48 protein-coding genes and 3 pseudogenes (1 of these 51 running past the window's edge) are annotated in these 57,671 nt (G+C 63.5%); 24 read left to right on the top strand and 27 right to left on the bottom strand.

The annotated features are described in order from the left end of the window. The 7 genes from GCT19_RS25350 to GCT19_RS25315 all read right to left on the bottom strand — a co-directional run. Positions 1-264, bottom strand: the start of a protein-coding gene (locus tag GCT19_RS25350; protein WP_152853454.1) for a TauD/TfdA dioxygenase family protein. It extends 669 nt beyond the left edge of the window; 264 of the gene's 933 nt are visible here — the first part of the coding sequence; it begins with the start codon at positions 262-264; its stop codon lies beyond the left edge, outside the window. A 1,089-nt stretch (positions 265-1,353) separates the two neighbouring features. Further along, positions 1,354-3,393, bottom strand: coding sequence for a family 2A encapsulin nanocompartment cargo protein cysteine desulfurase (locus GCT19_RS25340; protein WP_152853453.1), 2,040 nt, complete (start codon positions 3,391-3,393; stop codon positions 1,354-1,356). Next, positions 3,368-4,300: a family 2A encapsulin nanocompartment shell protein gene (locus tag GCT19_RS25335; protein WP_018436422.1), complete on the bottom strand. Its 933-nt coding sequence runs from the start codon at positions 4,298-4,300 to the stop codon at positions 3,368-3,370. Before GCT19_RS25335 ends, GCT19_RS25340 begins: the two co-directional genes overlap by 26 nt. A 107-nt stretch (positions 4,301-4,407) precedes the next feature. Then, positions 4,408-4,656 carry a helix-turn-helix domain-containing protein gene (locus GCT19_RS25330; RefSeq protein WP_018436421.1) on the bottom strand — a complete coding sequence of 83 codons (249 nt, stop codon included), beginning with the start codon at positions 4,654-4,656 and terminating at the stop codon, positions 4,408-4,410. Then, complete coding sequence (epsC, locus tag GCT19_RS25325; protein ID WP_018436420.1) at positions 4,653-5,630, bottom strand: serine O-acetyltransferase EpsC; 978 nt, start codon at positions 5,628-5,630, stop codon at positions 4,653-4,655. Before epsC ends, GCT19_RS25330 begins: the two co-directional genes overlap by 4 nt. Before the next feature lie 45 nt (positions 5,631-5,675). Then, a complete protein-coding gene (locus GCT19_RS25320) occupies positions 5,676-6,143 on the bottom strand; it encodes a rhodanese-like domain-containing protein (RefSeq protein WP_018436419.1) in 468 nt (155 codons plus the stop codon). Positions 6,144-6,324: 181 nt separating this feature from the next. After that, positions 6,325-6,555, bottom strand: a complete 231-nt coding sequence (locus GCT19_RS25315) for a hypothetical protein (protein WP_152853452.1) — start codon at positions 6,553-6,555, stop codon at positions 6,325-6,327. 109 nt (positions 6,556-6,664) lie between these two features. Between GCT19_RS25315 and GCT19_RS25310 the strand changes: the two genes are divergently transcribed. From GCT19_RS25310 to GCT19_RS25285, 6 genes and pseudogenes are all read left to right on the top strand, one after another. Further along, entirely contained in the window at positions 6,665-7,495 is an 831-nt protein-coding gene (locus GCT19_RS25310) for a peroxidase-related enzyme (protein ID WP_227717735.1), read from the top strand. A gap of 33 nt (positions 7,496-7,528) precedes the next feature. Then, entirely contained in the window at positions 7,529-8,758 is a 1,230-nt protein-coding gene (locus GCT19_RS25305) for an acyl-CoA dehydrogenase family protein (protein ID WP_026228884.1), read from the top strand. Positions 8,759-9,242: 484 nt separating this feature from the next. Further along, positions 9,243-9,533, top strand: a complete 291-nt coding sequence (gene groES / locus GCT19_RS25300) for a co-chaperone GroES (RefSeq protein WP_018436415.1) — start codon at positions 9,243-9,245, stop codon at positions 9,531-9,533. A gap of 10 nt (positions 9,534-9,543) precedes the next feature. Further along, positions 9,544-11,181 carry a chaperonin GroEL gene (gene groL / locus GCT19_RS25295; RefSeq protein WP_152853451.1) on the top strand — a complete coding sequence of 546 codons (1,638 nt, stop codon included), beginning with the start codon at positions 9,544-9,546 and terminating at the stop codon, positions 11,179-11,181. A gap of 66 nt (positions 11,182-11,247) precedes the next feature. Beyond that, positions 11,248-11,602 (top strand): annotated as a pseudogene (locus GCT19_RS43530) (hypothetical protein); the annotation flags it as partial. After that, positions 11,580-12,962, top strand: a complete 1,383-nt coding sequence (locus GCT19_RS25285; RefSeq protein WP_152853450.1) for an LLM class flavin-dependent oxidoreductase — start codon at positions 11,580-11,582, stop codon at positions 12,960-12,962. The pseudogene GCT19_RS43530 and the gene GCT19_RS25285, both read left to right, overlap by 23 nt. On the opposite strand, the pseudogene GCT19_RS25280 reads toward GCT19_RS25285, so the two are convergent. After that, positions 12,943-13,539 (bottom strand): annotated as a pseudogene (locus GCT19_RS25280) (c-type cytochrome). The gene GCT19_RS25285 and the pseudogene GCT19_RS25280 sit on opposite strands and share 20 nt — an antisense overlap. A gap of 416 nt (positions 13,540-13,955) precedes the next feature. After that, the gene (locus GCT19_RS25275) at positions 13,956-14,162 is read right to left on the bottom strand and encodes a hypothetical protein (protein WP_152853449.1); all 207 of its coding nucleotides are present in this window, start codon (positions 14,160-14,162) and stop codon (positions 13,956-13,958) included. Positions 14,163-14,412: 250 nt separating this feature from the next. Here GCT19_RS25275 and GCT19_RS25270 point away from each other — a divergent pair, with 250 nt between their 5' ends. Then, on the top strand, positions 14,413-15,009 hold the full coding sequence (locus GCT19_RS25270; protein WP_152853448.1) for a nitroreductase family protein: 597 nt from the start codon (positions 14,413-14,415) through the stop codon (positions 15,007-15,009). A gap of 87 nt (positions 15,010-15,096) precedes the next feature. Here the strand turns inward: GCT19_RS25270 and GCT19_RS25265 are convergent, their stop codons facing one another. Together GCT19_RS25265 and GCT19_RS25260 are read right to left on the bottom strand one after the other, a co-directional pair. Then, positions 15,097-16,044, bottom strand: coding sequence for a TauD/TfdA dioxygenase family protein (locus GCT19_RS25265; RefSeq protein WP_152853447.1), 948 nt, complete (start codon positions 16,042-16,044; stop codon positions 15,097-15,099). Between the two features lie 552 nt (positions 16,045-16,596). Next, positions 16,597-17,130: an OsmC family protein gene (locus GCT19_RS25260; RefSeq protein ID WP_013093529.1), complete on the bottom strand. Its 534-nt coding sequence runs from the start codon at positions 17,128-17,130 to the stop codon at positions 16,597-16,599. A gap of 579 nt (positions 17,131-17,709) precedes the next feature. On the opposite strand from GCT19_RS25260, the gene GCT19_RS25250 reads away from it, so the two are divergent. The 7 genes from GCT19_RS25250 to GCT19_RS25220 all read left to right on the top strand — a co-directional run bounded on the left by GCT19_RS25250 (position 17,710) and on the right by GCT19_RS25220 (position 27,368). Then, on the top strand, positions 17,710-18,951 hold the full coding sequence (locus tag GCT19_RS25250; RefSeq protein WP_152853446.1) for an SfnB family sulfur acquisition oxidoreductase: 1,242 nt from the start codon (positions 17,710-17,712) through the stop codon (positions 18,949-18,951). A 176-nt stretch (positions 18,952-19,127) separates the two neighbouring features. Further along, complete coding sequence (locus GCT19_RS25245) at positions 19,128-20,336, top strand: LLM class flavin-dependent oxidoreductase (RefSeq protein WP_408582395.1); 1,209 nt, start codon at positions 19,128-19,130, stop codon at positions 20,334-20,336. A gap of 32 nt (positions 20,337-20,368) precedes the next feature. Further along, positions 20,369-21,430 carry an ABC transporter substrate-binding protein gene (locus tag GCT19_RS25240; RefSeq protein WP_152853445.1) on the top strand — a complete coding sequence of 354 codons (1,062 nt, stop codon included), beginning with the start codon at positions 20,369-20,371 and terminating at the stop codon, positions 21,428-21,430. A gap of 46 nt (positions 21,431-21,476) precedes the next feature. Continuing rightward, entirely contained in the window at positions 21,477-23,096 is a 1,620-nt protein-coding gene (locus tag GCT19_RS25235; RefSeq protein ID WP_152853444.1) for an ABC transporter substrate-binding protein, read from the top strand. A gap of 38 nt (positions 23,097-23,134) precedes the next feature. Continuing rightward, a complete protein-coding gene (locus GCT19_RS25230) occupies positions 23,135-24,184 on the top strand; it encodes an aldo/keto reductase (RefSeq protein WP_018436402.1) in 1,050 nt (349 codons plus the stop codon). Between the two features lie 2 nt (positions 24,185-24,186). Further along, entirely contained in the window at positions 24,187-25,830 is a 1,644-nt protein-coding gene (locus tag GCT19_RS25225) for an ABC transporter substrate-binding protein (protein ID WP_018436401.1), read from the top strand. Positions 25,831-25,853: 23 nt separating this feature from the next. Next, a complete protein-coding gene (locus GCT19_RS25220; protein WP_152853443.1) occupies positions 25,854-27,368 on the top strand; it encodes an amidase in 1,515 nt (504 codons plus the stop codon). Positions 27,369-27,395: 27 nt separating this feature from the next. Here the strand turns inward: GCT19_RS25220 and GCT19_RS25215 are convergent, their stop codons facing one another. The 4 genes from GCT19_RS25215 to GCT19_RS25200 are packed head-to-tail and all read right to left on the bottom strand — an operon-like array spanning position 27,396 to position 32,795. Continuing rightward, positions 27,396-29,132 carry an ABC transporter ATP-binding protein gene (locus GCT19_RS25215; protein WP_321576870.1) on the bottom strand — a complete coding sequence of 579 codons (1,737 nt, stop codon included), beginning with the start codon at positions 29,130-29,132 and terminating at the stop codon, positions 27,396-27,398. A gap of 45 nt (positions 29,133-29,177) precedes the next feature. After that, the gene (locus GCT19_RS25210) at positions 29,178-30,158 is read right to left on the bottom strand and encodes an ABC transporter permease (RefSeq protein ID WP_152853442.1); all 981 of its coding nucleotides are present in this window, start codon (positions 30,156-30,158) and stop codon (positions 29,178-29,180) included. 35 nt (positions 30,159-30,193) lie between these two features. After that, positions 30,194-31,174, bottom strand: a complete 981-nt coding sequence (locus tag GCT19_RS25205) for an ABC transporter permease (protein WP_018436397.1) — start codon at positions 31,172-31,174, stop codon at positions 30,194-30,196. Between the two features lie 13 nt (positions 31,175-31,187). Beyond that, entirely contained in the window at positions 31,188-32,795 is a 1,608-nt protein-coding gene (locus GCT19_RS25200; RefSeq protein WP_152853441.1) for an ABC transporter substrate-binding protein, read from the bottom strand. A gap of 294 nt (positions 32,796-33,089) precedes the next feature. Here GCT19_RS25200 and GCT19_RS25195 point away from each other — a divergent pair, with 294 nt between their 5' ends. Then, positions 33,090-33,920: a VOC family protein gene (locus GCT19_RS25195; RefSeq protein WP_152853440.1), complete on the top strand. Its 831-nt coding sequence runs from the start codon at positions 33,090-33,092 to the stop codon at positions 33,918-33,920. 40 nt (positions 33,921-33,960) lie between these two features. Here GCT19_RS25195 and GCT19_RS25190 read toward each other — a convergent pair whose 3' ends face one another. The 4 genes from GCT19_RS25190 to GCT19_RS25175 are packed head-to-tail and all read right to left on the bottom strand — an operon-like array spanning position 33,961 to position 38,637. Beyond that, the gene (locus tag GCT19_RS25190; protein WP_051106761.1) at positions 33,961-34,761 is read right to left on the bottom strand and encodes an ABC transporter ATP-binding protein; all 801 of its coding nucleotides are present in this window, start codon (positions 34,759-34,761) and stop codon (positions 33,961-33,963) included. Beyond that, complete coding sequence (locus GCT19_RS25185) at positions 34,758-35,627, bottom strand: ABC transporter ATP-binding protein (RefSeq protein ID WP_152853439.1); 870 nt, start codon at positions 35,625-35,627, stop codon at positions 34,758-34,760. The genes GCT19_RS25190 and GCT19_RS25185 overlap by 4 nt, the downstream gene beginning before the upstream one ends. A gap of 11 nt (positions 35,628-35,638) precedes the next feature. After that, the gene (locus GCT19_RS25180) at positions 35,639-37,462 is read right to left on the bottom strand and encodes an ABC transporter permease (protein ID WP_152853438.1); all 1,824 of its coding nucleotides are present in this window, start codon (positions 37,460-37,462) and stop codon (positions 35,639-35,641) included. Further along, positions 37,459-38,637 (bottom strand): ABC transporter substrate-binding protein, encoded by a 1,179-nt coding sequence (locus tag GCT19_RS25175; RefSeq protein WP_152853437.1) that lies wholly within the window; start codon positions 38,635-38,637, stop codon positions 37,459-37,461. Before GCT19_RS25175 ends, GCT19_RS25180 begins: the two co-directional genes overlap by 4 nt. 337 nt (positions 38,638-38,974) lie before the next feature. Here GCT19_RS25175 and GCT19_RS25170 point away from each other — a divergent pair, with 337 nt between their 5' ends. The 5 genes from GCT19_RS25170 (at position 38,975) to GCT19_RS25150 (ending at position 43,944) form a co-directional block, all read left to right on the top strand. Then, on the top strand, positions 38,975-39,985 hold the full coding sequence (locus GCT19_RS25170) for a LysR family transcriptional regulator (protein WP_152853436.1): 1,011 nt from the start codon (positions 38,975-38,977) through the stop codon (positions 39,983-39,985). Beyond that, a complete protein-coding gene (locus GCT19_RS25165; protein ID WP_152853435.1) occupies positions 39,982-41,487 on the top strand; it encodes an NAD(P)-binding domain-containing protein in 1,506 nt (501 codons plus the stop codon). Before GCT19_RS25170 ends, GCT19_RS25165 begins: the two co-directional genes overlap by 4 nt. Positions 41,488-41,501: 14 nt before the next feature. Beyond that, positions 41,502-42,068 carry a CMD domain-containing protein gene (locus tag GCT19_RS25160; protein WP_026228879.1) on the top strand — a complete coding sequence of 189 codons (567 nt, stop codon included), beginning with the start codon at positions 41,502-41,504 and terminating at the stop codon, positions 42,066-42,068. Continuing rightward, positions 42,065-42,640, top strand: a complete 576-nt coding sequence (locus tag GCT19_RS25155; protein WP_152853434.1) for a peroxidase-related enzyme — start codon at positions 42,065-42,067, stop codon at positions 42,638-42,640. The genes GCT19_RS25160 and GCT19_RS25155 overlap by 4 nt, the downstream gene beginning before the upstream one ends. 128 nt (positions 42,641-42,768) lie before the next feature. Further along, positions 42,769-43,944: an ABC transporter substrate-binding protein gene (locus GCT19_RS25150; RefSeq protein WP_018436386.1), complete on the top strand. Its 1,176-nt coding sequence runs from the start codon at positions 42,769-42,771 to the stop codon at positions 43,942-43,944. A gap of 53 nt (positions 43,945-43,997) precedes the next feature. Here GCT19_RS25150 and GCT19_RS25145 read toward each other — a convergent pair whose 3' ends face one another. Continuing rightward, positions 43,998-45,320, bottom strand: a complete 1,323-nt coding sequence (locus GCT19_RS25145; RefSeq protein ID WP_152853433.1) for an LLM class flavin-dependent oxidoreductase — start codon at positions 45,318-45,320, stop codon at positions 43,998-44,000. Positions 45,321-45,370: 50 nt separating this feature from the next. Here GCT19_RS25145 and GCT19_RS25140 point away from each other — a divergent pair. Next, positions 45,371-45,880: pseudogene (locus GCT19_RS25140) on the top strand (TCP-1/cpn60 chaperonin family protein); the annotation flags it as partial. 134 nt (positions 45,881-46,014) lie between these two features. On the opposite strand, the gene GCT19_RS25135 reads toward GCT19_RS25140, so the two are convergent. From GCT19_RS25135 to GCT19_RS25110, 6 genes are all read right to left on the bottom strand, one after another. Continuing rightward, on the bottom strand, positions 46,015-47,370 hold the full coding sequence (locus tag GCT19_RS25135) for an LLM class flavin-dependent oxidoreductase (protein ID WP_018436382.1): 1,356 nt from the start codon (positions 47,368-47,370) through the stop codon (positions 46,015-46,017). A 41-nt stretch (positions 47,371-47,411) separates the two neighbouring features. After that, complete coding sequence (locus GCT19_RS25130; RefSeq protein WP_152853432.1) at positions 47,412-48,761, bottom strand: LLM class flavin-dependent oxidoreductase; 1,350 nt, start codon at positions 48,759-48,761, stop codon at positions 47,412-47,414. 21 nt (positions 48,762-48,782) lie between these two features. Further along, positions 48,783-49,127 carry a DUF3088 domain-containing protein gene (locus tag GCT19_RS25125; RefSeq protein WP_018436380.1) on the bottom strand — a complete coding sequence of 115 codons (345 nt, stop codon included), beginning with the start codon at positions 49,125-49,127 and terminating at the stop codon, positions 48,783-48,785. Positions 49,128-49,232: 105 nt separating this feature from the next. Then, positions 49,233-50,456: an acyl-CoA dehydrogenase family protein gene (locus GCT19_RS25120; RefSeq protein ID WP_152853431.1), complete on the bottom strand. Its 1,224-nt coding sequence runs from the start codon at positions 50,454-50,456 to the stop codon at positions 49,233-49,235. Positions 50,457-50,975: 519 nt separating this feature from the next. Beyond that, positions 50,976-52,565, bottom strand: a complete 1,590-nt coding sequence (locus GCT19_RS25115; RefSeq protein WP_152853430.1) for an ABC transporter substrate-binding protein — start codon at positions 52,563-52,565, stop codon at positions 50,976-50,978. A 338-nt stretch (positions 52,566-52,903) separates the two neighbouring features. After that, positions 52,904-53,875 carry a LysR substrate-binding domain-containing protein gene (locus GCT19_RS25110; protein WP_152853429.1) on the bottom strand — a complete coding sequence of 324 codons (972 nt, stop codon included), beginning with the start codon at positions 53,873-53,875 and terminating at the stop codon, positions 52,904-52,906. Between the two features lie 78 nt (positions 53,876-53,953). Between GCT19_RS25110 and GCT19_RS25105 the strand changes: the two genes are divergently transcribed. Together GCT19_RS25105 and GCT19_RS25100 are read left to right on the top strand one after the other, a co-directional pair. Next, positions 53,954-54,607 carry a glutathione S-transferase family protein gene (locus tag GCT19_RS25105; RefSeq protein WP_152853428.1) on the top strand — a complete coding sequence of 218 codons (654 nt, stop codon included), beginning with the start codon at positions 53,954-53,956 and terminating at the stop codon, positions 54,605-54,607. A gap of 429 nt (positions 54,608-55,036) precedes the next feature. Then, on the top strand, positions 55,037-55,474 hold the full coding sequence (locus tag GCT19_RS25100) for a hypothetical protein (protein ID WP_152853427.1): 438 nt from the start codon (positions 55,037-55,039) through the stop codon (positions 55,472-55,474). A 174-nt stretch (positions 55,475-55,648) separates the two neighbouring features. On the opposite strand, the gene GCT19_RS25095 is transcribed toward GCT19_RS25100, so the two are convergent. Next, positions 55,649-56,839: a TIGR03118 family protein gene (locus tag GCT19_RS25095; protein ID WP_152853426.1), complete on the bottom strand. Its 1,191-nt coding sequence runs from the start codon at positions 56,837-56,839 to the stop codon at positions 55,649-55,651. 328 nt (positions 56,840-57,167) lie between these two features. Between GCT19_RS25095 and GCT19_RS25090 the strand changes: the two genes are divergently transcribed. Beyond that, the coding region (locus GCT19_RS25090) for a phage integrase family protein (protein WP_321576869.1) at positions 57,168-57,671 on the top strand (504 nt) is incomplete at its 3' end.

Genomic DNA, 57,671 nt, shown 5'->3' with positions numbered 1-57,671 from the left:
CGGCAGATAGATGTTCTTGCGAATGGGCGTGCCGAAGATGCGTGCCAGCGCGACATGCTGCTCGGGCGTAAGCTCCTGCTCGCGAAAAAAGATCACGCCGTGATCCACGAGTGCCTGCCTCACGGTTCGCTGGTTGTCGTCGCTGAGCGGTTGGGACAGGTCGATGTTTTCGATGACTGCGCCGATAAGCGGTTTGTATCGGCGCACGCGAATATCCTGATGTGCGGCGGAGTGCGGTTGCTGAACCTCGAGTACTGAACTCATGGCTTCCTCCTTATGGGATCGATGGCGGACTCCATGAAAGCAGAGCGCGCACGGCATCGGCAACCAACAATTCCGCGCATGAATATGTGACGGATAGCGATTCGTTTAGTCGGCGCGGTCATACTAGGTTCGAACCAAAGTTTCTTTCCGTGCGGGCGATGCGCTGTCTATAGTCAAAGATTCGCCGTTTCGATAGCGCTCGATGGTTGCGCTGGCTACGGCGTCGCAATACGTGTTCGAGCGGAACAAGGATGACAAGCCGCACCGCGTAGGCGCGATGTGACACAACCGGCAAGGGCTGCCGGTCGGCACGTTTGGCTAATAGATGTGGGGAGGCCGGAGAGTGTCCGGCGACGCAAGTGCGGTACTTCGCCAGTCTAATGAGCGAAAGAACGTGCGGCGCTCAGGTGGGAAAGATGCAACTCCACTGTTGGGAATCTATCTGCTCGCATACAGTGCAGGAAAAGTCGTTGATCCAAGGGGGAGCGATGGTTCGGGTGTTGGGCACATTCGGGCTATCGCTTGTTGTCGTAACGCACGCTCGAGCGTCTGCGCGAATTCCTTCAGGTGGTCGACGTTGAAGTTCGCATCGGGATAAGCGCCGGGATAACGCCACGCGCCCGTATGAATGGTGGTGGGGCGCATAAAGGCGCCGAGGCGAAGCTGACGTGACGTCGGTGGGCCTCCATCGCAGGTCGGGATGTGCCCAGTTTGACCCCGCCGTGCAACGACTGATGGATGCCGACCGCGCAGTCACGCTCGTCGGCGAAGCGTGCTCATGTCTCGCGCTTCGCCGATTGCGTTGTTGGGCTGGACCGCGGCGAAGGCGTTACGCGCCTGAGGCGCTCCGTTGCTGCCGTGTCCAGGTTGCGCCGCGGGATAGCCGAACCATGCGAGGTTAGCGCCGCAGCGTAATCTTAACGATAAGGGAATTTGCGGCGACGGTGAACGAAGCAAATCTTCAATGGTTATCGTGGCGTGTCAGCTATGCATCGCGCTTTGTGCGGCGCTCATGGAGCGATCGCCGTGCTTGCCGCCCGCGCATTTCACACGTGAGGAAGCGGCGGCCATTGCTGGCCGCCGCCTGTTTCAGCGTCGCGATGACAGCCGCCGCACCACCGACACCAGCGCATCGACCTCATCGCACGTGTTGTAGAACGCGAGCGACGGCCGCACCGTTGCCTCGACACCGAAGCGGCGCAAGATAGGCTGCGCGCAGTGATGCCCGGAGCGCACCGCGATGCCCTCCTCGTTGAGCGCCTTGCCCACTTCTTCGGTTTCATAGCCCTTCAGCACGAACGACAACACGCTGGCCTTGTCGCGCGCCGTGCCGATCAGCCGCACGCCCGGCACCGGTTGCAGCACGCTCGTTGCGTACGCGAGCAGATCGTGTTCGTAACGTGCGATATTCTCGATACCGATACGCTGAACGTAATCGATCGCCGCACCCAGGCCCACTGCATCGGCGATATTGCCCGTTCCCGCTTCGAAGCGATTCGGTGGCGGCTGGAATACCGTGCGTTCGAACGTCACGTCCGCGATCATGTTGCCGCCGCCTTGCCACGGCGGCATATCTTCGAGTATCGCGCGCTTGCCGTACACCACGCCGATGCCGGTCGGACCGAATACCTTGTGGCCCGAAAACACGAAGAAATCCGCGTCGAGCGCCTGCACATCCACCCGCATGTGCGATACCGACTGCGCGCCATCGACCAGCGCCTTCGCGCCCGCACGATGCGCAAGCTCGACAATCTCCCTGACCGGCACCACGGTGCCCAGCGCGTTCGACACCTGCGTGACCGAGACGATCTTTGTCCGGTCATTCAGCAGCCGACGGTATTCGTCGAGCAAAACCTGCCCGCTGTCATCGACCGGAATCACCCGCAGCTTCGCGCCGGTCTGCGCGGCAAGCTGCTGCCACGGCACGATGTTCGCGTGATGCTCCAGATGCGACACGATGATCTCGTCGCCTTCGCCGACGTTCTGCACGCCCCACGTCTTCGCGATCAGGTTGATCGCTTCGGTGGTGCCGCGCACGAAAATGATCTCCTCCGGCGATGCCGCGCCGATGAAGCGCTGCACCTTGCTGCGCGCCGCCTCGTAGGCATCGGTCGCGCGGCCGGCCAGAGCATGCGCCGCGCGATGGATGTTCGAGTTTTCGTGTGCGTAGAAATACGCGAGCCGGTCGATCACCGCCTGCGGTTTGTGCGTCGTCGCGGCGTTGTCGAACCACACGAGCTGCCGGCCGTTGACGCGCTCTTGCAGAATCGGAAAGTCGCGGCGAATCGCATTCACGTCGAACGGTGGATGCGCCGCGCTTGCCGCCTGCGGGACGTTCTGCGCGCCATCAAGCGACTGCCCCGGCGTGCGAGAACGATCCTGCACATCCAGGAAATAGTGCGACGGGCTCGCGGGTTGCGCCGCTGCGGGTGAAGCAGCCGGCCTGTCATATGGAAAGCGTTGTTCGACAAGCGGCCCGTCAACAGCAGGCAAGCCGAGAGATTGCGCGGTCACTTCCTGCCAGCCAGGCACGACGATCTCCGGCGACACGGCGGAAGTCTCTCGCGAGTGCGTCGCATCGCCGAGGAAGTAGTAAGGCGAAGCCGACTGCGTTGCCGATGCTCCACCGCCGTCCGGACGCTGCGCGCCCTGCCCTTCGGGCACACCCAGCGCGGCGCCGCCAAAACGCGGATCGAGCGCGGGCGCAACCGTCACCACGTTATCGGGCAAGCCGTTCTGAGCGGCCGCATGCGGCACCAGCGCGGGCGCGCGATGCCCCAGCGACAGAACGTGCGTCGGCGCGGAAGGCAGCAGGTTGCCGCCCGGCACGTGACCTTGCGGCAACGCCGCGCCCGGTATGCCGGTGCCCGTGCCTCCGGGTCCCGCGAGCGGCGAACCAGCCGGAGCCGGATTGCCGACCTCGCTGGTCACGGGCGCGGTGAACGGCTGCGTGCCCGCGAGACCCGGCGTTGCCGACGTATCGGGCGCATTGCCCGGCAGCGCCGAGAAGAACGCGTTAGCGAGCGACGCCAGAAGCGCGGGGTCGGGCAACCCCGCTGGAGGACCGTCAGGCACTTCGTGCGGCAGGACGTTGTCCATCGGCTTACTTGTAGGTGTCTGGGTAGTCATGGTACTTGCCGATCTCCACGTCATCGAGAACCGCCAGCGCGTCCGGCGAATGCACGGCGAGCGAGCAATAGAGCGAGATCAGATACGACGCGATCGCATGATTGTTGATGCCCATGAAGCGGACCGACAGCCCCGGACCCTGCTCGCCGGCGACACCCGGCTGGAACAGGCCGACCACGCCCTGGCGCTTGTCGCCGACGCGCAGCAGCAGGATCTTGGTCTTGCCGTCCGCAACCGGCACCTTGTCCGACGGAATCAGCGGAATGCCGCGCCACGTCAGGAACTGCGAGCCGAACAGACTGACGGTGGGCGGCGGCACGCCACGGCGCGTGCATTCACGGCCGAACGCGGCGATCGCGAGCGGATGTGTGAGGAAGAACGCGGGCTCTTTCCAGACCTTCGTGAGCAGCTCGTCGAGATCGTCCGGGGTCGGCGCGCCGGTCAACGGAAACACGCGCTGTTCTTCAGCGACGTTGGCGAGCAGACCGTAATCGGGATTATTGATGAGCTGGCTTTCCTGCAGCTCCTTGATCGTTTCGATCGTGAGGCGCAGTTGCTCCTTGATCTGATCGTGCGGGCTGCTGTACAGATCCGAGACCCGCGTATGCACATCCAGCACCGTGCTGACCGCATTGAGGAAATACTCGCGCGGCGCTTCCTCGTACGGCACAAAAGTACGCGGCAATGCGCTCTCATCTTCACGCGCGGTGCAGGCGGCCACCACCGCTTCAGGATTCTTCACCTGGTTCAGACGATAGATGCCTGCCTCGACCGGCAGCCACTGCAGCAGGTGCGTGAGCCAACGCGGCGTGATCGTCGCGAGTTGCGGAACGGTTTTGGTGGCATTGGCTAGTTGCCGTGCTGCGGTATCGCCGAGCGCCGTCAGGCCGCCCACTGTTGCTGTCATCTGTTGCTCCGGGGTTGTTAGATGAAAATCGGGAAAGCTTATGAGCGGAACAGATTATCGAGAGCCAACCCCGGCCCTTCAACATGCTATAGACGCCAACGTTCGATCTAACGCAGCGAAGCGGGATCGACCTCCGCAGTTGCAGCGGCAGGATTGAGCAGACGTTCTATCGGCACCTGAAACGCGCGCGCGAGTTTGTCGACCGTGACGATAGATGCGATCGCGGCACCGCGTTCAATCTCGCCGACATAGGAGCGGTTCAGTTCGGCGTACTCGGCCAGTTGCTCCTGCGACCAGCCATAAGTCTCGCGAATCCGTCTGACCGCCGCGCCGAATTCCCTGACGAGGCCGCTCATCGCGCTGCTCCCGTCACGAGAGGTTCGTCCTCCCGCTGCCCGCGTGACGTGCGTTCGCCCGGCACGGCAACGCCGGTGCCTTCATTGCGCGACACCGCCTGCGTCACGTGCGAACCCGGCGCGACATCCTGCGTGAGCCACACATTGCCCCCGATCACCGAGCCCCGGCCGAGCGTCACGCGTCCGAGTATGGTTGCGCCCGCGTAGATCACCACGTCGTCCTCGACGATCGGATGACGCGCGTGCCCCTTCTCCAGGTGCCCTTGCGCGTCGCGAGGAAAGCGCTTGGCGCCGAGCGTCACCGCCTGATAGACGCGCACCCTCTCGCCGATCACGGCCGTCTCGCCGATCACCACGCCGGTGCCGTGATCGATGAAGAACGCCGCGCCGATCTTCGCGCCGGGATGAATATCGATCCCGGTCTGCGCATGCGCATGCTCAGCGACGATCCGCGCCAGCAGCGGCAAACCGAGTCCGTAGAGTTCGTGCGCGATGCGGTGGTGAATCATCGCGAGCACGCCCGGATAGCACAACAACACTTCATCCACGCTGCCCGCCGCGGGGTCGCCATGAAACGCGGCCAGCACGTCGCTGTCGAGCAGCGTGCGGATTGCCGGCAAGCGCGTCGCGAACGCGTGCATCGCGACGCTTGCCTGCGCTTCCACCACGGCCGCGGGCGGCGGGTCGTGCCGGGTGCGGTAATGCAACTCCAGCCGCGCCTGAGCAAGCAGCGCATGCAAGGCCGCGTCGAGCGCATGCCCGACGTAGAAGTTCTCGCTCTCCTGTCGCAGGTCCGCAGGCCCGAGACGCATCGGAAAGAGCACACCCTTCAGCGTATCGACGATGTCAGCAAGCGCTTCGCGCCCCGGCAACTCGCGCCCGCCCGGTTCGAGCGAACGCTTCTGCACTTCACGCCACTGCTGGCGCACCGTCTGAAGCGCCTGAACTATTTCATCGACGTCGAACACTGCCACAGCGTTGACTCCTCATAAAGTGCAGCACGGACCGTTTCAGGTGCATCAGTCCTGAATCCACGGCAGGCCATGAAAACGCCAACCATTGCTAGCGCCGCGCCGTTGCGCGTCGTCCAGCTCCCCTTCGAAACCTTCCAGCACGTTGAAAACCTGCGTGAAGCCCGCCTTCGCGGCAGCCTCGGCCGCCAGCGCGGAGCGGTTGCCGCTGCGGCACAGCAACAGCACGACCGCATCCTTGCCGGTCTTCGCTTCAAGCTCGCGCACGAAGCGGGGATTGCGCGTCAGGCTCGTGCCAGTTGCCCATGCAACATGCAGACTGTTCGGCACGAGTCCGACGAATTTGCGTTCTTCGGCAGTGCGCACGTCCACCAGGACAGCAGCGCCGGCCTGAACGAGTGCCCACGCGTCTTGCGGCGGCACGCCGCCCGCGTAGGACAGGCCCGCTTCGGCAGCGCGTGCACGGGCGCTTTCGAGCAGCGCGTCGGTGGATCGTTCTGCGAGTTCAAGCGTCATGACGTCTCCTTCGATATAGCGCGATTCCTTACGCGCCGTTTCAAGACAATGGCGAATGCAACCGCCTATAGCCATCAGGAGACACTATGAGAGATCGGCGACCGAAGCCGAACCAATTTATTTTCATTTCTAAAGAAGCATCGGTTTAGTCGCTGCGACTTACGGAAACGCTGCTTGCCATTCAATCCGGCGGCAGATCGTGCGGCACGACAAACATGCCAGGCGTGTATTCCATATGGAAATAGCCGCTGCGCGCATACGCCGCGATCCGCTCCGCCGATTGCGCGCGCTCGTCTGGCGCGCGTAGTCCGCCGGAACGCTCATCGGACTGTGCCGATGAACGCTTCGCATAACGCGACCGCAAGGTCCGCACGGGATGCAGCAGCCCACTCGGGAAAATTGCCGTGGCCATGCGGCCTCCATCGATCCATTGCTGTATGGACGCAATCTAGCGTTCGCATAAAAGAACGGCAAACAAGGTTTGATGGATTGGATTTCACTACCCGTATCAAACGTTAATCATGGCGGCGTACTTTCTGGACGATCGAACTTCGCCGCGTTCCGAAGCCTTCGAATCAACAACGTCGATCAAGCTTTTTCGGCGGCGCCGCAGCACTCTTCGCCGCCATCGCAGAGGCATTCGTTTCACTGCGTCGAAACGCATTCGCGCCGCTATGCAAATGCCAAATCAATATTGGCGCACGCAGCAAGCCGCTGACGATAATCAGGCGCATCAGTCTCTCTTCTCGCGGCAACCGGCAACGCCTCCAAGGAGTATTGATATGACAGCAGCTGTTGACTCTCAAGCAGAAAGCGCGCTCTCGCGACTCAGACACGCCAACAACGATGCCCTTCCCGACGATATCCAGCGACTCGTGCAATCGCATGACGGCGATAACTGGATTCGCGCGCTCGCGTTGAATCCGGACACCACCCGGCGCTTTGTCCGTTACTTCGAACAACTGTTTGGCGCGACTGCCGGGAAACTCCCGCTCGCCGAACGCGAACTGATCGCGGTCGTCGTCTCCACGACCAACCGCTGCGGTCTGTGTGCGCTTCATCACACTCACGCACTGGGCGCCGCGCTCGACGATCCGGCAAAAGCACGCCGCATTGCCACGGATCTTCATTTCGCCGGGCTTTCATCGCGTGAGCAGGCTCTCGCCGATCTTGCGATCAAGGTGACGCAAGACCCGCGCAGTGTGAATCAAGAAGATTTCGAGCGGCTGCGTGGCGAAGGCATTTCCGAGCCGGCCATTCTCGAAGCGGTTGAAACGGCCTCGTGGTTCAACCACACGAACCGCATTTTCATTTCGCTGGGCGTCGTTCCTGACGACAAATACTTCGCTTGATTAATCGTTGTATGGGAGAAGGAGAAAAGCACTGTGAGCACAGTCAGTACGGTACTGGAACCTGACCTATCCGCCCGCACGAATAACGAAGCACAGGCCGCCAACCAAACCAGCTCGTTGCTGTCCGAAGCGCTGCTCGATCGCATCGGTACGCGCGCCGCGCTATACGATCGGGAGAACCGCTTCTTTGCCGAAGACCTCGACGAGCTGAAACAGGCGGGATTTCTGCGTGCGAGCGTGCCGGTCGAGTTGGGAGGCTTGGGCCTCACATTGCCCGAATTCATCCAGCAGCAGATCCGGCTCGCGGGACGTGCGCCCGCCACGGCACTCGCGTTGAACATGCATCAATACTGGATCGGCGCGGCGCTGCATCTGCGGCGGCTGGGCGACAACTCCGCGCAATGGATTCTCTCCGAGGCTGCAGCCGGCAAGGTCTTCGCCGCTGGACACGGTGAACCCGGCAACGATCTGGGACTCGCCCACTCGTTCGTGAAGGCGACGCCCTTCGCCGATGGCAGCTACCGCTTCGACGGCCGAAAGATCTTCACGTCGCTCGCTCCCGTTTGGGACTGGCTCGGCGTCCACGGTCTCGACGACTCGGACCCCGCGCATCCTAAGATCGTGCATGCGTTTATCGAGCGCAGTGCGCCGGGTCATCGCACGGTCAAGACATGGGACGCGCTCGGCCTACGCGCGACGCAAAGCGACGATACCCTGCTGGAGGGCGCCGTGGCGCACAAGGATCGCGTGATTCGCGTGCTGCCTGCCGGACCGCCGAACGATCCGTTCGTCGACGGCATTCTCGGCGCCGTTCTGCCGGGTCTGGCCGCCGTGTACTTCGGCGCGGCAAAGCGTGCGTTCGCTCTTGCGCTTGCGTCCGCCACCACGCGCTCATCTGCCGCGTTGAACGGAAAAACCTACGCCTTTAAGCCGCTCACGCAGCGCAGCGTCGCTGAGGCGTCGATCGAACTCGACAGCATCGAGGCGTTGCTGGAACGCGTCGCCGATAGATGGTGGTCCGGCTACCCGGAGCCCGAACCATGGATCGCGAAACTGCTGGCCGCGAAACAGCACGCTGTGGATGGCGCGCTGCGCGTCGTGAATCTTTCGCTGCAAATTGCCGGGGCGGGCGCGTTGGCGCGGCGTGCGGAACTCGAACGGCTGTATCGCGATGTACGTGCGGGTGCATTCCATCCGCCAAACGCCGATGCCTCGTTCGAGCTGATCGGTCAGGCGCGCCTCGGTGTGCTCGGCCTCGTTTGAAAAAGGCCTTCTCTGCACGCAATGATGCGGGGGGGAAGGCCCTTGCCTCACCGTCGCGCGAGCATGGCAAGCGAGCGATGCTGCTGCAATTGCGAGTCATATCCTGCAAGCGCTCCTTCGAGAGAGCGCACAGCCGACCGTGTCGCGATTGTGGTTGTGATCGCGTCTTCGTGTGTCGTTTCCGTCGTGGCCTCTCCGTTCCCGACGTTACGCGCACCGCTCAAGCAATAACCCGAAACGCGCCGCGCGTTCAAACATACACGTACGGTGCCATGCTCAATGAGCGGCGCGAGCGCAGCTTCCACTGCGATATGGCAGATCGGTCCGGGAAACCTTTTGCACGAAACGTCATGATCAAATCATTCAACGCACGCAAAGCGTCTGCGAAACCATTATTGGATTCGCTCAGTCCGCATTTCTATACTCGGCTCTCGGTCAGCACTCCCTTAAGACGAGTGCCAAAACATTTCCAAGGAATGAGCAAATGAGTTTGCGCCCATTGCACGATCGCGTGATCGTCAAGCGTCTCGACCAGGAGACCAAAACCGCTTCGGGCATTGTGATTCCCGATAGCGCCGCCGAAAAGCCCGATCAGGGCGAAATTCTCGCGGTCGGTCCAGGCCGGCGCGACGCCGAAGGCAAGCGCGTCGGGCCCGAAGTGAAGGTCGGCGAACGCGTCCTGTTCGGCAAATACGCGGGGCAAAGCGTGAAGGTAGACGGCACCGAACTGCTGGTGCTACGCGAAGAAGACGTGATTGCCGTCGTCCAATCCTGAGGAGAACATCATGGCAGCAAAAGACATCGAATTCAGCGACGTCGCGCGTTCAAAACTGGTCGAAGGCGTGAACATCCTCGCCAATGCAGTGAAAGTCACGCTCGGTCCTAAAGGCCGGAACGTGGTGCTCGAAAAAAGCTTCGGCGCGCCGGTCGTCACGAAAGACGGCGTGTCGGTCGCAAAGGAAATCGAACTGGCGGACAAGGTGCAGAACATCGGCGCGCAACTGGTGAAGGAAGTCGCGTCGAAGACGAGCGACCTCGCGGGCGATGGCACGACCACCGCCACCGTGCTCGCGCAGGCCATCGTTCGCGAAGGCACGAAGTACGTCGCCGCGGGCCTCAATCCGCTCGATCTTAAGCGCGGTATCGACAAGGCCGTTGCGGCAGCGATCGACGAACTGAAGAAGATCAGCCGCCCGACCACCACCAGCAAGGAGATCGCGCAGGTCGCGACCATCTCTGCGAATGGCGAGGAATCGATCGGCCAGCGCATTGCCGAAGCGATCGATCGCGTCGGCAAGGAAGGCGTGATCACGGTGGAAGACGGCAAGTCGCTCGCCGATGAACTCGACGTCGTGGAAGGCTTGCAGTTCGATCGCGGCTACCTGTCGCCGTACTTCATCAACAATCAGGAAAAGCAGGTCGCCACGCTCGACGATCCGTACATCCTACTGCACGACAAGAAGATCTCGAACATCCGCGATCTCCTGCCGGTGCTCGAACAGGTCGCGAAAGCGGGCCGGCCGCTGCTGATCATCGCGGAAGACGTCGAAGGCGAAGCGCTCGCTACGCTGGTGGTGAATAACATTCGCGGCATCCTCAAGACGGTTGCGGTAAAGGCGCCGGGCTTTGGCGACCGTCGCAAGGCCTTGCTAGAAGACATCGCGATTCTCACGGGCGGCCAGGTGATCGCCGAAGAAACCGGTCTCACGCTGGAGAAGGCGACGCTTGCCGAACTCGGTCACGCGAAGCGCGTCGATATTGGCAAGGAAAACACCACCGTCATCGACGGCGCGGGCGACACGAAGAACATCGAAGCGCGGGTAAAGCAGATTCGCGTGCAAATCGAGGAAGCGACATCCGATTACGACCGCGAGAAATTGCAGGAGCGCGTTGCGAAGCTTGCGGGCGGCGTCGCGGTGATCAAGGTCGGCGGGGCCACCGAAATCGAAGTGAAGGAAAAAAAGGACCGCGTGGACGACGCATTGCACGCGACGCGCGCCGCGGTCGAAGAAGGCATCGTGCCGGGCGGCGGCGTTGCGCTGATTCGCGTGAAACAGTCCATCGCCACGCTGAAAGCCACGAATGCGGATCAGGACGCGGGCATCCGTATCGTGCTGCGCGCGCTCGAAGAACCGTTGCGTCAGATCGTGACCAACGCGGGCGAAGAAGCGAGCGTGGTCGTCGCGAAGGTGGCCGAAGGCAGTGGCAACTTCGGCTATAACGCGGCGACCGGCGAGTACGGCGATCTCGTGGAATCGGGCGTGCTCGATCCGACGAAGGTGACGCGCACTGCGCTGCAGAACGCGGCGTCCGTCGCGGGCCTGCTGCTCACGACCGATGCAACTGTGTACGAAGCGCCGAAGAAGGACGCCCCGTCTGCGGGTCCTGGCGCGGGCGCAGGTGGTCCGGGCTTCGACTTCTGACATCACACACTTGAACACGCGCGGGCGTGCGGTCCATTCGCAGCGGTGCGCCGCGCGAACGTGCCGCGCGTGGCGATTGCGCGCGGATTCGTGAATCGCCCGCGCGTGCTCTTACTCGACGAACCGTTCGGTGCGCTCGAGGCCCTTACGCGCACACCATGACGTCGACGAAGCAATCCATCTTGGCGATCGCGTGGTGACGATGGCGCCGCGCCCCGGTTGTATCAATCGAATTACGCAGGTGGGCTTGCCGCGGCCGTGTGATCGCAGCGAGCCGCGTTTCGTGCAGTTGCGCGAACGGATACTCGCGGATTTCTCGGAGCGCGCCCGAAAACGCACGCTGACATCTGCGCCGATCAACACCGTCTTTCCTCAACGTCGGTCACAAGGAGCGAGCAATGAGCGCAGCATCACAACATAAACGACAGATGAGCCTCGGTGCATTCCTGATGGAGACGGGCCATCATATCGCCGCGTGGCGTCACCCCGACACGCATGCTGCGGGGGGCCTCGACTTCGCCCACTACGCGCAGCTCGCGCGCATCGCCGAGCAGGCCAAATTCGACGCGATCTTTTTCGCGGACAGCGTCAGCGTGCGCGATACGCATCTGCCCTCGCTGTCGCGCACCGCGCGCGCCGATCACTTCGAGCCGTTGACGCTGCTGGCCGCGCTGTCGGTAGTGACGGAGCGCATCGGGCTGATCGCGACCGTGTCGACCAGCTTCAACGAGCCGTACAACGTCGCGCGCAAATTCGCGTCGCTCGATCATCTGAGCGGTGGCCGATCGGGCTGGAACCTCGTCACGTCCAGCACGGAAACGGAAGCGCACAATTTCAGCCGTGACAAACACCTCGATCACGCGGTGCGCTACGAGCGCGCGAAAGAGTTCTACGACGTGGTCGCGGGTTTGTGGGACAGTTGGGAAGACGACGCGTTCGTGCGCGACAAGGCGAGCGGCATCTATTTCGATGCCGACAAACTGCACGTGCTTGGCCATCGCGGCAAGCATTTCAGCGTGCGCGGACCGCTGAACGTCCCGCGTTCGCCGCAGGGCTGGCCGGTCGTCGTGCAGGCGGGCGCGTCGGAAGCCGGGCGCGAGCTGGCTGCGCAAACGGCCGAGGTGATTTTCGTCGCCCATCAGACGCTCGACGAAGCGCAGCAGTTCTACCGCGACGTCAAGGGACGGCTCGCGCGTTACGGACGCGCGCCCGAACACCTGAAGATCATGCCGGGCATCTTCCCGGTGATCGGCAAGACGCAGCAGGAAGCGCGCGACAAGTTCGACGCGTTGCAGGAGCTCATCGATCCGGCGGTCGGTCTTGCGTTGCTATCGAACATGTCCGGCGGCGTCGACCTGTCGCAGTATCCTGTCGACGGACCTGTGCCGGAGCTACCCGAAACCAATGGCGGCAAGAGCCGGCAAAGGCTGCTGCTCGACCTCGCACGGCGCGACAACCTGACGATCCGCGATCTGTATCTACGCATCGCGGGCGCGCGCGGACACCAGCAGGTGATCGGCACGCCGCAGAGCATCGCCGACCAGTTGCAGCAATGGTTCGAAGAGGAAGGTGCGGACGGCTTCAACATCATGTCGCCGTGGCTGCCGGGCGGACTCAGCGAATTCGCCGATACGGTCGTGCCGGAATTGCAGCGCCGTGGACTTTTTCGCACCGAGTACACGGGCAGCACGCTGCGCGAGCATCTGGGGCTGGCGCGTCCGGTCAATCGCTATACGCAGACAGCGCGGGAACGCCGCGAACTCACGGAGGCTGCTTCCTGACCAAGGCACGCCGGCGAGCCAGCGAATGCGCATTGAGACCTGCATCGTCTGGCAGGATGCCGTTGCGGTTCAACATGTATGCGCTGAGCGAACACACTTCGTCGGTGCTCGGCGACTCCGGCGCGTTATACGTCATCGCCCGGCGGATATGGTCGAATATAGTCGTCGCATCTGGTCAGTAGCTGACGACCGTGTGCTTCGGATTCACACTCGCGAACGTGCCCGCGCCGCCGACCAATTGATCGCCGCTCAACCCCTCGCCTTGCGCGCCATGGCAGGCCGCACAATTAGCCGCGTAAATCCGGCCATCCGTTGCGACATCGTCGCTGCCACTGGCGAGGCCGCGTCCGTCCGCCGCGACATCGACGTTCCATGCGCTGAGTTCGGCCCCGCTAGTGGGCTTGCCGATCGTGTCGATAGATAGGCGCCAGCGCACCGGTTCGGCGGAGGATTGCGCTTCACCGGTTGCGTTGACCGAAGAGGAGCAACTTCCGAGCAGGCTGCTGACCGTGACCACCGTCAGCAGAGCGCTCATCGTCTTCGATCTCGAAGCCACGAACCGGACCCGCTTACGCATTTTTCACGCTCCCATCGGCGTCGATGCGCCATTGCTGAATGCCGTTGCAGTGATAATTCGAGTTCAATCCGCGTACTGCGACGACAGAATCGGCGCGCCGACAAGCGCACCAGTATAAGTAGTGCGAGCGAGCCCATCAAAGCGGATTGCGACTAAGGTTATGACGACCGGCCCTATGCCGCGCAGGGACTCAGGAAAACAGCGCGAGCGCAATTCGATGCTGCGTCGTGACTGCGCGTCGCGCGGCGAGGACGGATCGACGAACGTCGCATGGGCGTTCAATCGCGCTGTGTCGTCGCCCGCTGAATTGTAGATGTTCAGCAGGAGCAGTTAGTCTGGCGTCACCAGCGGAAAACAATAGCCGCCGTGCCGCTGATCGAACACTAACGCGTAGGTTTCAGCCGCCCTGTCCGGATTTATTCAAACGTCCAGCACATGTTGAAGTATCCCGCGCGCGCGTAAGTGGCGATGCGCTCGAGGCGCTCGGGATCGTCGCGCGGCTGTTCGCGTGCACTGCGCGCGCGGCCAGCGGCGTGGCGCCGGTCGAGATGCATCCGTTGCCGCACGGCTTCGAGGAAGCCGGACACGGCCCGCCGATAGAACAATGCGACGTCCAATGACATCGTGCGCTCCCCTGCTCGTGGCATTGATCGAATCTAGTCAGCGCCGCTCGCTTGCAAAACAAGCATTTGTGCAATGCTTTGTGCCGCAAATGCAATGTCGGCAGGACGACATCGACTCAACGTATTCTCCCGTCATCTGCTTTTCTTATGCGCAAACATTGGTTGGATTTATGTTTGACCCGACTTACCGTCCTGATTCTGGCGGGCGTACACGCATAAGCATCGCCTCTCTCTCCTCAATGGCACAGACATGACCACCTCAAACTCCCGTACCGCCGAGTATCCGATCGACAGGCAATTTCTCGAACGCTGGTCGCCGCGCGCGTTCACAAACGACACCATTCCAGAATCGACGTTGCTAACCTTTCTCGAAGCGGCCCGCTGGGCGCCCTCGTCGTATAACTCGCAGCCGTGGCGGTTCGTCTATGCGCGCCGCGACACGGAGCACTGGACGCGCTTTCTGGGCTTCCTGAACGAGTTCAACCGCGGCTGGGCACAATATGCCGCCGCGATCCTGATCGTGCTGTCGAAGCGCACGTTCACGCCACCGGGGGCCGCAACGGAAGTGCCGCTCGCGTCGCATTCGTTCGATACAGGCGCCGCGTGGGGTTACTTCGCGCTGCAGGCAAGCCTCTCCGGGTGGAAGGCACACGGTCTTGCCGGCATCGAACGCGAGCATATCCGCGCGGAACTGGCGATCCCCGAGGACTATGCGATCGAGGCGGCCGTTGCCATCGGTCGCGCTGGTGACAAAGCTTCGTTGCCTGAAGCCCTGCAAAAGCGCGAGGCGCCGAGCCCGCGCAATCCGCTACCGACATTCGTCGCGGAAGGCCGTTTCGCGCTCTGAGCGCGCCGCTTGCGGGGCGCGTCGCCGTCACCGGGCTTCGCGGCGCGCGCGTCGACGAACCGGACCGCCCGACGAGCGATCTGCGACTCAGTTCAGCGCAATGGCTGCGGCCGCTCCCATCGGCGAACCTTCGAGCGACACCGACGGCCTTCCGTCCGGCCCGACCGGCACGTCACCGACGAGCGTCGTGCGATACAACTGCCGGTCGAAGTCGAGATCGAAGATGTCGGTCGGCGCGAGATGTGCAGTCGTGCGGTTGTCCCAGAACGCCACGCTGCCCGCTTCCCATTTGAAGCGCACGGTGAATTCCGGTCGTGTCACGTGCTCCCACAGCAGTTCGAGCAGCACCTGGCTTTCGCGTGGCGCCAGTCCGACGATCTGCTTGAGAAAGCCGGGGCTCACGTATAGCGCGCGCTCGCCGGTCTCCGGATGCACGCGCACGATCGGATGCTCGCTGACGAGCGTATGCTGCTCGACCGCCGACGCAAACGCGTCAGTGCCTTTCGCGCCCTGCGGTGGCGCAAAGCGATGCACGCCGCGCAAACCGTCGACGAACTTGCGCAGCGGCTCGGACAGCTTTTCATAGGCGATGACGAGGTTCGTCCATTGCGTGTCGCCGCCGTACGGCGGAATCGTGACGCCGCGCAGAATCGACGCGAACGGAGGATTGACGGCGGCCGTCACGTCGGTGTGCCAGCCGGTCCATGGCCGCAGCAGTGGTTGCCCTTCGAAGCGCGTCGCCCTGCGGAACTTCGAAATCGAGTAAATCTGTGGGTGCCCTTCGACGTGGCCGAATACCGGATGCCCGACCGTCAGCTCGCCGAATTGAGCGGAAAACGCAACATGCTGCTCATGGCTCATAAACTGCTCGCGAAAGAACAGGACGCGCCACTTCAGCAACGCGGCGCGGATCGCGCGAACCTCTTTCTGTTCAAGCGGTCGGGTCAGATCGACTCCGCTGATTTCCGCGCCGATATGCGCCGACAGCGGGCTGACCTGGAATTCGGCTTCCTCCGTAATGCGGGCTGCACTCATCATTTCTCTCCTTGGTCGCGGCGCTTTCCGCGCGACGTGCGTCGGGGTATTGGTGACGTGGCGCCGTGCAACGCGCAGATCGATCATTCGCGATCTTGGGGACACGTTGCTTGCGTTTGCCGGCGAGTCAGTATAGGGATGCCCCCGCGTGCCAATAACGACTCATTTCCACTTAGGTTATTCGCGCAGATGCAATGAAATGGCGTTGCGCAGCGGCCGCCGCACCTCCGAAAAGGCATGGCACCCTTCAACACCATGCCTCCGATGGCCGCTCGGCGAGGAGCGCCAGCGATGGACTTACCGTCGCTACACGGCTAAACCGTCCATCGACCGCTCAGGAGATCCCATCTCTACCCGCTCACACAACGCGCCGCCAGGGCGCTGTCATGCATCGCACGGGCAGATTGCAACCGTACTGCTTGTTGCAACGCTGTTTGCATGTTTCGAGCGTGAAATATCCGGCCCGTCAGAGGGGGCGCTCACATCAGATTGCAATAACGCACTGGCTGGCAGCTAAAAACTACCGTTGCACCCACGCGCACCGAACGCTAGCTACGCCGCGCTCACGTGCCGCAATTCACCGACGATCGACTGCGGGTTCTTCAGCAGGTTGTAGATCGGGCAAACCGCCTCCACAGCTTCATGCAGCGCGCGAATCGCTTCGGGTGGTTCCGGCGACACGATATCGAGCGTATAGCGGATGTTGTGCGGAAAGATGGGCACATGCTCGAAACCCGGTTGCTGTGCGAGCGGATGCTGTTCACCGGTCACCTCGACATCGATTGAATCTATCCGCAACTGCCGCTCGGCAGCCTGAATCAGCGTGATATGCGTCAGGCAACTCCCCAGCACACCGAGCTGTAATTCAGGCGATGCTGGTCCGAGGTTGTAGCCGGCGAAATCAGCGGGGCTGTCGCTGATGACCTGAAAGTCGCGGATACGAATTTCGCGTACGCCGCTGCGTCCCAAGGCACGCACGTTGGCCTTCAGCTGGTTAGCCTTGACATTCGGGTCGGTGCGCGCCGCTTCGCGTTTGGCGAGCCATGCAATGCGTTTTTGCTGAAGATACTCGTTTAGCGTCGTCATGAATGAATGGATCGATCGTTGAAAGTGCGAGTGGGGATTCGCCGCACAGCATAGCCAGCTGCCGTGGGTCCACGAACGAAGCAATTCTGCTTTGCTTAAATCCATGCGTCGGTTTCGCTGATCTCCCGATAAACGCGCATATAAGAATAGAAATTATTGTTTGTTGTCGAATGAATTTGCTTACCGGTACATTTTTGCTCAGCGCTGCCTAGAGAGTTTCTGCTCTAAAGCGAACTTTGTATGTCAATGCATCGGATATGACTGTAAAAACCGATTTTCTTTCGCCACAGGCACTGAGAACGCATCGTGTCCGCAGGAGCGCCGAGGCTGTGGCAACACCGCCGCCCTGCCGTTGTGCTGGTCAAGCATGACGTCGATGAAGCGTTGCTGCTCGCGGAGCGTGATCGTGCTCGCTAGGGGCCGGATCTCACCGGATATTCCTATCATGCTGGGTACCGGTGACGGGCTGGCAGACAGCGTCGTCGTGACCTCGGAAGAAGCGGCACCGCATCTCCCATTTGAAAGCCATCCCGCGTTAAGCCTTAGCCCCGTTCCTGAATGGACTGCCAGGAGTCGTCGATGACCGCCCGCGCTTCAGTCGTCGCGTTCGAAGAGAGCGCCCGAGCCACCCCACGCGCATATTCACCGGCGCGCATACTCAAATCCGACGATGAAGCGCTGCGCACCGCGCGAGCGCTCGCCGAGCGCTTCGCGCTCGACGCGTCGCGCCGCGATAGCGAACGCATCCTGCCTTTCGCCGAGCTCGATGCCTGCTCTGGTGCGGGACTGTGGGCCATGACGGTGCCGCGCGAATACGGGGGGGCACAAGTTTCCTACTCGACCGTCGCGCGCGTATTCGCGATCCTCGCGGAAGCCGACCCGTCGATCGCGCAGATCCAGCAGAACCATAACAGCGCGGTATTCTGGATCTGGAAAACCGGTAACGCGCAACAGCGGTCGTTCTTTCTCGGCGAGATTCTGGGCGGTGCTCGCTTTGGCAATGCGAATGTCGACGTCGGGGCACGGCAACCCAGCGGCTGCGCGATGACCATCACACCGGAGCAAGACGGCTTCCGCTTGTCCGGCACCAAACTCTATTCGACCGGCGCGCTATTCGCCGACTATGTGTCGACCATCGGCCAAGACCAGGAAGGGCGTCGCACTGTGGCGGTGGTCCCGGCCGGTCACCCAGGCATGAAGATCATCGACGACTGGCAAAGCTTCGGGCAGAAAATCACGGCAAGCGGAACTGTGATTTTCGACGACGTGTGGGTGCCCGCGCTCAACGTGCTACCGATTCACCAAAGCTACGCGCACTGGCCGCAAAACGCGGTCACACAGATCAGCCATGTCGGCATCGACGCGGGCATTGCGCGCGCCGCGATCGACGCGACGATCGCCTTTATTCGCGAACGCGACGCGGCTTCGTCGTCGAGCGCCATCTCGCCCCTCGGCGCCGATCCCTATGTGATCCATCAGCTTGGCGAATTGACGACGCGTCTGCACGCGGCCGAAGCGATGATGGAACGCGCCGGTCGCGAGATCGATCGCTGTCTCGCCGATATTGGGCCGGACTCGATTGCGGCCGCGTCGATCGCCGTAGCGCAAGCCAAGGCATTGACTACCGAAATCGCGATCGAAGCGAGCAGCAAGCTGTTCGAATTGGCCGGAACCCGCTCGACGCATCCGACATTCAATCTCGACCGGCACTGGCGCAACGCGCGAGTTCACACCGTGCATGATCCGGTGCGCTGGAAATACGCCGCTGTTGGCAACTTCTATCTCAACGGCGTGCGTCCTTCACCCAACGGTCAGACCTGAAACCCACGTGCGCGCTTGCGACGCGCGTGATCTACTGCGTTGACGCGATTTCCGATGGCTTGCACCCAGGTGTGATCCGGACGCCTGGCGCCAACCACGATGCAAGATAGCCGAGCGCTTGAAATAACAAGCGCCTTTTACGTCAAACGGCACGGACAATAACTGTGACCCAATCCATTCTCGCCTCTCAGCCGCAAGCGTCGGCGCAATCATCGGACAGCACGCGCGACGCCACTGCCTTCGTGCCGGTGCGCTCGCCCGTGGAATTCAACGATAGTCCGGTTGCCCGCGCTCTCGAGCAGCCGTTGCTGCTCGGCCTATTCCTGCCGATTCAGGCAGGTGGCTGGAGCGCCTCGACGTTGCCCCGCACCACCGACTGGAACTTCGACTACAACCTGGCGCTCGTGCAAAAGGCCGAGAGCCTCGGCTTCGATCTGGTGTTCGCGCTGTCCCAGTGGCTGCCGAAGGGCGGCTATGGTGGCGTCTTCAACGGTCAGGCCCTCGACTCGTTCATGTCGCTTGCAGCGATGACCGCGCGCACCGAACGCATCATTCTTGTTGCTACCAGCCACGTGCTTTATGGCCCGTGGCATCCGTTGCACTTCGCGAAGTTCTCCGCGACGCTCGATCACATTTCAAAGGGGCGCTGGGGCATCAATGTCGTGACCGGCCATCGCGCGGTCGAACACGAAATGTTCGGTTGGCAGCGCATCGAACATGACCGCCGCTATGAACTGGCGGGCGAGTTTCTCGACGCGGTGCAACAGCTATGGTCACAACCGGAGAACTTCAGCTTCGTGCCCGAGCTGTCGAGCTGGAAGCTCGACAAGGCGTTCGTGACCCCAAAGCCGCAATACGGGCGCCCGCTGCTCGTGAATGCGACGGGATCTGGCGCTGGGATCGACTTCGCCGCGCGTTACTCGGACGTCGTGTTCATCACCAGCCCCGCTGGCTCAGAAATCGAAGCGGCGCTGGCGGCGTTGCCGCCCCACACGGCGCGCGTGAAGGCGACCGCCGCGAAGTACGGACGCAAAGTCCGCACTCTGATCAACCCGATGGTGATTTGCCGCGAGACCGAAGCCGAAGCACTCGCTTATCGCGACGCGATCGTCGCGCATGGCGACGAAGGGAGCTTCCATCGCTTCGATAGTGACGCCCACGCGTGGCGAGGCAATGCCGAGCAACGAAACCAGGCGGCCGCCCGGGCAGTCGGCGGCAACATCTCGATCGTAGGCGCGCCGCAGCAGATTGCCGAATACATCGTGCGCCTGCATCACGCGGGTATCGACGGCGTGCAGTTGAGCTTCTTCGACTTCCAGCCGGACCTCGAATTCTTCGGCGCGCGCGTGCTGCCGCTACTACGGGAAGCGGGCCTGCGCCTCTAACTGGCCACATCTACCAACTCAAAGGTGATTGAATGAGCCGACTCTGGTACACCCGCTGCCCTGCCCCCACGCCGTTCGGCATAACCGTACAGAAAGGCTGGCTCGAACAGGAATTCGCCGCCGACGGCATCGACGTGAAGGCGCTCCAGGACGCCGACGACGCCACCGTGCGGCGCTCGCACTTCACGCACACGCAGCCATGGTCGTTTCGGCAGGGTGGCAATATTCCGGCGCTATGGGCGCGTTCGCAAGGCAGCGAAACACGACTGATCGGGCTGAGCTGGGTGGATGAATTCCAGGCGCTGATCACGCTCGACCGGCAACTCGATGCCAGCGCGGAAGCGCTGGCAGGATGCCGCTTCGGCTTTCCGCTCAATGCACGCGCAAGCGTGGTCGACTTCCATCGAGCGACTGCCTTGCGTGGCTTCACGTCATTGCTCGGCGCGCTTGGCCTGCAACTCGAAGACGTCGATCTGGTCGACCTCCCGCATACGCCGCGCGGCCTCGAAGACGCCAAGCCTGCTGCCGACGCCCCGCTCGCTGACTGGCTGGACGCGCAGCGCTCTCACGAATTCGCCCGCGAAGCCGAAGCACTGCTGCGCGGCGAGGCCGACGTCGTGTTCGTCAAAGGCGCGACCGGGCTCGACATCGCAAACCTGCTGAACGCGAAGGTCCTGATCGATATCAGCGCCCAGCCTAATCGGCTGCTGCACGCGAACAATGGTACGCCGCGGCCGTTGACCGTCGACGCGCAACTGCTGCGCGAGCGCCCCGATCTGGTCGAGCGGGTGCTGGCCCGCACGCTCGACACCGGCGACTGGGCGCAACGCCATGCGGGCGACATCGCGCACTACGTGGCGCGCGAAACGCGCAGTGCGGAACATTGGGTCGAGCGAGCCTATCCGGGCGGACTGCATCGGCAATTGAGCATCGGACTCGATCCGCAAGCGTTGGCGGCGCTCGCCGACTTCAAGCAGTTCCTGTTCAAGTGGGGATTCATTCCAACGGACTTCGATTTCGACGAATGGGTCGAACCCGCGCCGCTGCGTGCCGCACTCGCGCGCCGTGACGCGACTATGCGCGCCACGGTCTGAGCCCGTTGCGGCTTTCTTCCCTTTTCTCTTCTCGCACAACCATACGATGGCATACGTCACATCGCAGGCGGCGCCGCGCCGGGGCGGTGCGCGCCTTGTCAATGGCGCGCTCGGATTCGCGGCCGCGCTGCTGGTCGCTCTCTCTGTTTGTCACGCTCACGCCCAAACGCGCGGCGGCACACTCAATTTCGTCGTCACGCCGGAGCCCACCGCTCTCGTCGATCTCGCGACTACCGCGACCAATGTGCTGAAGGTCAGCCCAAAAGTCGTCGAAGGTCTGCTCGAATACGACTTCAGGTTGCAGCCGAAAGCTTCGCTCGCGACGTCGTGGGAAGTCAGCGACGACAGCCGCAAATACGTTTTTCGTTTGCGTCACGACGTGAAATGGCACGACGGTCAGCCTTTCACGTCCGCCGATGTCGCGTATTCGATCCAGACGCTCAGGCAAGTCCACCCGCGCGCCAAAACCACCTTCGCGAACGTCACCGCTGTGACGACGCCGGACCCGTATACAGTCGTCGTCACGCTGTCGAAGTCCGCGCCGTATCTGATCAAGGCGTTCTCGTCGTCGGAAACGCCGATCGTGCCGAAACACATTTACGAAGGCACCGACCCGCTGACCAACCCAGCCAATAACGCGCCGATCGGCACGGGCCCCTTTCGCTTCGTCAAATGGGTGCGCGGCAGCTACGTCGAATATGCACGCAACGACGACTACTGGGACAAGGGCAAGCCCCTGCTCGACAAGATCGTCGTCAAGGTCATCACCGATCCGGCCGCGCGCACTGTCGCGTTCGAAGACGGCTCGGTCGACCTGAGCGGCGACACGCCCGTGCCGCTGTCCGATATCGAGCGGCTGAAAAGCAATCCGAAGCTCGCGCTCGACCAGCGCGGCTATGAGTTCCAGGCTGGTGTGACGCGCATCGAGTTCAATCTCGACAACCCTGTACTGAAGAACCTCGCAGTGCGTCAGGCGATTGCGTCGGCGCTCGATCGCGACGTGATCCGCAAGGTAATCTTCTACGGCTATGCGACGCCGCTCGCCAGTCCGATCATTCCGACGAGCCCCTACTACGACCCGGCACCTACGCCGTATCCGTTCAACGTGGAGCGCGCCAACGCGCTGCTCGACGAAGCCGGCTATCCGCGCAAGGCGGACGGTACGCGTTTCGCGCTGACCGTCGACCCGCTGCCGATCGGCGATCTGCCCACGCGCACCGCCGCTTATGTGAAATCCGCGCTGGCGCGGGTCGGCATTGCGGTCACCGTGCGCAGCCAGGATTTGCCCGCGTATCTGAAACGTATCTATACCGACCGCGACTTCGACTTTTCGATCAACGGCATGAGCAACCTGTTCGATCCGGTGGTCGGAGTAGCGCGGCTCTATACGAGCAACAACTTCCGGCGCGGCGTGCCGTTCACGAACGGTTCGCACTATAGCAACCCACAGATCGACCTGCTGTTCACGCAGGTCGCCGAGGAAACCGATGAAAGCAGACGCAAGCAGCTCTTCTCGCAGATTCAGCGCATTCTCGAACACGATCTTCCGGACATCAACCTGGTGTCGCCGCAATACCTGACCGTGTACTCGCGCGCGGTCCATAACCATACGACGGGCCCTGACGGAGTATCGGCGAGTTTCGCCGACGTCTGGCTGCAACGCTAAAACGCATTCGACTCAAACTCTCACGGAATTCGACACTCATGGAATACAGACAACTCGGTCGCAGCGGCATCAAGGTCTCGACACTGACTCTGGGCACGATGATGTTCGGCGGCCCCACGGACGAGGCCACCGCTGCACGTATCATCGAACAGGCGCTGGAACAGGGTGTCAATTCGATCGACACCGCCGACGTCTACGTCAAAGGCGAGTCGGAACGCGTGGTCGGCCGCGCGATTTCCGCGCAGCGCGAGCGCTGGGTGCTGGCGACCAAATTCGCCAATCCGCTCGATGAGCGCGACGTCAATGCGCGAGGTGCGTCGCGCAAACATATCGTGCGCGCCGTCGATGCGAGCCTACAGCGGCTCGGCACCGACTACATCGACCTGCTGTACATCCATCGCGAAGATCATCAGACGCCGGTCGAAGAAACCGTGCGCGCGCTCAACGAGCTGATCCGCGCTGGCAAGCTGCGCTACTACGGACTGTCCAATCATCGCGCGTGGAAGATCGCCGAGTTCAGCCATACCGCCCAGGCGCTCGGACTCGACGCGCCTATCGCAAGCCAGCCGCTCTACAACATCGCGAACCGCCAGGCCGAAGCCGAGCAACTGACGGCGGCGCATCGTTACGGGCTCGGCGTCATTTCGTATAGCCCGCTCGCGCGCGGCGTGCTGACGGGCAAATACGAACCGGGCGCCACGCCCGGCGCCGACACCCGCGCGGGGCGTAGCGACCGGCGCTTGCAGCAGACCGAGTGGCGTCCAGAATCGCTCGAACTGGCGCGGCGCGTGCGTGAGCATGCTCAGGCTCGCGGTCTTTCTGCCGGTCAATTCGCGCTCGCGTGGGTGCTCAATAGCCACTACATCAGTTCGACGATCGCCGGGCCTCGCACCGAAGCGCAGTGGCAGGACTATCTGCCCGCGCTCGCCTACCGCCTGAACGCTGAAGATGAAGCGTTCGTCGATTCGCTCGTGACGAGCGGACATCCGTCCACGCCGGGTTTCAACGATCCGGGGCATCCATTCTTTGGTCGCCGCGTGCGCCATGGCGCGGTCCAACCCGTCCAGACGCCGCTTCAACAGGGTTAGCCATGCGCTTAGATCGCCGGCATTTCATCCAGAGCTCACTGGCGCTTCTGTCCGCCGGCGCGCTGGACTCCTCGGTGCGCCTCGCACATGCGGGCAGCGCCGCTGCTTCGTCGAGCGCGCTTGCCGGAGCCAACGCCGCCCCCGTACAGGGCGGCACGCTGACCTACGCAGTGCAACAGGAACCGCCGTCGTTGGTTTCGCTGCTCGACACCAACACGGTGATCCGCAACATCAGCGCCAAAATCACCGAGGGACTCTTGCGCTATGACGCGCAGTTCAGGCCGCAGCCGTTGCTTGCCATCGCGTGGAGCACGAGTGCCGACGGTCTGCACTATACGTTCAGGCTGCGGCCCGGCGTGAAGTGGCACGACGGCGAGAACTTCACATCGGCCGACGTGCGTTACTCGATCCTCACGCAAAAACGTCTCGGTCCGCGCGGGCGCATCACGCTCGCGAACGTCGAACGCGTCGACACGCCCGATCCGTTGACGGCAGTGATCGTACTCGGCAAACCAACGCCGTATCTGATCAAGGCTTTGTCGTCGGCGGAATTGCCGATCGTGCCGCAGCATCGCTATGGCGACGGCGATCCGCTCACGAGCCCCAATCTGAGCGCGCCGATCGGCACCGGTCCGTTCGTGTTCGATCAGTGGGTGCGCGGCAGTCACATCAGCCTGCGCAGAAATGCGAACTACTGGCGCGCGGGGGCGCCGCATCTCGACCGTGTGGTCTATCGGATCGTGCCCGACCAGGCATCCATCTCGGCCGCGCTCGAAACGGGCGAAGTCGACGCCGCGGCCAATGTCGGTCTGGCCGATCTCGGGCGGCTCGCGAAAGTGCCGTATCTGAAAATCGACGACAGCTACGACGCGTACCTGAACAACGCGGCTTTCCTCGAGTTCAACCTGGAAAATCCGGTGCTTGCGCAGCTTCCGGTTCGCAAGGCAATCGCGCATGCGATCGATCGGAACTTCATCAAGGACAACGTGTTCTACCGGCGCGCGAGCGTGGTCGACTCGCCGGTGCCAGCCGTATTGGCGGCCTACTACGACGACAGCACGTTCCACTATCCGTTCGACATCGACGCCGCGAACCGTCAGCTCGACGCTGCGGGTTATCCAAAGCAGGCGGACGGTCAACGCTTCGCGCTGAAGATCAACTACATCAGCGGCGCGGATTTTCGGCGCGCGGCGGAGTATCTGCGCGCCGCGTTGGCGCGCATCGGCATCAAGGCGACGATTCTCGACGGCGATCTGCCAACCTATTTGCGCCGCGCGTACACGGCGCGCGAATTCGATTTGAACCTGAATGGTCTCGGCCGGTTGTATGACCCGACCGTCGGCGTGCAGCGCATCTACTGGTCGGACGGCGTCCGGCATCCGCTGATCTGGATCAACGCGTCGCATTATCAGAACCCGCAAGTGGACGAGTTGTTTCGCGCGGCCGCGATCGAAACCGACGAGACAAGGCGCGCGGCCGCGTTCAGGGAAGTCCAGCAGATCGTCGGCCGCGACCTGCCGGTGCTGCCGCTCGTTACGGTGCCCTCGGCATTGCAGGTGTATCACGCGCGCGTGCACAACCTGAACAACAGTATTGACCTGACCGCCGGCGATTTCTCCGACACCTGGATCGAACCGAAAACCTGACAAACCGAGAAGGGCCTCGAACAATGAGCACACCAGAACTGGACGACCCGAAATCCGCGCTACTGAATGCGTTGACCTTTGCGAGCGCGAAGCAACAGGCCGACGCGCTGGCCGAGGGCCGCGTTTCCGCGGTCGATCTGCTGGAACACAGCCTCGCTCGCATCGCGCGCTTCGATGACATATTGAACGCCGTGGTCGCGCGTGACTTCGACGCAGCGCGCAACGCCGCCCGCGAAGCCGACGCGGCGCTTACGCGTGGCGAGCGACGGCCGCTGCTCGGCGTGCCGATTACAGTGAAGGAATCGTTCGATGTTGCCGGGCTAGTTACTAGTGTCGGCAACCCGTCCTACGCGGATAATCGCGCGGAACGCGATTCGCTCGCCGTCGCCGCGTTGCGTGAAGCGGGCGCGGTGATCATTGGCAAGACCAACGTGCCGCTCGGTCTCGCGGATCTGCAAAGCTATAACGAAGTCTACGGGCTGACGCGCAATCCGTGGGATCTGGAAACGACGCCCGGGGGATCGTCGGGCGGCTCGGCGGCGGCGCTCGCGGCCGGCTATGTCGCCCTCGAACTGGGCTCGGATATCGGCGGCTCGATTCGCATTCCCGCGCACTTCACCGGCGTGTTTGGCCATAAGCCGAGCTACGGCCTCGTGTCGCTCACCGGCAGCGGTGTGCCGAGAGGACGTGCGTCCGCACGCGATCTCAGCGTGGCGGGCCCGCTCGCGCGCAGCGCGGCTGATCTCGAACTCGCACTGGATCTTCTGCTCAACCGCGATCCGCTGACGTCCAAGGCATGGCGCGCCACGTTGCCACCTGCGCGCCACACACGGCTCGCCGAGTTCCGGGTGCTCGTGCTCGACACATGGCCGGGCACGCAACGCAGCCTGTCCGAGCGCCTCGTGATCGAGCGCGTGGTCGAGCGGTTGCGCACGCAGGGCGTGTACGTAAGCCGCCCTGCCGATCTGCCGCAGGGGCTCCTACCCGATCTGGTGCGTGCGCATGCGCTGTACCGGACGCTGCTCGGCTCGTCGCTCGCCGAACCGCCTGTGCCGAGCGAAGCGGCTCGACAACGCCTCGCGGCGCTCGCCCCCGCTGACGAGAGCGCCGACGCCGCGTGGCTGAGCGCGCCATACCTCGCGCACCGCGACTGGCTCAAAGCCGACGAGCAACGCCATGCATTGCGTCACCAGTGGGAGCGGCTTTTCAAAGCATTCGACGTGATCGTCACGCCGGTCGCTCCGGTCGCCGCGTTCCGTCACAACCATCAGGAGCCGAAAGACGAGCGCACCTATCCGGTCGCCTTCGACGACGGCGTGCGGGACGTGCGCTTCCTCGATTTCTTTCATTGGGCGGGTCTGCCCGTGCTGCCGGGGTTGCCGGCCACCAGCTTTCCGCTCGGTCTCGACGACGACGGCTTGCCCGTCAGTGCGCAAGCCGTTGGCCCGTGGCTCGAAGACCGTACGCCGATCGCGTTCGCGCATTTGCTCGAACAAGCGTATGGCGGTTTTGTCGTGCCGCCCGGATATGGGGCGTAGGCCGTCCCCATCGTGCGACGGGTGAGGTCAAGCCGCCCGCGCGTCGTCGAAGGCCTTGCCCGGAATCGCGTCGAGCAGCGTACGGGTGTAGGGATGCTGCGGCGCACGCCAGATATCGCGGTGGTCTCCGCTTTCGACGATCCGACCCGCCTGCATCACATGCACACGGTCGGCGATGTAGCGCACCACGGACAGGTCATGCGAAATGAACAGATACGCGAGCCCGAGGTCGCGCTTTAGATCGACCAGCAGATTGAGAATCTGCGCCTGAATCGACACGTCGAGCGCGGAAACGGGTTCGTCGCAGATCAGCAGATCCGGTTCGAGGACCAGTGCCCGCGCAATGCCGATGCGTTGTCGCTGCCCGCCGGAGAATTCGTGCGGATAGCGGCCGAGCGCCGAACTGGGCAAGCCGACGCGGTCCAGCATCGCGGCGATGCGTGTGCGGCGCTGCTGGGCGTTACCGATCCGATTCACCACGAGCACGGTGTCGAGAATCTCGGCCACGGTGCGGCGCGGATTGATCGACGAATACGGGTCCTGAAACACCATTTGCACATGGCGTCTCAACGGCCGCAACTCGCGTTCACCCAGCGGCGCGAGATCAGTGCCTCGCAAGCGGATTGCGCCCGCGGCAGCGGGCACGAGCCGCAGGATCGCTTTGGACAGCGTCGATTTCCCACAGCCGGATTCGCCCACCAGGCCGACCGTCTCGCCGCGCGCGATCGTCAGCGACACGCCATCGACCGCGTGCAGCGCGGGTTGGCCGCGCCGCTGCGGATAGTCGACGCGCAGGTCCTGCAATTCGAGCAACGGCGTGGCGCTCACTGCATCGCCTTCCGATGACGCATTGCTGTGCGCGTCCGCTCTGACATCCGCCACATGGAGCCCGAGGCGCGGCGAGCGCGGCAGCACGGTGAAGGAAGGCTCGCCGTCTTCGGCGATGCCATGACGGATTTCCGGCAGCTTCCAGCCGCGATAGTGCAGATCGTCCGCGAGATTCAGCGACGCGCCCAGCAGACCGCGCGTGTAAGGATGCTGCGGCTGCGTGAAGAGTCGCGCGACCGGCGCTTCTTCGACCTTCTCCCCCGCCAGCATCACGGCCACGCGATCCGCATGCTTCGCGACGACGCCCAGGTCGTGCGTGATCAGCAGCAAGGACATCGACAGCTCACGACGCAAACCGTCGAGCAGCTCGAGAATGTGCGCCTGAATCGTGACGTCGAGCGCCGTGGTCGGCTCATCCGCGATCAGCAGACGCGGGCGGCAGGCCACCGCCATCGCGATCATCACCCGCTGCCGCTGCCCGCCGGACAACTCGTGCGGATAATCGAATACCCGGCGTTGCGGCTCGGGGATCTGCACGAGTTCGAGCAGTTCGACAGCGCGCTTTGACGCCGCCGCCTTCGACAGATCTTCATGCTGACGCAAGGTCTCGACGATCTGCGCGCCAATCGACAGCACCGGATTGAGCGACGTCATCGGCTCCTGGAAAATCATCGAAATCTGCTGGCCGCGGACCTGGCGGATTTCGCGCGGCGACAGGTCGAGCAGCTCATGGCCATCGAAGCGCAAGCTACCCGTCACGCGTCCCGGCGCGGGCACGAGACGCATCAGCGACAGCGCCGTTGCCGATTTGCCGCAACCGGATTCGCCGACGAGCGCCAGCGTCTCCCCTTGCGCGATGTCGAAACTCAGGCCGCGCACGGCTTCGTGCGTGCCGAAACTGACGCGCAGATCGCGTACTTCAAGCAGGTTTGCCACAGAGCGTCCTCGATTACATTGTGAGCCGCGTGAGCCGCGGGCTCTTCAAGCTCGTTCCCGCAGGCGCGGATTGAGGGCATCGTTCAGACCGTCGCCGAGCAGGTTCAGCGCGAGCACCGCGAGCACGATGGCGGCACCTGGCACGGCCGTCAGATACCAGGCGGTACGCAACGAGTCACGGCCCGCGCCGATCATGCCGCCCCAGCTGACCACGTTCGGGTCTCCCATGCCGAGAAACGACAGGGACGACTCGATCAGGATCGCACTCGCCACCATCACGGACGCGGTCACGATCACCGGTGGCAACGCGTTCGGCAGAATCTCGCCGAATATGATGCGAGCGTTGCTGAAGCCCTGGCTTCGCGCGGCAAGCACGAAATCGGAACGGCGCAGGCTGCGAAATTCCGCCCGCACGATCCGCGCGACGGTGGGCCATGACGCAATGCCGATCGCCAGCGCGATGATCGTCACGCTGGGATGCCCAATCGCAACGATCACGATGACCAGCAGAAAAGACGGTATGGTTTGAAAGAGTTCGGTGATGCGCACCAGCACATCGTCGATCACCCCGCCGAAGAAGCCTCCCGTCGCACCGACCAGCGTGCCGATCACGAGCCCGATGCTGGCCGCGCTTGCGCCAATCAGCAGCGACACGCGCGCGCCGTGCGCAATGCCGGCAGCCACGTCGCGTCCGAGCGAATCCGTGCCGAGCCAGTATTGCGGATCGGTACCCGGCCATACGAACGGCGCCGCCACCATGTCGAGCGGATCGCCCGGAAACAGATGTCCCGCGCCCAGCGCAAGCGCGATGAACGCCGCGAGCAGCACGAGCCCCGTGAGCGCCGAGCGATTGCGCAGCAGCGCGCGCCACGCGCCGAGCCCTGCCGCGCCGCGTGGAGCGGGGTTCGTGGCAGTCGCCGCGCCGTCGCGCCGGAAACCGAAAAGCGCGCCGCCAAGCTGACGCCGCCATGTGGAAGCACGGGGTTCGGGCGGCGTGGAAACCAGATTGGAGGAGTCGGAAGCCATGTATGCCTCTGGAGAGAAATCGCCGGCGCGTGCGATCACGCGACGCGCGGATCGAGCCACGCCTGCAAAAGATCGACCAGCACATTCGCCAGGATCACGAGCATCGACGACAGCAGCAGCACGCCGAGCAGCACGCTGAAATCACGCGCCATCACCGCATCGAGCGCGAGGCGGCCCAGTCCAGGCCAACTGAACACCGTTTCGGTCACCGCGGCGCCACCCAGCAAGGTGCCAAAGTGAATGCCGACCATCGTTGTCAGCGGCATCAGCGCGTTGCGCAGGACATGCCGCACCGTCACACGCCACGGATGCAAGCCCTTAGCCTGCGCGGTACGCACGAAGTCCTGGCGCTGCACTTCGAGCATCGCCGCGCGCGTAAGCCGTGCGTAGATCGCGATGAAGAACGTCGCCAGAGTCGCGGCAGGCAGCAGCACGTGCTTCAGTGCATCGATCACGTAGGCGGCGCCGTGAAGCTGCGCGCCGAGCGTAATATTGCCGCCGCTCGGCAACCAGCCCAGATGCACCGAGAACAGCACGATCGCGAGCAGACCGATCCAGAAGCCGGGTGTCGAGTAGAACAGCATGGCCACGACGGACAGCACGCGATCGGGCCACCTGCCAGCCCAATGCGCCATCACCACGCCGAGCACTACGCCCACGACGATCGCGACCGATAGCGCGACGCCCATCAGCAGCAGCGTATTGGGCAGGCGCGAGAGGATCAGTTGCATTACCGGCATGTCGTAGCGCGGCGAATAGCCGAGGCTGAAGTGCGACAGATGAGCGAGGTACGACCACAACTGGTGCAGCACCGGTTGATCGAGGCCGAACTTCGCGCGCAATACCTGCATCGTTTCCACCGTCGCCGAGCCGGCTTCGCCGGCCAGCACATCCGCGGCGTCGCCCGGCATCAGCTTCAGAAGGAAAAAGTTCAGGATCACGATACCGATCACCGTCGGTAGCGCCTGCCACGCGGTGCGCCGCGCGATCGCGGCAAAACGCAAACCCCTGCTCATCGTGTCGCTCCTGTCATGCGCTCAGATAGACGTCGGCCAGATTGCCTTCGAGGCCTTGCGCGGACACGGTGTGGTTGTGAACGCGCCGGTTCGCGAGCGTGACCATGCGAGGTGCGACGAGGTTGAGAATCGGCAGCTCGCGATAGACGATCTGCTGGAATTGTTGATAAAGCGCGACGCGTTTGCTTTCGTCGGTTTCGATCGCGGCGCTCTCGAGCAGGCGGTCGACCTCGGCATTGCTGTAATGCGGCGCGTTCGAGAACGGCACGCCCGGCCGAATGTTCTGCGACCAGTAGAGACGCTGCACGCCGACGCTCGGATCGAATAGCGTATTCACGCCGAGGCTGGTGAAATCGAACTGTCGGTCGGCATACACGCGCTTCAGGAAAGCGGGCAAGTCCTGAGAGCGCACCGTCACGTCGATCCCCACGCGAGAGAGCGCCGATTTCACGTAATCCGCCTGGCGGCGGTACATGTCGCCGTACGGCAGGAAATCATGCGTGAGACCGAAGCGCACGCCGCCCGACTTGCGCGGATAACCGGCCGCGTCGAGCAGCTTTTCGGCGGCGGCGGTATCGAACGGGTACGGTGCGAGTTTGCCGTCGTGGTAGGGCGAGCCCGGCGTGATCGGTGTCGGCGACAAGTCGGCGTAGCCATACGCGACCGTGCGCAGCACCACTTGCGGATTGATCGCATGCGCGATCGCCTGGCGCACCCGCAGGTCGCTGAGGATCGGATGTTGCAGATTGAAGTCGATCTCGGACAGCGGTTCGAGGAACCGATAGCCGCGCGTTTCGACAACCAGCTGCGGTAATTGAGTGAGGCGCGGCAAATCGGTGAGCGGTACGGGATTTTCGCCGCCCAGATCGAGCGCGCCTGTCTCGAACGCGGCGGATCGCGCGGCGGCGTCGGGAATCACCTTCAGTACGAGACTGTCGATGTACGGTTTGCCGGCATCCCAGTAGTCCGGATTGCGTTCATAGACGATGTTGGCTCCGCGCGTCCACGACTTGAAGCGAAACGGCCCGGTACCGATTGGCGCGTTATTGTGCGGGTTGGACAGCGGATCGCCCGACGCATAAAGATGCTTTGGAACGATTGGGGATTCACCGGCCGATAGTGCCTTCAACAGATAGGGCGCCGGCTTCGACAATTCGATCACCGCCGTGCGGGCGTCCGGCGTCGATACGCGCGTGACATTGGCGAAAGTGCTGCGTCCGCGCGGATGCACCGTCTTCAACAATTCGATCGAGAACGCTACGTCCGTCGACGTGAATGGCTGCCCGTCATGCCATTTGACGTTCTCGCGCAGTGTGAAGCTGTACTTCAAGCCGTCAGGACTGACTGCCCATGCGGTTGCCAATTGCGGCCGTGGACGCAGATCGAAGTCGTATGCGAGCAAGCCTTCGAGCACCTTGGAGCTCGCGACCAGAGCGGGCCCGGTGGTCTGAAAGATCGACACCAGCACCGGCGGTTCCGGATTGATCAGCATATTCAGCGTGCCGCCCCGCTTCGGCACCGATGCTGCGCTGCCTTGTGCGAACACGCGTGCCGGCATGCCGGCGGCCGCGAGAGCAGCGCCCGAGGAAATCAGAAAGTCGCGTCGATTCAGCCGTGCCATGTAATTCATATCCTGGTGCTTCGGCCGAGTCATGTTGGCCGCGTCAAAGTACCGAGCGGCTTGCCGCTCGTGCAGCGCTTACGATAAAGCCGCAGTCGCAGTAAAAGAACCAATCGTTCGGCATATGCAAAGCACGCCGCCGAAGAAAGACGGATTCCTCATCGAGCAGTCCGATCGCATCTTGCGCGACGGAGCCTAATCCAGTTGCGGCGCTATGCAATCGACAATCCATTACTAGCGTTTTGGCGGCAGGCTTCGCATACTCGGACCACCCTACTGTGGACCTCGCTCGTCATGTCTCTTTCAATCGACCACATCGTGATCCGCGTGCAGGATCTCGAACAGACCATCGCCGATTTCACTACGCTTGGCTTCACCGTGCAACGCGGCGGCACGCACGCCGACGGCGCCACACATAACGCGCTGATCGGTTTCGCCGATGGCAGCTACGTCGAGCTCATCGCCTTTTTGCGCGACGCACCGGAGCATCGCTGGTGGGACGCTAGCCGTCGCATAGGAGATGGATTCGTCGACTACGCGCTGCTGCCGCAATCGGTTGCCAGCACCATCGCCGCGGCACGCGAACGAGGTCTCTCTTACGACGGCCCCCTTGCCGGCGGACGTCTGCGGCCCGATGGCGAGCGCCTCGAATGGCAGATCGGCAAGCCGTCGAGCGCGGATCTGCCGTTCCTGTGCGGCGACGTGACGCCACGCCACCTGCGCGTGGCCGAAGGCGACGTTCGCCATCATGCGAATGGGGCGCACGGCGTCGCGAACATTACGCTCGCGGTGCACGACCTGGATGCGAGCCTCGCACGATATCGCGCGCTGCTCGGAGAACCCGACGTGCAGCGCGCGCCGCTGCCTGGTTACGACGTCGCATTGGCGATCCTGTCGCTTGGCGCGACGACGCTCACGCTTGCAAGCCCGACCCGCGAAACGCGCCCGCCAGCTGAAGGTCTTGCCGCTGACATTCGGCACCACCTCGCCTCGCGCGGCGAAGGAGTTTTCGCGGTCGCCCTGGAGACGTACGTCGATGGCGCCGCGCGGCGCCTCGAGCGTACGCTCGCCCATGGCGCCATCATCGAACTGGTAGCAAACCCGTCGATCCGACGCGATCGATAGCGTCGCGCGGCGAGCGAAACACCAGGCGATCCGCCGCCGTTCACGACGCCGTCTGCGCCGCCAGCGATCCGCCGAGATAAGCGTCGCGGATGCGCTGGTCGCCGAGCAATTCGCTCGCGGTGCCGGACAACACCACACGCCCCGTCTGCAACACGTAGCCGCGATGCGCGATCTGCAGCGCGAGGCTCGCGTTCTGCTCGACCATGAAGAACGTGATGCCCTGCTGGTTGACGGTCTGAATCAGGTCGAGCACCTTGTCGACGTAAAGCGGCGACAGGCCCATCGTCGGCTCGTCCATGCAGACCAGCGCGGGACGGCTCATCAACGCGCGCGCCATCGCCAGCATCTGCTGTTCGCCGCCCGAAAGCGTGCCGGCTCGCTGCGTCAATCGTTCTTTGACGCGCGGAAAAAGTTCGAGCATGCGCTCATAGTCTTCGCTAATGCCTGCGCGGTCGTTGCGCGTGAACGCGCCCATCAACAGGTTCTCGCGCACCGTCATGTCGCCGAAAAGCCGCCGGGCCTCCGGCACCGAAGCGATGCCTCGCCGCACAACCTGCGAAGTCGGCAGACCGTTCAACGGCTTACCGTCGAAGCTGATGGTGCCGGCTCGCGGTTTGTGCAGTCCAAGAATCACCTTCATCGCCGTCGATTTGCCGCTCGCATTGCCGCCCAGCAGGCTGACGATCTCGCCGCGCCCGACGCTGAGATTCACGCCGAAGTGCACCTGAATCTGTCCGTAGAAAGTGTCGATCTGTTCAAGTTGCAGCAACGGCTCGGTCATGGCGGCTTGTGCGGAGGCTAATGGGTTCGGCGCAACCAGATGCAGATTTGATGTCGTCATGCAGCCGCCGTTTCGTTACGGCCGGCTGCCGCGCCGACCTGACGGTGCCCAAGGTAGGCCTCGATCACGGCGGGGTCGTCGCGCACCTCGGCCGGCAGCCCGGAAGCGATCTTGCGGCCGTCTTCGAGCACGAGCACGCGATCGGAAAGCTGCATCACGAGGTCGAGCTTGTGTTCGATCAGCAGGATCGTGAGGCCGTCGCGCTTGAGTTCGAGTATCAGTTCGAGCATTTCGGCGGTTTCGGACTCGTTCATGCCGGCGGTCGGTTCGTCGAGCAGCAGAATTCGCGGACGCAGCGCGAGCGCGCGCGCAATCTCGACGCGTCGGCGGTTCGCATAGGACAGGCTGTGCGCCGGCTGGTCGATACGTGGCAAGAGGCGCGTACCGAAGCGCGCAAGAAGCGTTGTCACCTCCTCGCGAAGAGCGGCGTTTTCGCGGCGTACCGATGCGGGACGGGCCAGCGCGCGCAGCACTTCCGCGAACGCCCCGACCACGGGCCAGCCGCGACGGGTCATTGCAAGCCGCGCGTGCGCGCCGATCAGCACGTTATCGAGCACGCTCAGATTGCCGAATACCCGTCCATGCTGGAACGTGCGCGCGACGCCGCGCGCGGCAAGTTGCTCGGGCGCCATGCCGGTCACGTCTTCGCCGGCGAATCTCACTTCGCCGGCGTCCGGCGCGTCGATGCCGGTCAGCAGATTGAACAGCGTGGATTTGCCGGCGCCGTTCGGACCGATCACGCTCACGCATTCGCCGCGCGCAACCGACAGGCTCACCTCGTCGACAGCCACGAGACCGCCGAAACGGCGCGTGACGCGCCGCACGTCGAACAGGATATCCGCGCCGCGTGGCAAAGAAGATGTCATGGTCGTCTCCGTCATACCGAACCGAACAGCCCTTGCGGCCGGAAGCGCACGAGTAGCAGCAAAATCATGCCGTAAATCAGCATCCGGTAGTCGGCGGCAAAACGGAACAGTTCGGGCAGGCTGATCAGCGCCACCGCACCGGCCACCGCGCCGATCACGCTGCCGAGACCGCCGAGAATCACCATCGTCAGCGCGAGAATCGACACTTGCGAGTCGAAGGTCTGATAGTTGATGTAGCTGTACAGGTGCGCCGCGATGCCGCCGCCGATGCCGGCCGCGAGACCGCCGCAGGCGAACGCGATCGCCTTGTAGCGATTGGGGCGGATGCCATAAGCGCGCGCTGCCACGTCGTCCTCGCGGATCGCGCGCCACGTGCGGCCCAGGTGCGAGTGCAGGAGCCGCGCCTGCAGCAGTGCGAGCAGCACGAGCACCGCGAGCGTGAACCAGTAGACGGCGCGCACGCCCGTCAACTGCCAGCCGAACAGCGACAGCGGGGCAATGCCGGTGATGCCCACCGGGCCGCGCGTCAGGCTGTCCCAGTTGAGCACCACGAGGCCGATGATTTCGCCGATGCCAAGCGTCGCAATCGACACATAGTGGCCGCGCAGCCTGAACGACGGGTAAATCAGCACCGTGCCAATCGCCGCGGTGATGAGGCCGGCGAGCGGAATCGTCAAAGCTGGCGACCAGCCCAGATTGACGGACAGCAGCGCCGACGCATAAGCGCCGATCAGCAGCAGCGCCGCATGCCCTAATGAAATCTGCCCGACCGTGCCCGCGACGAGCGTCAGACTGAGCGCCAGCAGCCCATAGATCCAGCCGTTGGTCAGCGTCTGCAACACGTACGACGACGGCACGACGAGCGGCAGCACGAATGCGAGCGCCACCAATGCCACGATCGTGCGACGCGGTACGTGCAGCGCGCGGCGGTTCGACAGAAACGTGCCGGTCAGCGGCTCGGGCGGCAACCGGCGGTTCGCGCTGAAGAGACCGTTGGGCCGCCACACGAGAAACACCAGCAGCAGCACGAACGCGAAGAGGTCGCGATAGCTGGTGCCGAACAACGCGACCCCGTAGCTCTCGACGAGACCGAGCAGCAAGCTGCCGGCAATCGCGCCGGGCACGTTCCCCAGGCCACCGATCAGCAAGGCGACGACGCCTTTCAACGTCGCCTGAAAGCCCATCGCCGGATCGATGCTGTTGTAGTACATGCCGACGAGCAAGCCGCTCAGGCCGCCGAGTCCGCAGGCGATCGCAAACACGGCCTGATTCACGGCATTCACGTTGACACCCATCTGCTGCGCGGCATCGCGATCCTGCGCGGTCGCGCGCACCGCCCAGCCGAGCCGCGTGAAGCGCAGGAACAGGTAAAGCACACCCGCCGCGCCGATGCCGATTGCCGCAATCAGCAGATCGAGCGAGCCAATGGAGGCCCCGCCGATCGACAGCGTCCAGTCGGGCAGCGAACTCGGCACCGGACGCGGGTCGGGCCCGAACACGATCTGCGCGAGCTGATCGAGCACGAAGCTGATACCGATGGTGGCAAGCAACGGCGCGATACGGGCCGCGCCCTGCAGCGGCCTCAGGCCGATCCGCTCGATCAGGATGCCGAGCAGCGCGCAGCCCGCGACGGTCGCGAGCAGCGCCACGGGCAGCGGCAAGCCGAGGCGCGTCAGACACAGCCAGCCGATGAAGCCGCCCACCATATACACGGAGCCGTGAGCGAAATTGATCAGATGCGACACGCCGAAGATCAGCGCGAGGCCGACCGCGAGCAGCGCATAGATATTGCCGACGATCAGTCCGTTGATCGTGTAGTCGAACCATGCAGTCATGGCGTATGCACGGCGCTCGCGCCATCCCACAGAGCGAATTTGCCGTCCTTCACGACGAGCTCGAGATTCTTCGCGCCTGCCACGCGGCGCGTCTGCGGATCGAACTTGAACTTGCCGAAAATCACGCTCGGCACGTCGTTGATCTTCGCAAAGCCGTCGTGCACGGCCGCGCGATCCGCACCGTAGCGGCGAATCACTTCGGCCGACAGGATCATCGCGTCGTATGCGCGCGCGGCGAAGGTGTCCGGATCGGCGCCGTATCTGGCGCGGTAGCGCTGCACGAAGCTTTGCACTTCCGGACGCGGATCGCCGGGGAAGAAGTTCGATTCGGTGTAGACGCCGTTCACCGCTGGGCCGCCAAGATCGAGGAATTTCGGTGAATACACCGAGCCGACCGCCGCGATCGGCGTGCTCACACCGGCCGCTCGCGCCTGGCGAACGATCTGGGCACCGTCGGAATAGTAGGAGATCAGCACGATTGAGTCGGGCTGTTCGCTTCGCACGCGCGTGAGCGTCGCGCGAAAGTCCTTCTCGTTCGGTTGATACGCTTCGGCCGCGACGACCTGCGCGCCGTCGGCGGTCGCGGCCTTCGCGAAGATGTCCTTGCTGGTGCGGCCCCAGTCCGTGTTCAGATAGAGCACGGCGATCTTCCTGAAGCCGAGTCCTTTGGTCACATAGTGCGCGAGCAGCGGCTGTTCCTCGGCCTGGCTGATCGCGGTACTCCACATATAGTCGCCACCCTTCGTGAAGTCGGGATGCGAATTCGTGAAACCGAATTGCACGAGACCCGCGCGCTGATACACCGGCGACGCGGCCATCGACGCACCGCTCGACAGATCCCCCAGTTCCAGCAGGATGCGTTTGTCGTCGGCGAACTTCTGTGCGATGGCTACAGCCTGACGCGGATCGCTGCGGCTATCCTCGAACTCATAGCCGAGCGGATGGCCGTTGATACCGCCGTTGCCGTTGATCTGATCGAGCGCGAGATCGAAGCCGCGCTTCCATTGTTCGCCGTACTGCGCATCCTGGCCGCTCAGCGGTCCGGTCACGCCGACCCAGTAAGGATCGGCCGCGTGCGCCATGGGCATCACGCCGCAGGTTGCAAGCGCCAGCGCGCCGGCCAGGTGAAGCAGTTTGCGGGTCGCGCCACGCTTGTTGTTCCACAGAATCGCCATACAGGTCTCACGCATTCGAATTGAGTGAGGCCATGTAACCATGTCGCGCGGACGCAGGCCAACGAAGATACGCGACAAAGCTTATTCCGTTGTATCGGCAAAGCTTTTGAAGACGAATGCTGAAGCACTTTGCAAGGGTTAGCTGGACAGCACGTGACTCCGAAAACGCCTTGTTTCAAACGCTTTTTCGCGAGCGAGGATCGTAGCGAACCGACCGATACGGACCACCTAGGCGGCGGCGAACCGTAGCTTTCGTCACTTGCATAGCGCAATTTATTATAAGAATTGCGCATTCAAGCGCTCCTAAAATGCACCCATCACATGGATGGGGCATCGCATGGAGTTGCATCAACTCGAAGCGTTCTCGGCAGTCATGTCGACGGGCAGTATGACCGGGGCCGCTCGTATGCTCGGCCGCTCGCAACCCGGCGTCACGAGAACAATCCAGGATCTCGAACAGGAGATCGGCTACGCGTTGTTCGACCGCAAAGGACCTCGCGTCACGCCGACGAGCCGCGCGTTCCGGCTTTATGGCGAAGTCGAGCGCTCGCTGATCGGCCTCGCCACTATCGAGGCCTGCGCGCGGGCGATCGGCCGCGACGAGGCCATGCCATTGCGCGTCGTTGCGACGCCCGCGCTCGCCGCCGCATTGGCGCCACGCGCAATGGCCAAGCTCGCGCAAGCAAGCGCACGCGCCAACACGCAATTGCGCAGTGCGTCCGCCGAGCAGGTCGTCGAGGCGTTGCTGTCACGTTCCGCCGACATCGGCATCGCGACATTGCCGCTCGATCATGCGGCGCTCGACGTGCACTACATCATCGAGGCGCCATGCGTCGCGGTGCTGCACCGAAATGATCCGCTCGCGCACGATGCCGTGCTGCGGCTCGCGCGGCTCGCGGGGCAGCCGGTCGCCACGCTGGCGAACCGTTATCGTCTGCGCAGCCGCATCGATCGCGCATTCGACGAGGCCAGCGTCGCGCTTCACATTGCACTCGAATCGAATGCGTCGCTGAATGCGATGATGGCCGCGCAACAGCAGATCGGCGTCGCCATCGTCGATCCGGTGACCGCGTTCGGCATGCGGCTCGCGGACGTCGAAGTGAGACCGCTCGATGTGCCTATTCCGTTTTTGTATGGCGTCGTCACGCTTTCCGGCCAGCCGCGCAGCGACGACGTCAACGCAATGATCGATGTGCTCGCGCAGGTATCGCACGAGCTGCTGCCCGGAGCCGTGCGTCACGCAGCGTCACGGCATGGTGCGCTGGTCGCCCACGATCGGACGGACAGTGCGGAAACCGTCGCCCATTCCCCCACTTTCACTCACCGCGACATCGGGACCACTGCATGAACGCAACGACTTCTTTGCACCCCGCTGCCGGACTGAGCGCGCTCGAAGCGCGGCTTCGCGAGGATCTTGCCTGGCTCGAGCTTCCCGCGCCTTCGTGGGTGCCCGCGCGGACATCCGACGGCCAACGTGTGCTCGATGTCGCCATCATCGGCGCCGGCATGGCCGGACTGACCGCGAGCGCCGAATTGCGCCTGCTCGGCATCGACAATCAGCGGCTCTTCGATCAGGCGCCGGCCGGTCAGGAAGGACCGTGGATCACCTACGCGCGAATGCAGACGCTACGCTCGCCCAAGCAACTGACGGGGCCCGCACTGCGCTTGCCCGCGCTGACGTTCCGCGCGTGGTACGAGGCCCAGTTCGGCCGCGAACAATGGCGCGCGCTCTATAAGATTCCACGCGTGCAATGGATGGACTACCTGCGCTGGTATCGGCGCGTGCTCGATCTGCCGGTCTGCAATGACACGCGCGTTGAGACACTGCAGACGCGCAGCGACGGTCTGATCGGACTTATGCTGTTGCGCGGAGCGGTCAAAGGCAGCAAAGATGCGCGGCGCGAAACCGTGCTCGCCCGTCATGTCGTGCTCGCGACCGGCCGTGAAGGACTGGGCGGCCCGTACGTTCCCGACGTGGCCCGCGACATTCCGCGGCACTTGCGCGCGCACTCGTCGGACCCGATCGACTTTGCCGCGCTGCGCGGCAAACGTGTCGGTGTGGTCGGCGCAAGCGCATCCGCGTTCGACAACGCCGCGAGCGCTCTTGAAGCGGGGGCCGGGCGAGTCGATCTATTCGTGCGGCGCGCCGCGCTGCCCCGTATCAACAAGCTGACCGGCATCGGTAGCCCCGGCCTCGTTCACGGGTTCGCGAATCTGCCCGACGCCTGGAAGTGGCGCTTCCTGCACTATTCGGCGCAAACGCAGGCCCCACCGCCGCGCGACAGCGTGCTGCGGGTCGCCGCTCACGCCCAGGCTCACCTGCACCTGGCGAGTCCGCTGACGGGTTTGCGCCACGAAGGCGACACGATCGTCGTCGACACGCCCCGAGGGCGATACACCCTCGACTACCTGATCTTCGCGACCGGCTTTCACTCGGAAATCGACACGCGCGACGAGTTTGCGCCCATCGCGCCGCACGTGCGCCGTTGGCGCGACCGCTTTACACCCGCGGCGGAATTGCCGAACGAAGAACTCGCCAGCTCGCCGGACCTCGACCGCAACTTCGCCTTCCAGGAACGCGTTCCCGGGGCCTGCCCGGCGCTCGCGCGCATCCACTGCTTCAATCACGCGGCCAGTCTGACCCACGGCAAGGTCGCCGGCGACATTCCCGCGATCAGCGACGGCGCGCAGCGGCTCGCGCGCGCGATCGCCGCAATGCTGTTCGACGCCGACCGCGATACGCATTACGCGGCACTGCAAGCCTTCGATACCGCGGAACTCGCGGGAGACGAATGGGGCGACGCCGATGCCGCTGCCGGCACAGTGCCCGCCGACACCCCTGCTCTTTAATGGACCCACATCTGATGTCTTCATCCGCTGATTCCCTATCGGCCACCGTGGCCGATGACTTCGTCGCGCAACTCGCGGGATTGGCGCCCGACGGCGCGACCGCGGCGCTGCGCGCGTTTCGCGGCGACGCGACGCGGTATACGCAAGGCAGCCATGACGCGCTCTTCTCGACCGATGTCGCCGATCTGACGCTTCGCGAACGCCTCTTTGCGGCGTGGTATGCGGCGCTGTTGTCGAATTCGGAGCAGACGGCACTCGCATATCGCGAGCGCCTGCTGACACTGGCGGCCGCGGCTGACGCGCAAACTGAAACCACGAGGTCGCTCCTCGATGCAATCGCCGCGCAGCGCGCGGTTCCCGTCGCGTCGATGGCAACGACGGACCAGCGGCTCGCCGCGATCCTGCGTCACACGGAAGCCCTGACGCTGTGTCCCGCCGCGACCGGAAAGCCGGCGCTCGCAACACTGCAGGCGGCCGGCCTCACGACGCGCGCCATCGTCGCGCTATCGCAGCTCGTCGCGTTCGTCACGTACCAGGTGCGGGTCGTCGCCGCGTTGCGCGCATTGGAGGCACGAGCATGAGTTCGGATCACGGCTTTACGACGCAGACCCTCGGCTGGTCCGCATGGCTCGATACGGTCGCGCTCGAACAGGCATCCCCCGAGCAGACCGCGGTACTCGAAGCAAGCCACCCGCAAGCGAAGACGTCCGATTACTACCTGTTGCTGGTCCACGAGGCGGAAATCCTGCGGCAACGATCGGGCTTGTTCAACAGCATCATGTATGCGCCGGGCGGTTTGTCGCGCGCGGAGCGCGAACTCGCGAGCACGGTCGTCTCGCGTCTCAACGGATGCGTGTATTGCGCGTCGGTGCATGCGCAGCGTTTCCAGCAACTCGCCAGGCGCGACGACGTGATCCAACAGATCTTCGCCGCGCCTGAAACCGCGGGGACGACCGAACGCGAGCGCGCCATCGTGCGATACGCGATCGATCTCACGCTGCACCCACAGGCGCTTACTGAGGAATCGCTGGATGCGCTTCGTCGCGTGGGGCTCGATGATGCGCAGATCCTCGATCTCAGCCACGCGATTGCGATCTTCGCGTGGGCCAACCGTTTGATGCTGACGTTGGGCGAACCTGTGTTTCCCGCCTGATCGAAAACATTGCGACATCGACTTCGCCGCAGCCCTGTGCCCAGCGAATGGATATGACAATCGCTTCGTTGCCGCACGGCGTGATGCATTAGAGACTGGTAGTCCAACTCATTCCGAGAGAATCCCTCATGTCTGCCTCGCGTTTTTCCGCGCTGCACCGGCGACTTTTCGTAGTCGCCGGCGCCGCATTCGCGCTGTCCCTTTCCGCTGTTTCGTCCGCGGCGCCCGCTAGCGGCGAGCCGGTATTCTTTGGCGTCAGCGGACCGCTGACCGGCCCCAACGCGCAATACGGCGCGCAATGGAAAGCCGGCTTCGACCTCGCGCTCGACGAAATCAACCGCGACGGCGGCATCGACGGCCATCCATTGCAGTACGTGTTCGAAGACAGTCAGAGCGATCCGCGCCAGGCGGTCGCGATCGCTCAGAAGTTCGTCGACGACAAGCGCATCGTGATCGAACTCGGCGACTTCTCGAGCCCCGCTTCGATGGCGGCGTCGCCCATCTATCAGCGTGCGGGCCTGGTTCAGTTGGGCTTCACCAACTCGCATCCGGACTTCACTAAGGGTGGCGACTTCATCTGGAGCCCGTCGGTCAGTCAGGCGGATGCGCAACCGCTGCTCGCGGATCTAACCGTCAAGCAGGGCTTCAGGCGCGTCGCCGTACTGTTCCAGAACACCGACTGGGGTCGCGCCAGCAAGGACGTTTTCGTGAAGGCGGCAGCGGCGCGCGGCGCACAGGTCATCGCGGCCGAAGGCTACCAGCCCAACGACAAGGATTTTCGCGCGACGCTGCTGCGTGTGCGCGACACGAAGCCCGACGCACTCGTGCTGATTTCGTACTACTCGGACGGCGCGCAGATCGTGCGTCAGGCGCGCACGAGCGGCATCACCCTGCCGATCGTCGCGGCGAGTTCGGTGTACTCGCCGAAATTCATGGAACTCGGCGGCGATGCCGTAAACGGCGTGACCACCAACACGAGCTTTTTCCCCGGTGACCGGAGCCCCGAAGTCCAGCGCTTTGTTCGCGACTTCCAGGCGAAATATCATCACGAGCCCGACGCGTTCAATGCGTTCGCCTACGACGCCACGATCATTGCCGCTTACGCGTTGCGCACCGGCGGACTCGATCGCCGTGGCGTGCGGGATGCGCTGGCGAAGTTGCATGACGTGCCGAGCGTCGTCTTCGGCAAGGCGACGTTCGATCCGGCGACTCGACGCGTGATCGGTGTGAAAAGCGTCAATCTCGTCGTCGAGAATGGGCAGTGGGCGCTGCTTGGCAGCAAGCCCGCACTGGCGGCCAGGTAGCAGCAGACACATTCGCGCGGGCCGCCTGCCGATGCGGCCGCGCCCGATTCGCCTTACGCGGAAAAGAACCGGTTCTCAGGTCGTGGCAGCCCAAGATTCTCGCGCAGCGTCTTGCCTTCGTACTCGCGCCGGAACAGCCCCCGCTTCTGCAACTCGGGAATGACTTTGTCGACGAAGTCGTCGAGGCCGGCCGGAAGATGCGAGAACATCACGTTGAACCCGTCCGAGCCCTCTTCCAGCAACCACTGCTCCATCTGATCTGCAATCATCCGGGCGGTGCCGATCATCTCCAGCCCGGAGTATCCGCCGATGCGCTGCGCGAGCTGACGGATTGTCAATCCGTCGCGCTGCGCCCATTCCACGACTCGTTGCCGCGCGGTACGGCTTGCGTTGGTCTCAGGAATTTCCGGCAACGGGCCGTCCGGATCGAGACCGGATACATCATGCCCCAACGCGATCGACAACGAAGCGATGCCGCTCTCGTAGTGGACGAACGTATCGAGCCGCTCACGCGTTTCGCGCGCCTCTTCGAGCGTATCGCCCACCACGACGAAAGCCGCCGGCAAAATCTTCATGTGATCGCGCGAGCGGCCGAGTTTCTCCATGCGGCTTTTTATGTCGGCGTAGAAACGCTTTCCGTCGGCCAGCGTGGTTTGCGCGGTGAACACGACTTCGGCCGTTTCCGCGGCAATCTGCCGTCCCGCCTCCGATGAGCCCGCCTGCACGATCACGGGCCAGCCCTGAATCGGCCGGGCAATATTCAACGGACCGCGCACCGAGAAGTTCGCGCTTTTGTAGTTCAGCACGTGCAGCTTTTGCGGGTCGAAGAATGTTCCGCTCGCCGTGTCACGGATAAAGGCGTCGTCGGCCCAGCTATCCCACAGACCTGTGACCACGTCGAAGAACTCGCGGGCGCGCCGGTAGCGTTCGTCGTGTTCGACGTGTTCGTCGAGGCCGAAATTGAGCGCCGCGTCCGGATTCGATGTCGTCACGAGATTCCATCCAGCGCGGCCACCGCTGATATGGTCGAGCGAGGCGAACCGCCTTGCGACGTGATACGGCGCGTCGAAGGTCGTGGACGCGGTCGCGACGAGACCCAGCCGCTCGGTGACCGCCGCGAGCGCGGGCAGCAGCGTGAGCGGCTCGAACGAGGTGACCGTGTGGCTGTGCCTGAGCGCGTCGAGCGGCATGTTGAGCACCGCGAGGTGGTCGGCCATGAAGAACGCATCGAAGCGGCCGCGCTCGAGCGTCTGCGCAAAACGCTTCAGATGCCCGAAGTTGAAGTTGGCATCAGGATAGGCGCCAGGATAGCGCCATGCACCGGTGTGGATCGTCGTGGGGCGCATGAAGGCGCCGAGGCGAAGCTGACGTGACATGAACCGACCTCAATCGAGAACAGGGTCGCGCCAGTGTAATGCGGCCGCGCGTCATCAAGGTGGGCGGCGCGACGGAAATCGAGGTGAAGGAGAAGAAAGACCGCGTCGATGATGCTTTGCACGCGACACGCGCCGCTGTCGAAGAAGGCATCGTGCCGGGCGGCGGTGTCGCGCTGATTCGCGTGAAGCAGGCGATCGCCGCACTTCAGGGCGCGAACGCGGATCAGAACGCCGGCATCAACATCGTGCGTCGCGCGCTCGAAGAACCGTTGCGCCAGATCGTCGCCAATGCGGGCGAGGAACCGAGCGTGGTCGTCGCCAGGGTGGCCGAAGGCAGCGGCAATTACGGCTATAACGCGGCCACGGGCGAATACGGCGACCTCGTCGAAACCGGCGTGGTCGATCCGACCAAAGTCACGCGCACGGCCCTGCAGAATGCCGCCTCCGTGGCGAGCCTGCTGTTGACGACCGACGCCACCGTGCACGAAGCGCCGAAAGATGCGGCACCGGCTGCGTCGCCGGCGGGACCCGGAGCCGGTGGTCCCGGCTTCGACTACTAGTCGAACTGCTCGAGCCTGCTGACGCCGCGAGGCGTCGGCGCAACGCGCCGTGCCTCGCGACCGTCGATGCGCGGCGCGTTGTTTTGAGGGGCCACGCGGCAACCGATTCACGCGCGCCGTGCCCCGGTCCTGATTCAATCCGTCACGGCTTCACGCTGGTAGCGCGACACCGGCTGCCGCAAGCCGAGATGCTCGCGCAACGTGCGGCCTTCGTATTCGTGGCGAAACAGCCCTCGGCGCCGCAATTCCGGCAGCACGAGCCGGATGAAGTCGTCGAGACTGTTGGGAAGCAACGCCGGCATCACGTTGTAGCCGTCGGCGCCGTAATTGACGAAACGCTCCTCGAGCGCATCAGCTATCTGCTGCGGCGTGCCGACCAGTTGCCAGTGCCCGCGTGCGCCAGCCACGCGCAGATAAAGCTCGCGGATCGTCAGGTTCTCGCGCCGCGCCAGTTCGAGGGTCAGCGACTGGCGGCTTTTGCTCGCGTTGGTTTCGGGTAGTTCGGGGATCGGCCCGTCGAGCGGATAGCCCGACAGATCGAAGCCGCCGGTCAGCGTGGACACCAGCGCAAGACCAACCGCGGGATCGATCAGTGCCTGCAGCGCATCGAACTTTTCGCGCGCCTCGCGCTCCGTCTCGCCGACGATTGGCATCACGCCCGGCATGATCTTCAGGTCGTCGGGCGCGCGACCGTATTGCGCGAGGCGGCCCTTGACGTCCGCGTAGAACGCGACCGCGTCTTCGAGCGTCTGTTGCGCAGTAAATATGACTTCCGCGGTGCGCGCTGCGAGCGCCTTGCCCGCTTCCGACGACCCGGCCTGCACGACGACGGGCCGACCCTGCGGCGAGCGTTCGACGTTCAGCGGTCCACGCACGTTGAAGAACTCGCCGCGATGATCGAGCACATGGCGTTTCGCGGGATCGAAGTAGCGTCCCGCTGCCTTGTCGCGCACGAACGCGTCGTCGTCCCAGCTGTCCCACAGTCCGTCCACCACTTCCGCGAATTCGACGGCGCGCTCGTAGCGCCGCGCATGCGCGAGATGTTCGTCGAAGCCGAAGTTCTTCGCCTCGTGCGCGCTCGACGACGTGACCAGATTCCATCCTGCGCGCCCCGCGCTGATGTGATCGAGCGACGCAAACTTGCGCGCGATGTGATACGGCTCGTTGAAGGTCGTCGAAGCGGTGCCGACGAGGCCGATACGTTCGGTCAACGCGGCCAGTGCCGAGAGCAGCGTGATCGGCTCGAACTGGGCCACATAGCTATGCGCGGTGCGACTCAGGAAATCGACATTGTCGCCGCGCGTGCCCGAGCCGTCGGCGAGAAAAATCAGATCGAACTTCGCAGCTTCCGCTGCCTGGGCAAGCTGCACGTAGTGGCGGAGGTCGCGGCCGGCATCCGCGTGCGCGTCAGGATGACGCCACGCGGCGATGTGATGTCCGGTCGGATAGAGAAACGCGCCGAGGCGCAGGTGTCCTTTGCGTTGGCTCATGATCTGTGCGAGTCGTTGATCTGGCGGTAAGGCGGCGCAACCTATGCGCTGTCGCGCCAGCGTTGCGGGTTCGGTGGACGGTCCAGTCCGAGGTGCTCGCGCAGCGTCGTGCCCTCGTATTCGCTACGAAAGATGCCGCGCTGCTGCAGGATCGGCACGACGCCATCGACGAAATCACGTAAGCCGCCGGGCAGCGCATCGGGCATCAGGTTGAAGCCGTCGGCCGCGCCGCCGTCGAACCAGCGCTCGATGTCGTCCGCGATCTGCTCTGGCGTGCCGACGATCACCCGGTGACCGGTGCCGCCCGCCAGCGCACGGATCAGCTCTCGTACGGTGTGGCCATGACGGCGCGCCTCGGCGAGCGTCGCGTGAAAGAACGTGTGGTTTCCGTTGCCGCCGCCGGGCAGCGCGAGATCGTCGGGCAACGGCGCGTCGAGCGTCAGGCGCTCGACGTCGATGCCCAGCGTACCCGCGAGGCGGTTCAGGCTGTAGCGCCACGGAATCTGCTCGACGAGTTCATCGCGCCGGCGCAATGCTTCGCTGTGAGTCGCGCCGATGATCGTCGTCAGACCGGCGAGCACCTTGACGGGCGGGCGGCCATAGGCGGCTGCCCGCTCGTTCAGATCGCGCCGGTAAGCCGCCGATTCCTCGAATGATTGCGACGCGGAAAAAACCGCTTCCGCATGACGGGCGGCCAGCTCCCGGCCGTCTGCCGACGCCCCTGCCTGCACCACCACCGGATGCCCTTGCGGGGAGCGCGGCAGGTTCAGCGGCCCTTGTACGTCGAAGTAGCGGCCGCGATGCGCGATCGCATGCACTTTTTCGACGTCGACGAAACGGCCGCCGGCTTTGTCGCCGACGAACGCGTCGTCCTCCCAGCTATCCCACAGCGCCTTGACCACTTCGGTGAATTCGGCGGCCCGCTCGTATCGTTGCGCATGGTTCGGTACCGCGTCGCGGCCGAAATTGCGCGCCGATGGCAGGTCGGCGGTGGTCACGACGTTCCAGCCGGCGCGGCCGTTGCTGACGTGATCGAGCGTCGCAAAGCGCCGGGCGATGTTGTACGGTTCGTTGTAGCTGGTCGATGCGGTGCCGATCACTCCGATGTGCGTCGTCGCCGCCGCGATGCTGGCGAGCAGCACCGTCGGTTCAAGCGCGGTGATGGGCCGGAAGTCGATCTGGTCGACGATCGCTGCATTGTCGGCGAGGAATACCGCGTCGAGCTTGCCCGCCTCGGCGATCCGCGCGACGCGAACGTAGTGATCCACATCAACGAACGCGCGTGGCTCGGCCTCGTCAAGCCGCCATGCCGAGGGCACGAAACCCGAGTGCAGAATGTTGACGTTCAGATGCAGGCGGCGCCGCGCGGCGCGTGCCGGAAGACGACTCATCGGCGATGACCTCGCGTTGGATCAGTGGACTTTCGGAAAACCGTGCCGCTCGGCAAGCAGGTCGAGGATGCGGCGCGGGTCGGTGACGAAGCGCCGCTCCCCGAGCGAGTCCGCATCGGCGGGCGCGGGCTGTTCGTCGCCGAACACGAGCGCGGGCAGCCCCTGATGCGCTTCATCGAGCGCTTCGATCACGGCCTTGCGAGGCCGCTCGAACGGCACGCGCAGCACGTCGAGCCGTCCGACGCGCGCGGGGTCGCTCGCAAGCAGCCCTTCGATCGGCGCGCCATGCGGACAGATAAAGCGTTCGCCGGGATGATGCGGGTCGGTGAATCCCGGTTCCAGCAGGATCAGAAGGTCTCGGCTCATTGCGCAGGTTTCCTCAAAAATTGTGCAACCAGACTGGTTGGCAGGCTGGCGGCGCTATCTCGCCACCAGGAGAATCGCGGGTTGATGTGCCCCACTCGGCGTTGGCTAGAACACACGTCCTTCCGTCAGATGCGTCGTCACGCCGTTCAGCTCGTAATCGCCGATCACGCGAGCCTTATGCAACAGCGGGTTGTGGTTGAAGATCGTGCGCAGATTGCGCCAGTGCCGGTCGAAGTTGTGCGCGCGCGACGTCGCCGACGCGCCGCCTGCCTCGAACATGCGCTCCGCCGCGTAAAGCGCGAGCTTGCTGACCACCAGCTGAGTGCGTGCAGTCGCGAGCGCGCCCTCCAGCACGAGCGCGGGCGCATCGGCGGCGCCCTCGCGGATTGCCCGCGCCGAGCGGTCGAGCACGCGTGCGTTATCGCGCACGAGCGCATCGATCGTATGGCTGTGCGCGCCCAGATCGCCGATTACCTGCTGGATGAAGGCATCCTCGCGCGCGGAAGGCGCGGGGCTGTGCAACGCGGGACGGCCATGCTGCAACACATAGTGCTTCGCATCGGCGACGACGTTGCGGACGATGCCTGCCGCCACCGCCACCAGATGCAGTTGCCGCAGCGCGCCGCCATGACGCCCAACAAGCGTCGTCTGCACGCGCGGCGTCACTTCGTCGTCGCGAACCAGCAGGTTGTCGAATTCGAGGCTGCCGCTTGCCGTCATGCGTTGCCCCATGCCGTCCCAGTCGTCTAGCACACGCAAGCCTTCGCGCTTCACCGGCACGACCGCGAGCACCGGGTCGCCGTTCTCGTCCTGCAGGTTCAGGCGCGCGAAGTCGGAGAACGCCGTGCCGGTCGCGTAGTACTTGCGGCCGCTTAGGCGGTAGTGCGCACCGTCGCGGCGCAACTGGGTCGTGATTTCGCCGGGGCGCGCTGTGCCCAGTTCAGTCGAGGCGCCGCCGAAAATCGCGCCATCGGCGATGCGCTGAATCTGGATTTCGTTGAACGGCGTGCGTGGCGACAGCAGTAATGCTTCGACCTGGTCGAAGTGGATGCGTAGCGCGTGCGCGAGATTGCTGTCCGCGGCCGCAAGCGTCGCGATGACCTCGAACTCGTCTTCGAGCGAACCGCCGAGTCCGCCCCATTCGAGCGGCAGGCGCAGGCGTGCGAGACCGGAGCGGCGGAACAATGCGAAACCGTCGAACGGCAATTCGCGCCGCGCTTCCCGTGACGCGGCGTCTTGCGCAAGGGCATGCGCGAGCACCGGTAGCGACGCCAGCGCGGTTCTTAGGCGCTCGTGCGCAGCGGTGGTAGGTTGATCGGATTCAGCCATTCGTCGTTCCTCATACTGGACAGGCAGACCGGCATACGTGCGCCGGGCGTCGGATTTCATCGACAGGACAGCGTGCCAGTATAGGGACGCGCATCGGTGCGGATAACAACCGATTTGCGCTTACGTTATTCGCGTGTCTGCAATGAAAATGCCGCGCCCTCAATGTGCGGCGCACATTGCTAGGATTTGCGCGAGCACGGTGCGCAACCGCAGACATAGCGACGGCCGCGTTTGTCGGAACGACCCAGGGCACGCTAAAGCAACAGGCGAGCCGTGCTGCGAACGCGGCGCGCTTCAACGATCAGAAATGCTTGCGATGTGAGCGATTGCGATAGCGCGGGTGCCCAGGGAGAATGCGCAATGCCGTCGCGCCCGCTTGTCGCATCGCGGGCGGCTGCCAAAGAGATGTCACCCGAGTGTCGTCGGGTGACGTTAGGACGACGGTCGGGACACTGCAATGGCGCTTCACAAGGCGCGAAGCGAGCGGCGTTTCCGTCCCATAGCCGCCAGCGAACCGCTCTACGGCTGAATATACAGATCGGCGAAACTGCCACGAATCCCCTCACCCGTCGGCGCGTAGTCCTTCACGTTCTTCGCGACGATCGTGATATTGGGATTTGCACCGAACTCGATCGATGGGATGTCGTCATGAACGAGTTGCTGGAACTGTATGAACAGCTGCCGGCGCTTTGCATCGTCGGTTTCCACCGATGCTGCTTCCAGAAGACGATCGACTTCCGGACTGGAGTAATGCGCGGCATTCGAGAACGGCAGCCCGACCTTGAAGTTCTTCGACCAGAACACCCGCTGCACGCCAACCGTCGGGTCGAATGCATTCGACAGTGCTTCGAGCGTGATGTCGAACGCACGATCGGTGTAGGCCTTCTTCACGTAGGTCGCGAAATCGTAGCTTTCGACCTCGCCGTCAATGCCGATTCGCGCGAGCGATTGCCGCACGAAATCCGCGGCACGCGGGTCCTGGAACGGGTTGAAGAGCAGTCGCAGTTTGAAGCGCTTGCCGTCCGGTCCACGTTTCAATCCGGCGGCGTCGAGCGCCGCATTGGCCTGGGCCACATCGTAGGGGAAGTAGTGAATATCGGCGTCGTGGTACTTCGTATTCGCCGCGCCGATTGCGGCCGCGGACACCTGGCCATAGCCATACCAGACGACCCGGTTCAATGCATTGACGTCGACCGCCTGGGAAATCGCCTTGCGTACCGCCCTATCCTTCAGGACCGGCGTGTCCAGATTGAAGATCAGCTGCTGGTGGTTGCTGACGTACGGCCAGTTGGTCGTATCCACGGTGAAGTTCGGCAGCGTCGTGAAGCGCTTCACATCCGACAGCGGAATCGCCTGGTCGCCGAGGTTGGCCGCGCCGGATTCGAGCGCCGCCGCACGAGCAGCAGCATCGGGCAGGAAGCGCACGAGGATCTTGTCGATGTACGGCTTCGGTTTATCCCAGTAGTCCGGATTGCGCTCGAGAAGAATATAGCTGCCATGCACGAACGACTTGTAGATGAACGGGCCCGTGCCGACCGGAGCGCTGTTGTATGGGCTCGAAACGATGTCCGTGCCGTCGTACAGATGTTTCGGGATGATCGGCGATTCGGTGCCCGCTAGCGCGGTCAGCAGGAACGGCGCCGGCTTCGACAATTCAATCACCGCGGTGTAGGGGTCCGGGGTCTTTACGTCGGTCACGTTCGCGAACGTGCTTCGGCCCCGCGGATGCACCTGCTTGAGCGTGAGAATCGAGAACGCGACGTCAGCGGACGTGAAGGGCTTACCGTCGTGCCACTTCACGCCCCGGCGCAGCGTGAAGCGATACTCGAGCCCGTCCTTACTGACCGACCATGCGGTCGCCAGCAGCGGTTGCGGATTCAGATTCTTATCGTAGGTCAGCAGCCCCTCAACCACCTTGGGACCGATCTCCGCGTTGCCGCCGGCAGTGGTCGTCAAGGGGACGATCGACGCCGGCTCCGGAGTGACGAGCCATGTCAGCGTGCCACCGTGGTTGGGCTCGGCCTGCGCGGCAAGCATGCCGGCGCACATCATCGTCGAGCTGATCAATACCCCGAAAGCGTATCCGCACCACCTGTTTCGCATGCTCATAGTTGACCTGTTTTATTGTATGAGTCATGGATACTAAGGCGCTTTGGACGGCTCGAAAAACAAGCAAATGTAATTAGCTTTGCATCGTCTGGACCTTCATAGCGCGACTGAACGAAACGCATGGGCCAGTGTCTGCGCAACCTATTGGCCGGCGCGGCAGGAGCGCTCCGATGGAGCAGGCTATCCGGCTACCGTGGTTCAGCTTTCCGCTCGCGGGTAGCCTTGATCTCGGCGGCCGGCCTGCCTTTGGGGCCCTGTCAAGGCTGCTATTGGTGACGGACGGCTTGGGATCAGGCTCGTGGTGACCTCAACGAGACGGCACACCGGACGATCGATTATTAGCGCCGCGTCGGGCCGCGCACGCCCGGTTGCGCGGGCGGCCTGCGGCCCCCCGCAGGCACTGCCGCAACAACCTCGCGCCGCAGCCACGCCCGAAACGCATCGATTGCAGCGAGTCTCTTGCTGTCGGCTCGCCACACGATGTAATTGCCGTGTACGTCGACGATGCTGCGCCGCCACAGCCGTATCAGCCGGCCATCCGCGAGTTCCGCCTCGACCAGCGAGCGTCGCGCCAGCGCGATGCCGGCGCCGCCCACGGCCGCGTTCAGCATGCTGCTCACGTCATCGAACGAAGGTGCGTCGGCCGGTACCTCCAGCGCCAGGGCCACTGCCTGGAACCACGGCTCCCAAGGCTGAGTCGCCTGCACGAGCAACGTGCATTGCGCGAGGTCCCCGAGTCGGCGCGGCAGCCGGCCGTTGCGATAAGCAGGGCTTGCAACGGGGAAGACCTCTTCGTCCATCAGCTTCTCGCTGGCAAGCCCCGGCCAATGGCCAGGGCCGTAGCGCAACGCGACATCGATACCATCGCGCTCGTCCAGCCGTGCAAGCTGCACGCTGGCACGCACGTCGATCGTGATCCCCGGATGCTCGGCATGAAAGCGTGGCAGTCGCGGTGCGAGCCAGCGCGCTGCAAACGAGGGTAACGCGCTGATCGCTAGCGTGGTGTTGCCCTTCGATGCGTTTGCGCGCCGAAGCGCTGTTGCCGAAGACAGACCGAATGCGCGCTCGAGTACCTTGAGCCCTTGACGGACCTGCAACGCGAGCGCGAATGCCGCATGGGTTGGCTCAACACCCGTGCGACCACGTGAAAACAGCGCGACGTCGAGCTGCGATTCGAGCGCGCGCACGTGCTGGCTGACAGCACCTTGCGTGAGGGCGAGTTCGTCAGCCGCACGTGTAAAGCTACGCAGCCGTACGGCAGCTTCGAAAGCACGTAGCGTCTGAAGAGGTGGGAGGCGGGCAGTCGTCATCAGGCATTAGTATCACTAATGCCGAAAGATCACAATATATCGTTTGAGCGCGGGTGAGCGTCTCTTTAGACTTTGTGAATGGATACTTACCGACTCTACTTTTCGCCCGGTGCCTGCTCGCTGGCCGCCCATATCGTGCTTGAGGAAACGGGGGCGCCGTTCGAGCTGCTCGCAGTGCCTGTCGCTGAGGGAGCCAATCTGCAGCCCGACTATCTCGCGGTCAACCCGAAGGGCCGGGTGCCGGCGCTCGCAATCCCCGGCGAATCACGCGTATTGACGGAACTCCCGGCGATCGTGACGTTTATCGCGCGGCGCCATTACCAAACCCTGGCCATGCTGCCCAAGGCTCCCCTCGACGAGGCCCGCTGCCACGAATGGTTCGCATGGCTCGCGGGCTGGGTGCACGGCGTCGGCTTCGGTGGCCTGTGGCGACCCGCGCGCTTCGTCGCAGAGGTGTCGTTGCACGCCGCGGTTTCCGCACACGCTCGACAGACAATTGAGACAGCGTTTGCGCAGATCGAAAGCAAGCTCACCGACGGGCGTTCGTACGCGTTGCCGTGCGGCTACACGATCGTCGATCCGTTTCTACTCGTTCTCTACCGGTGGGGCATGCGCATCGGCCTACCGATGGGCGATACGTATCCGGCTTGGACCGCATCTGCGCGGCGCATCCTTGAACGACCGGCTGTACAACGCGCGCTCCATAGTGAAGGCATCTCGCTCGAGTTTTGACGTCCACTCACGCGCCCCGTCTTGTCCGCAACGTCAATGGCCGGTTTTGCAGGGCGGATTCAACCGGACATTCAATTCGCGACGTTGGCATGTTGTTTGTCGGCCGTTGCCGACATTCTTGTGGCGCGACGCGGAAAGGTCGCCCTGTCTTTTTCAACGATGGTCGTTTTCATGCAGCAAGAGATAACGCCTACGCAGCCGTCCTACTTTGCTTACCGTGTCGCCGTGCTTTAACTACCGCTCGTGTCGTGACGTCGTTGCAGATCCTCACGCGCCCAGCGATATGTGCAAGCTCGACATCGCCTTGCTGGTCACTTCAACTGGCACCGTCATGCGTGCGGGGTTCTGTCGCCGCAAGGCAAGCGCCTCTCTCACGTGACGTCACAATGCCTTACTTTGCTCCTGCGCCGGTGCCTAGTTGCGTCCGCCATGACCGCCGCTGTGGCTTCCGCCCTGCTCGAACTGAGTGCCGCGACCGTGGAGCCTATGGCGAAAGCCGTCGTCATGGTCAAAGTCGTTGAAGCGGCGAACACCGCCGCCAAGGAATACGCATGGCTGACCGCGAGACGGACACCCGGCATAGAAATCACACGGATAGGCCGGATACGCCGCGCACGTGTTGTAATAACCTGGCTCCGCAGCGCAATCTATCGTGCCAAGCAGCAGTACGGCAAACAGAACCTCTGCCTTCATGATTCGAACCTGCCATACCCCGTTCTCTCAACATTTACCGCCACTATTCGCAGCCGTTGGCGCGGTAGCGCGGTCACCCGCGGCATGTTTTGCGTGGCAGCTGGCACGTTTTGCATGTCCTGTGCCGCTGTCGTGGTCTTTGATCGCCTATCCGCTGCCGCATCGACGGAATGACTGAAGTTTACATCGTTCGATCCAGTGGATAAGCAGACTGTGAGTAAAGCTCAGTCCGGAAGGACGCGAATTGCCGTGCCACGCGTCATTCTTGCCTTCAGGCACCACGGAATAATGAAGCGCCGGTCACGTCTGGCGAGTTCCGCGACCGGCTGACGAGCCGCGCGCTGCCGGCTATTGTCTGTGCTGTCCTGACGCTCGCTCCCCAGAGCCGCTTGCTGGAGCGATGATCCCGAAGAGTCCATTCGTCTCCTTGTTAGGCCCAGCCGAGAAGTACAGCGTGTCCGGGCTCGAATTGCGACCGCCACCGAGTGTCAGAGTCCACAGACCGTCGATAGCCAATGGATTGCCGAACTCATTCTCCAACTGATCGACGAACGTACCGTCATTGTCGAAGACATTGATTCGACCATCGCCGAAGTTGCCAATGAGAATCTTGCCGCTGAAGCGGCCAAACGCAAACGACGCGCGCGCGATACCCCATGGCGAGTCGAGCGGCCCTCGGCTAGCAAAGCGACGCAGCAGGTGTCCGTCGGTATCGAACACGTCGACGAATCCACGACCGCGGCCTGCATCGTCATCGTGCTTCTGCTTGTCCTGCTTAGCGTAGGTAACGAAAAGGTCGCCATCGATGTTCGCGATGCCAAACGGGGCGTAGCCGGCAGGGATGTTCGCGTCGGCGAAGCCGCCGTCCGTCGTCGCAGGCGTGAACAGGCCGTCGGAACCGTTCGGCCCAAATACATCGATCCGACCCGAACGGAAGTTCGTCGCAAACAGGAATCCGCCTTGTGCATTTACTCCGAAGACGAGCCCCTTGTATACCGCCCCGCTAGCGGCAGAGGGATTGGACGAGTTATCGACCGCGATCACGGCGTTGTTCGCCGGATTCAGTCCACCCGCCCAAGCGGAAAGCGTGCCATCTTCAGTTGCGAAGATGAATACGGCCTGGGTATGAGTACCTGGCACGAGAAACGCAGACGACGGATTCCATACAATCCCGGTTGGCGCCGCGGGCGTGGGATTCGGTGCAGACTTGGGAAGGACGGCATGGCAGGCGCCGGCCGGTATGACGTTGCCTGGCAGCGGAATTGCGACCTGCAGCGTCGTCACCTTCGTCCCCTCGCCGTCATACAGCGTGGAGCAGCCGGTGGCATTGTCGTTGATCCAGAACGGACTTCCTGCCGGACTAAAAGCAATACCCCAGGCGTTCTGCAGGACACCGTCGACCTTCGGGGCAGCGCCTGCCACGTTGGACACGAGCGGTTTGACGACATAGGCATCATCAGCAACGGCATGCCCGGTTGTGAAACCGGCGGCGAGCACGATCAAAGCCGCCGCTTTGAGACCACGCGAGATCTGAGACATAGCTACCTCCTCGGCACTGGCGAGAAATCGCCGCAAACTAAACGACCGAGGGACTTCAAATATTCCCGCTCGACACGAAAAATTCCGCACGCCACCCGATCGAATGGCGCTCCGACAGCGTGCTGACCGATCCAACCCGACAGACGGTCGTGAGACCGGCTGAGCGGCGGCGCTTCCGGAGTATCCGTGCAATGACGCGCGCTAAAGCTGAGCCTAAGTTGGGACGCGATGGCCCGCCAGGCGATCGAAGGCGGAAGGCCGAAAAAGCCTGCCATTGAAATAATCTTTCTTATCAAAAGGCATCGATTTCCGAGTTAAACTGGCGCTCATGAAAACGCGCCGCGCCTCTATAGCCTCCCCCCAGGCCGACGACCCGCCCCGCTTCCCCGCCGCCGACGAACTCGCCGTGCTGCGTGCGTGGTATGCGGGACTGCCCGTGCGCGAGGCGGTCGAGCGCTATCAGTCCGCCTTGCTGGGCGGCGGCAAGTCCGCGCGTGGCGTGCTCGGGCGCATCCGGCGCCGGCTGCAGGCCATCGCGCGCGCCGCGCATCGTGACGATCTGGCCGCCCTCCTCGATCATCCCGCGGAAGATCGCGCCCGGCACGCCAAGGCAGTCGCGCACGCGATCGAAGCGCTGCGCACAGCTCGCCCGCCAGAACCACAGATCACCGACGACGTCGCGCAGTGGCTCGCCCCGCGGGCCGTGCGTGTGCTGCACGCCGACGGCATCCGCACGCTCGCCGATCTGACCGTGCGCATCCCGCGTCGCCGCCAGTGGTGGAAAGCGGTGCCCGGCCTCGGCGTCGCCAGCGCCCGCGCCATCGAGACATTC

It is taken from the genome of Paraburkholderia atlantica, assembly GCF_009362785.1.
In the GTDB taxonomy this organism is placed as follows: domain Bacteria; phylum Pseudomonadota; class Gammaproteobacteria; order Burkholderiales; family Burkholderiaceae; genus Paraburkholderia; species Paraburkholderia atlantica.
This window is presented reverse-complemented; position numbering and strand designations above follow the sequence as displayed.

Coding starts and splice junctions, on each gene's coding strand:
- GCT19_RS25100 (WP_152853427.1), top strand. CDS start 55,037: ATGACCGCCGCTGTGGCTTCCGCCCTGCTCGAACTGAGTGCCGCGACC.
- GCT19_RS25105 (WP_152853428.1), top strand. CDS start 53,954: ATGGATACTTACCGACTCTACTTTTCGCCCGGTGCCTGCTCGCTGGCC.
- GCT19_RS25200 (WP_152853441.1), bottom strand. CDS start 32,795: ATGGCACGGCTGAATCGACGCGACTTTCTGATTTCCTCGGGCGCTGCT.
- GCT19_RS25285 (WP_152853450.1), top strand. CDS start 11,580: ATGAGCGCAGCATCACAACATAAACGACAGATGAGCCTCGGTGCATTC.
- GCT19_RS25335 (WP_018436422.1), bottom strand. CDS start 4,300: ATGACAGCAACAGTGGGCGGCCTGACGGCGCTCGGCGATACCGCAGCA.
- GCT19_RS25225 (WP_018436401.1), top strand. CDS start 24,187: ATGCGCTTAGATCGCCGGCATTTCATCCAGAGCTCACTGGCGCTTCTG.
- groL (WP_152853451.1), top strand. CDS start 9,544: ATGGCAGCAAAAGACATCGAATTCAGCGACGTCGCGCGTTCAAAACTG.
- groES (WP_018436415.1), top strand. CDS start 9,243: ATGAGTTTGCGCCCATTGCACGATCGCGTGATCGTCAAGCGTCTCGAC.
- GCT19_RS25160 (WP_026228879.1), top strand. CDS start 41,502: ATGTCTTCATCCGCTGATTCCCTATCGGCCACCGTGGCCGATGACTTC.
- GCT19_RS25180 (WP_152853438.1), bottom strand. CDS start 37,462: ATGACTGCATGGTTCGACTACACGATCAACGGACTGATCGTCGGCAAT.
- GCT19_RS25220 (WP_152853443.1), top strand. CDS start 25,854: ATGAGCACACCAGAACTGGACGACCCGAAATCCGCGCTACTGAATGCG.
- GCT19_RS25130 (WP_152853432.1), bottom strand. CDS start 48,761: ATGAGTCGTCTTCCGGCACGCGCCGCGCGGCGCCGCCTGCATCTGAAC.
- GCT19_RS25265 (WP_152853447.1), bottom strand. CDS start 16,044: ATGAGTGCAGCCCGCATTACGGAGGAAGCCGAATTCCAGGTCAGCCCG.
- GCT19_RS25275 (WP_152853449.1), bottom strand. CDS start 14,162: ATGTCATTGGACGTCGCATTGTTCTATCGGCGGGCCGTGTCCGGCTTC.
- GCT19_RS25095 (WP_152853426.1), bottom strand. CDS start 56,839: ATGTCTCAGATCTCGCGTGGTCTCAAAGCGGCGGCTTTGATCGTGCTC.
- GCT19_RS25170 (WP_152853436.1), top strand. CDS start 38,975: ATGGAGTTGCATCAACTCGAAGCGTTCTCGGCAGTCATGTCGACGGGC.
- GCT19_RS25120 (WP_152853431.1), bottom strand. CDS start 50,456: ATGGCTGAATCCGATCAACCTACCACCGCTGCGCACGAGCGCCTAAGA.
- GCT19_RS25320 (WP_018436419.1), bottom strand. CDS start 6,143: ATGACGCTTGAACTCGCAGAACGATCCACCGACGCGCTGCTCGAAAGC.
- GCT19_RS25175 (WP_152853437.1), bottom strand. CDS start 38,637: ATGGCGATTCTGTGGAACAACAAGCGTGGCGCGACCCGCAAACTGCTT.
- GCT19_RS25165 (WP_152853435.1), top strand. CDS start 39,982: ATGAACGCAACGACTTCTTTGCACCCCGCTGCCGGACTGAGCGCGCTC.
- GCT19_RS25205 (WP_018436397.1), bottom strand. CDS start 31,174: ATGAGCAGGGGTTTGCGTTTTGCCGCGATCGCGCGGCGCACCGCGTGG.
- GCT19_RS25250 (WP_152853446.1), top strand. CDS start 17,710: ATGACCGCCCGCGCTTCAGTCGTCGCGTTCGAAGAGAGCGCCCGAGCC.
- GCT19_RS25315 (WP_152853452.1), bottom strand. CDS start 6,555: ATGGCCACGGCAATTTTCCCGAGTGGGCTGCTGCATCCCGTGCGGACC.
- GCT19_RS25110 (WP_152853429.1), bottom strand. CDS start 53,875: ATGACGACTGCCCGCCTCCCACCTCTTCAGACGCTACGTGCTTTCGAA.
- GCT19_RS25310 (WP_227717735.1), top strand. CDS start 6,665: ATGGCGGCGTACTTTCTGGACGATCGAACTTCGCCGCGTTCCGAAGCC.
- GCT19_RS25150 (WP_018436386.1), top strand. CDS start 42,769: ATGTCTGCCTCGCGTTTTTCCGCGCTGCACCGGCGACTTTTCGTAGTC.
- GCT19_RS25145 (WP_152853433.1), bottom strand. CDS start 45,320: ATGTCACGTCAGCTTCGCCTCGGCGCCTTCATGCGCCCCACGACGATC.
- GCT19_RS25270 (WP_152853448.1), top strand. CDS start 14,413: ATGACCACCTCAAACTCCCGTACCGCCGAGTATCCGATCGACAGGCAA.
- GCT19_RS25125 (WP_018436380.1), bottom strand. CDS start 49,127: ATGAGCCGAGACCTTCTGATCCTGCTGGAACCGGGATTCACCGACCCG.
- GCT19_RS25260 (WP_013093529.1), bottom strand. CDS start 17,130: ATGACGACGCTAAACGAGTATCTTCAGCAAAAACGCATTGCATGGCTC.
- GCT19_RS25210 (WP_152853442.1), bottom strand. CDS start 30,158: ATGGCTTCCGACTCCTCCAATCTGGTTTCCACGCCGCCCGAACCCCGT.
- GCT19_RS25235 (WP_152853444.1), top strand. CDS start 21,477: ATGGCATACGTCACATCGCAGGCGGCGCCGCGCCGGGGCGGTGCGCGC.
- GCT19_RS25330 (WP_018436421.1), bottom strand. CDS start 4,656: ATGAGCGGCCTCGTCAGGGAATTCGGCGCGGCGGTCAGACGGATTCGC.
- GCT19_RS25190 (WP_051106761.1), bottom strand. CDS start 34,761: ATGACGACATCAAATCTGCATCTGGTTGCGCCGAACCCATTAGCCTCC.
- GCT19_RS25115 (WP_152853430.1), bottom strand. CDS start 52,565: ATGAGCATGCGAAACAGGTGGTGCGGATACGCTTTCGGGGTATTGATC.
- GCT19_RS25240 (WP_152853445.1), top strand. CDS start 20,369: ATGAGCCGACTCTGGTACACCCGCTGCCCTGCCCCCACGCCGTTCGGC.
- GCT19_RS25230 (WP_018436402.1), top strand. CDS start 23,135: ATGGAATACAGACAACTCGGTCGCAGCGGCATCAAGGTCTCGACACTG.
- GCT19_RS25340 (WP_152853453.1), bottom strand. CDS start 3,393: ATGACTACCCAGACACCTACAAGTAAGCCGATGGACAACGTCCTGCCG.
- GCT19_RS25195 (WP_152853440.1), top strand. CDS start 33,090: ATGTCTCTTTCAATCGACCACATCGTGATCCGCGTGCAGGATCTCGAA.
- GCT19_RS25155 (WP_152853434.1), top strand. CDS start 42,065: ATGAGTTCGGATCACGGCTTTACGACGCAGACCCTCGGCTGGTCCGCA.
- GCT19_RS25185 (WP_152853439.1), bottom strand. CDS start 35,627: ATGACATCTTCTTTGCCACGCGGCGCGGATATCCTGTTCGACGTGCGG.
- GCT19_RS25135 (WP_018436382.1), bottom strand. CDS start 47,370: ATGAGCCAACGCAAAGGACACCTGCGCCTCGGCGCGTTTCTCTATCCG.